This is a genomic window from Halomonas sp. 5021 (genome assembly GCF_036663435.1).
In the GTDB taxonomy this organism is placed as follows: domain Bacteria; phylum Pseudomonadota; class Gammaproteobacteria; order Pseudomonadales; family Halomonadaceae; genus Vreelandella; species Vreelandella janggokensis.
This window is the reverse complement of sequence record NZ_JAXOVU010000010.1, coordinates 56,319-112,427: the sequence shown is the minus strand read 5'-3', so window position 1 is coordinate 112,427 and position 56,109 is coordinate 56,319. Positions and strand designations below refer to the sequence as shown.

The window sequence follows — 56,109 nt, the reverse complement described above, 5'->3', positions numbered from 1 at the left end:
CCATACCTACCGCTGTTGTGGAGTCCCTATTCTGGCCCAGCTCAGGAGACAAATTCCACACCCAACGTCGAAGAGCCTAAGAAAGGTGGATGTACAGAGGTAATAAGATGGTTGCAGAAGAATCCTCCAAAACTTAGGGATGAAGTCTATTTTGGTGGAGGTTTGTTTGCCCATGTGAATGAAGGTATTCATTGTGATTTAATAGTAATTCAGATAGATTCTGACATTTTATCAGATGAATCTTTTAAAAACTACTTAGGAAATAAGGGGCAGGAAGTTCAATATTATGAAAATCCTGAAGAGAGAGCAAATGAGACGGAACGAATAATAAAGGCATTCGCAGATTTTAATGATATGACTGAGGCTGAAAAGAATAAATATATCCCTATTGCTGCAGTAGATGCCATAGAAGCTTGGTGTATAGCTGCGTTCGAGAATTTAGATTATAATCCAGAGGAGCTGCAAGGAGAGCGTTTAAGAAATGCTTTTGGGGCTGTAATGTCTAGGTCAAATGGACGTCATCCTGAGGAAGCTTATGCTGAAACCTGTAAAAATGTTTCTAAAAGGAAAAGTTTTTGTAGAAAACACTCTGGTTCTGTTTTTTTAATAAAGCAATGTAATCAGTTTGCGAAACTGCATCATGAGGTTGTAAATAAGAATGTTTAATTTTGACTATTTTTACTGGTTGAATTGTGAATAACTTTTTTTCATGCGTTTTTTAAACTGATGATAAAATAACGGTGATTACCTGGTCTAGCTGTGTATAGGCGCTATATAAAAAGCTGTGTTTTGTTGTTTTTTGCTTCTCTCTTCGTAAGCGCGCCATAAAACCCATCTACCCAAGCTAACCCGTGCTGATCACACTGACGATCTCTTTGGTTTTGGTGCAGTACGTCTTCGAGACGTTGCCGACCCTCAACGACGATGACCTCAACACGCTGCTGCCCTGGCTGTGGAAAGAGACATTACCCGCCTGAACGATGACTGGCTAGATGTAGTTATTGGATCGCTTACTTATCTTTTGCAGTCCTTATGAAAGGGTAAATGAGTCCTGGATCGTGGCATGCACTCTATTAGAGACAGCTCATTAGCGGCGTGACGATTTCGTTATTAATTTTACTGACGGCCCACGCTGCCAACGGCCAAACCGCCTGAACTGAAAGAAAAGCTATGAAGCAAAAGAAGGCTCGCAGCAGGCACTCATGCGTCATTTTTATGCAGCTTATCTTTTGGTTTGTACCGTTGTAGTTGTAAATCACGGCGTTCAGCAGGTGCTTAACAAGTTTCTCTTCAGGCCTATCAGAGCTGAAACTGTCTGCGATTTCGCCTGCACCTAGCTGTTCCGCAGCAGAGGTCTTGATGGTCTGTAGCGCCCACAGACCTGCGCGCATTAGGTAGATAAGCGCGAAAATGAAAATCCCCAGCAGGGTGACTGCCAGAGCTTTACTGATTTTCTCATCCCAGAGACCAGGGAGGACAGTTGCCAGAATCGGCATCAGCGCTGTAATTGCCGCGAGATAAAGCCCGGCTTTTGAATCAGCTCCACGGCGGCGCTCCTGTTCTGCATCAAAGAGCCTGCGTGCTTCCTCCAGCGCAACATCACTTTTTTCCGACCAGGAGCCTTGATTGACCTTGTCTCTCTGACTTTGAAGCCACTTATGTTGGGGTGAATCAGGAGGGGGCTGTGATGAGAGCGTAAGACGAGGCCACAGCCATTGAGGGATTAATTTTGGCACCGAGCAATTTCCTCTAGCTCATCAACTATCGCGGCGGCAATGGGGTAGCCGGTGAGGTTTTCAATCCAGGCCCATTGGCCATTCGGGTTGATCTCCAGAAACCAAAGTTTGGCCTGTTGATCGCAGATTAGGTCAATCGCTCCATAACGTAGATTCAGGCGCTTCATCAGTGCCAAGCACTGTTCCTCAACCTCTCTAGGAAGATCGATGCATTCATGCTTGAGATCGGGCCGACTACCCTGGCGCCAATCCACAGTGGTTTCTTCGTGTTCCTGCGACTTGATCGCGGTTGAGAACACCTGGCTACCTACGACTGTAACTCGAACGTCGTACTGTTTTTGGATTTCAGTCTGGGCAATGAGCGGTGCCAAGGCAATAGCTTCTTCGTCGCTGTCGTGAGGAATTTCCAGTCGGGTGGTAAAAATCACCCTTTCTTTGTCTCCGCTGATCAAAGCCTGCCGAAGCGGCTTTCCGATCGCGGGCCCAGCGGTAGCAACTTCTCGAACCGACGCAATATCGTTCGTGATTTGGGCCTGTGGAACGTTGAAACCAATATCGGCCGCCAGCATCAACTGCCTTGGTTTGTCCTCAGCAGCGAAGATATCCATCGGCGAATTCAGCCAAAGGCCATCCAGGCGCGCATACAAACTCTTAAGAAAGGCACCCCATTCTGCATCCACATATTGCCTTTCACCATCATCCGAAATGGTGGGAGGGCTAGCAGGTGGAGCGGGACGTCGAAAGTATGCCGCGCGTACATCAGCTCCCTGTAGTATTCGTCCTTCGAAAGATAAGGACCATGCGCTTCTCGGATAAATGGCCATTGTGCAGCGAGCCTTCGACAGCTCTTCGGTATTCAATCGAAAGAAAGGCGTCTGCCGGCGCTTGAGCTCAGCCACGACGTAGTCGATCGTGATGTCGCGGCGATTTGTGACTAACAAAAGCATGCGTTTTCCTTAACTTGATCGGTACGGATCAGCAATCAAATCCAAGAGTCCCGAAGCCATCGTCATCTGTTTCCTGCTCCACCTTGGTTTTGGTAGCTAGCTCCAGTAATTGGCATGCGGAATAGTTGTCATCGACTTCGTGAGCCGTATCTGTCTTGGTAACTAGCTGTAGGAGGTTGTTGCATCCCATTGGTCTGGTGTCGTCGTCACTTTCGAGCTGCTGATGAGTCTTGGTTATCAGCTCAAGCGCAAGGTAGTTGTCGTCATCCTCTTCATTATGCACTCGTGTCTTGGTCATCAGTTGCGAGAGCGTTTGCTTGTTGATAATGGGCTGTACGCCCTGCTCCGTTTCGACCACCCACATTTGCTGCTCATCGCAGTAATAGCCAGGAAGCTGATCTTCACCAGTGCGGGTCTTTCCGGCTCTGGCTAGAAAAGGCGAAATGCTTTTTGCGCTGCGATCGTTTCGAGCTTCCATGTTTATGGTATTCCCCATGAAGCTAGTCCTTAAGATTAATGATATGAAAAGGTTTAATGCTACTTTGCTAACAGCTACCAAAAAATGCTTTTTTTGACGCTGTGCATATTACTCTTGTGAGAGCTCCAGCAACGTACTGTGCAGAGTCATAATACATGGACATTCATGCACCTAAGTCAAAAATAAGTGGCACTGGGCTCACAGGTGTACATACGTTGAATTATTAAATTTAACTGTTGAAGCTAATGCCAGCGATAGTAAGCATCAATACCCGGCGCCGTATTCTTTAGTCTCTGACCTCTTTTGGTCAGTTTCTGCCAGTTGTTAACAACTTCTATGGGGCAATAATGCTTATGCATGAGCATTCCTTTCTCAGCCTAAAGCCGACCTGACCTACTGCCAGTTTCCATTGATGAGTAGGAACGTTCGTTTGTCACACTATTTGTCAATAGGCTACTCGACTCATCGCAACCTTGGGATAGGAGATCGTAGCTAAACAAACATGATTCCTGAGGATAATGTCTCGCCGAGCTCCTCATTGCTGCTGTTTCGTTGTAGCGTTTTCACTTGCCATAAATAAAATGAGCGTACTTTCACGTTTGTCGAGGCCACACCTTCCCGGTAGTCCGTGCCTCGTGAAATGAGGGCGGTACCACAGTTACCTCCGAATTGAATCGGACGCGCGGCTCCCCAGCCTGCATTCCAATAACAAAGGTCCGCGACGACCTGCTCGTCTACCTTGATCTCCAACTGCCCCTCACGAGGAGAGAGTTTGGGGCGGTTAGAGCCCGTTAGTGCTGGAAGGAAGAGCCTCCACGGATACAGGTCGTGTTGAAGGTAGCCTAAGCGGTCGAAATCGAGCGGCACGGCAAGTGGCCAAGCCTTGCAATTTTCATACATCAATTCATTGAGATGAGGGAATGCCAAAAGGGTCGTCGTGCTCAGCGGCTCTGGAGCCGCGCTGGAAAGAATCCCCCCGTGGGTCCAGAAGCCTTCCAGATGTGCAGCCAGGTCGGCATCGGCGATGTTACTGTCAGCCGCTTGCGACCATCTGACGATGGAAACCTCCACACAGCGTCCCATCGCCATCACGATTGGCGAACTGAACGCAATCAGTTCGTCACCTGGGCGCACTGCTTGCACGCGGCACACCAAGTCTCGGAAGGATGCTTCGATCACATCGGTGCCGCCGTCGAAGTCAGTTGGTGCCGGGAACCAGTCTGGACGCCGTGGTTTAAGCAGAGCTAAAGTCGGATGAAGCGGTAGTGCTAAAAGAGATTCTTGATCCGCAAATTCCGGCGGCATCTTCCAGAAGTGTTTAGCCACCGCCATCGTACGAAGGTAAGCGGAAATGGCGCGAAGAGCGGTGCGAGTGGAGAGCTGGCCAATGAAGCCATCCCCCAGCGGGCGTATGAAATGTCCTGCATCACCTTGGTATGGTGCGTCCGGGTAAGCCGCTCGGTTCTCAGTCCATTCAAAGGCCATTTGCCGGACGAACGGAAGCCCGGAATAGGTCTCAAGCCTGCTCATGGATGTCCAGAAAATTCTGGGCAAGTCCACGCCTTGCACGCCGTCGAAGTCATCCGGGATCTCAAAGTCCTCCGGCACCTCCTTCAAATCCGTGCCGCCAGCTTGAACTGACAAACCCAGACTCGCCACCACTAGATCTGAGAGCAAGGAGGGCTTCGGGATGCTTTTAGCGAGTTTTGCTACGGGCGAGTAGCTATGCCCCTTTGCCGCCATCCAAAAGATGCATAGTACCTCGACAACCTCGGCCTCGAGCTTGCGCGAACGTAGCAACTGAAGCAGCGCAGTCTCGGTTTCGACCCTGACAGCTGGCTCTCCCAACCGAGCTGCCAGCTCCTGCATAGTCCACCACCTTGCGGACGTCGACGGCCAACCAAGCCGGGCAATAAGGATGCGAAGCTCGTCCATCATTTCTCCAGTTCTGTAGAGGGAACTAACTTCGCCGCCCAGTTCGGCCGCTCCAGCGGCAGGGTGCGCGTGTCTTCAATGACGCAGTTCACCATAGTCTCGGCGAACTGAATGGCCTCCGCGACTCGATTTTGTCGCGAATAGAAGTAGACCATTAGTGCTGAGGGGCCCACACGGGGCGGCTCATGTTCGCCGAACATGCTGTAGGTTGTCTCAGCCACGAACTCGTCGCAGCGTTGTGGATAGTGCTCTACTATCAAATCGAGCCTACTGCAGGTCTCATTTTCACGTTCCATGTAACCGATCCACCCACCGCTGCGTATCTGTGCGTTAACAAGATATTTCCAAGCAGTGTGCAAGCCGCTCGTTCTCTTTTTTGTTTGAAAAGCCAGGTCAGATAAGGGGAGAACCTCTCTCATCCATCTGTTTTCTGAAAAAAGAATTTTATCGAGCTCTTTGAGGAGCCTTTTGCTTTGTTTTTCATACTCCCAATGTTGATACCAGGCACGAAGGAGGCATGATCGCTCGCCATAGTGGGATTCTAAGCTTTCGAGCAGGTCTTCCAGTTTTTCAGGTTCATAGATCGTGACATCACCTTCGTAAGGACTACTGTTACTGCTATTCCCAGAAGTCTCTTGGCGCTGTAAGCAACCAACGTCCCATCCGTTGTGTTCCTCAAGCACGCAAAGCAGTTCGGCCGCGCAGGCACTGCCATCCTGCTCAAGCTGCCGCAGGGCATCACGTATTTCGGGATTCAGGCCCGTGCGCATCAGGGCATCAAGAGGCCATCCTTCTGTTATTCCCTGTTTGACGTAGGCCTCAAGACTATCCTCTGCTAACGCCCATTCGCCTGCATCTGTGTGCTCTTCATATTTGGTCACGAGTGCTGAAGGATTCAATTTTCCAAGCAACTGATCAGCTTCAGCAAGAACATGCCGAGTACCACGACCATCCGTGTAGTCCAGAACATGATGGATCTGTGGTGCGATAAGGTAGAGCAACCGACGAGCGTCGTTCGGTGCGACTTCGGATAAGAAACTGATAGCGTCGAGCGTGTTATTCAGCGTTGGATCTTTTCGATGCCCATAGCCGGTTGTCAGCTCCCAAGTTTGCTTGCACAACTCGCGAGCGCTAGTGCTCAACCCATGGTTTAGCGCAATTGAACAAAGCTGGAGCGGTGTTTGAAGATGTACGCTGGTTTCATAGCGTATCTCTGCATCAAGCAGGATACGCTGAGATTGGATAAAGGTTGCTGCCGCTTCATCGCTCATCCTGGTCAGTAACCCACCAGCGTATTGTAAACGGAATGATTCGCTGTCAAACCAAGCGTACTGACTAGCCGCCATAATGGTTTCTTTGGAAAGGGCGACATCGCCGAAGTGATCCAGCAGGATGCTACCAAGACGAATGTCACAAGCAATGCGAAGTAACGCACTCTGGAATTCTTCGGCTGCAGAGCTCTCATCATAGCTTTGCCTAAAACACCTGAACTCCACTGGTTCGAATAACTCGAACAGTTCATGAAAGTCTACGAAATCTCCATGCCACCACTGGTGCGCTACTTGCGCTGCGACCTCAGAGAGCTCGTTGAGTAAGTAAGTGATATTCTCCTTACCCTCATAGATGGGGGCTCGCACAAATTCGAAGGCGGTCTGTTTTTCTGCAGTCATGCAAAGGCTTAGCTGAATGGTGCTGAAAAACCAGTGGTGCGTGAGCGTTGCCAGATCTTCCTTGCGCTCGTAGTAGCCACCCTTTAGCCAGTCAATGGGGATAGGGGCGTTCAGTGGATTGGAGACCCGAGTTTGGGCCGCTTCTATGGCAGCGACGAAGGGGGTTCGCCCAAGCTCATTGAAGTCATCTCGTTCTGCAATGTTCACTCCAGCTGCCGCCGCCGCGCGAACGCACGCATCGCTGATGAGGTTCTTGCTCTCGCTAGGGGCTAGCGAAGTAGCGACCTCCATCAAGTCATCCAAATTACCTTCTTCCACCAGCATTTGGACTCGTGGCAGCCAAACGGCTGGAACGTTTTTGGAAACCAGTCGGGCCAGGACAGTAGGTGTTGTGCCGATTGCATTAAGACGTGTAAGTGCATTGACTAGGAACTGGAACTCATCAGACCCGGCTCTGAACGAGTGCCTATTGGAGAAACGACTCAAGCCTTTGAACCGACGAAGCGCTTCTTCACCGCACGTTTCGGCCATAACGTCATCCCCTCGGGCACGGAGGGCTAACCCGAGCGCAGAAAGCCTAAAGATGTCCGCCTCATGCCTGGAGGCGACAGCCTCGCGGACAACTCTCTCCTCGGGGGTCAGAGTCAATGTGAACGAGATCAGCTTAGCCATGTCGTTGTTCTGCATCTGGTATTGGCTGCCTCCGACCATCCGTGACATGAGATGTTCGAGTCGATAGGCTTCAGCGAACTCGTTGGTTTCCAGCGCTGCGATAAGTGCATCGGATAGCAGCGTTTCAAAGAGTGACTCTGGATACCCTTCCTCTAGGCGTAGCATGATCCAGTCACGGGTAAGGCCGGTGATCAGGTTCTTGGGATGACCCAATCTCGCCTGAACTGTCCAGAGCCAATTCACGCGTAGCGAGGTGGGCGCAGTGGTCTCCAGCCAGCTAGCCACTGCAGGCATCAGTGCGTCGATGCGGTCAGTGTAGTTTTCAGTTGTACGTACGAAGACTGCCAGACTCTCGTGGAAAACCCTAAGACCAGCTGCCGAAGAGTGAAGCAAGTGCTCCACTTGCGAAACGTCCGGCTCAGCCCCTCCGACTTGCGTAGCAATCTCTGAAAATGCAGTCCTGGGCCAGAAGAACGAGAATGCACATACAAGTATTAGTGTGTCCTTGAGGCTTGGTGGAAGGCCTTCCCAGAGTGACGCGTAGTAGAATGCGGCATTCTTACTCAAGTCTCCTTTAAGCCGTTCTACGTGCCATTTCGATAAGCTGCGTCCGGTATGTTCAAGCTCTGCAGCAGCATAAATGACATGAAGAGGATGGCCATTGGTTTTTGTGCGAAGCGCAGCTGCGGACTCCTGCAGCTCTCTTTCCATCCAATGTTCATCCTCGAGGCCAGTCGTAAGCCTGCCTTCCTGCAATGACTTGCGCAAATAGGACAAGACTGCGTTCTCAGACATCGGCGGTAGTGCTCGCCACTCAGTCTTGGGCGCAAATGCAAGCAAATCCCGAGGCAACTGGGCATCATCCACTGGTTGAGTGCCAACCAGCAGCACCATGTTGTCAGGGCATGGGATCAACTGGGCAAAAACGTCGTCGAGCGGCCTCTTGTCCCCAGCGTTAATACGCCAGACATGATCCAGGCCATCCAGTACAAGGACGAATGGCTTGGCTAATTTCTTGTAGTAGGAAGCACACGCCTCAAGGAGCAATCGTAGATCGCCCGTTGGGGCCTGAATATCTGGGTAAAACTTTCTGATCTGCGCTTCTATGGACTGTTCGACCACGTGGCTATTAACTCGGTCGCGCCCACGCTCTGTCGTCGAAAGGAAATAGTGATGTCGAACCGTAGGGATGTCTTTCTCGGCGAAAGTGTCGCACAGCGCGCTCAGGTAAGTGCTCTTACCACGACCCGGTGGCCCCGTGAGAACAATAGTGCTACCGGCAGCGTCTATGGTGTCTCTTACAAATTCTTGATGGAACATCTCATCGGGCACCTTGTAACCCGAGGGGACAAAAAAGTCCTCAGGTAATGGTGCGGGTGGTGTCGAGCGAAGGATAGTGCAGACTTGCTCGAGTGTGATCCAACCATCAGGAAGCGGAAGGTTCTTCCGCGTAGACCAGTTCAACGCTACGTTTTTGAGGGTGGCGATTCCCTCAGGAGTGCCGTGTTTACGAAGTCGCGCATCGACCTCTTGCTCTAGTGTGTCAAATCCCTTGTCGCTATGAACTATATTGAGTTGGCTAAAGAACTCTGAAACTTCTTGCTCGCTACCAAGATCGTCGATAATTTTTGAGCGTCTCGGTTCAGGAATCTTATCAAAAGAAATCCTGCCAGCATCTAAACAAGCCTCTATGGCGGCATCTGGTCGTCGGTTTGTTGTGAGGGATAGCTCTCCAATGCGAACGGGATCAAGCTTTTTAAAGGCGTCGAACCACTTGCGAAGCATTGATCGAGAACGCGACGTCTTGCCGGACTTCTCAAGCATCCATTCCCAGGACAGCAGATGTGCGTTAGGATTAGGAGTGAACTTGACCTGTTGAAGGTCGATAAGACCATCACTTCTTTCGATGACGATATCATCCAGGCCTTGCGGCGCTTCATGTTCAATGTCGCACTCGAATTTCACCCGGCTATAGCGAGCAGGAGCTTCGAGCCAATCGCATAGAACCTTAAGGCCTTGTCGAGTTTGGTATATGTAGCCAGCTGCAGTGGTTGCAGACTTTTTAATATTCTCAGACATGGTCTTGTGACGTCATGAGCACTTCCTTTATCCAAGTATCTAGTATGTCCACTTGCACAAATTTAGTAGGAACTGGATAAGGCGGATGTACCATCCAGTAGTACACGTCGCGACTCACATAGAGCTCTACATTCTTGGACTTGGAAGAAACTGACTCCGATTGTGGCCAGCCCAGCAGCTCTAGCAGTTTTGAGCGATTCCTCTCTAGGAATTGTCTCCGAGCTAGGATTCTGCTGAGCTGACCAGTCCTGTCGCTTTCTGCAGTACCGAAAATTTTATCACGGAGTCGACGGCCATCCTTTATTGTGTAAGGTGGTTGGTTGTACTTGCACTCCACCGTAACAATCAGGTTTTCGTCTGGCCAGTATGCGAATACATCGAAATCACCAACGTTCTCGAATTTCTCGCTACTGAATCGCCTGAAGAAGTCGATGCCTCGTAATACGAATGGGGTGTGCCGGAGAAATATCTCCTCAGTGCGACGCTCCAGCCGTTTCTCGATATCTTCCTTAACCTTGCGAATGACGGGTTTAACATGGGGCCACCTGAAGTCTGCTGGTAGGTAGCCGTCCCGCACCGCCGACATCCAGTTGTACATCGACCGGCTGGTCATCTCTGCCCCCCAAAGCAAGTTCGCACCGTCGACAACCAGCGGTCTGATCGCGTATCGATGGATTCGCTTACTGTGCTCCCAGTGTGGGACATCGCCCTCGTCTACATCCTTTCCTGACAGCCTGCGGATACCTTTCTCTTGGAGCGTTAGGAATGCCACAATCCTTTCAGCTTCTTCAAGCTCTAGCCCTTCAATGCTGTCGGCCAGGCCTTGCGCAACACGGTTTGGAGCCGCTGTATAAGACAGTGCGAGTTCATCGCCGAAGCCATGTCTCTGAGCTTGCGACAATACTGCTAGAGCAGTGAGCATGCTCTGCAGGTCAAATTCCAAATCGGCTGTGAAGGCACTCTTGAGTTTCTCTGAGGACAGCAATTCCTCTGACTCACCCTCCACAGCATCTTCGCTATTGGACCCAAGTCCCAGCCGTGACTTCGCATACTCGCGTGCAAAGTCTTCCTCTCGGTCATCGGAGCCGACTGAATAAAATACCTCTGGTATGTACGAGTCGTCTATCATAACGCCACCAACGTCTATGCCGTTGTGAAGGACATCGCTGGCTCCGGTAAGTACCATGTACCAATCAACCAGGCCAACCAACTCACGCAATACCTCATCAGTGACTTCCCCGTTTCCGGGTGTCGGTGAGCTGACGGTTTTTTCCAGCAGATATCGATAGTGACGAGCTGCGGTACCGTACTCTTGACGAGCTTGTTCAATGGCATCCAGCCTGTCGTATTCCACATCATGAGTGAGGCTCTGGCGTACCCGTTGAATCTTCATTCTCTCGGTGACAAGGCATGCGTCGTGCTGCTCAGTAAATGCTTGCAGAAGCTGGTGCCTGTCGAGCGAAGCGAGCCGTTTCTCGATAAGGAGGCGCAAGCGGACGCTGGCAGGATCTATCTTGGTCTTGGCATCGGATAGCTCATACCGCCCCGGTGACAGACTGAGCGCCATGATTTCCGCAGCCAAATGCTTACGTGCAAGCTTGTAATCGGTGGGAGAGGGGATGACGGGTTGCACGTAATCGGGAACATCGACATTTCGTGTTATGACTTTTAAATGGTAACGAGCTGGTTCCGATGCCTTGCTGCAAAGCCGCTCTGTAAAGCCGTTGGGCAATTCCAGCTCGCATGCCAAGTGACACCTTTCGAGGGTCTCCAGTAAACAACGAATTTCAAACGATCCGTCCTTGGCGGAATTCAATCCTACAAGCACTGCGCGAGTGTCAACTTGCAAATGAAACAGCCCCTTGCGATTGGTATCTTCTTCCGCTGAAGTCACTACGCGCGCGAATCCATCTATAGGGTGAGGAGCCTCCACAGCGTCAACAGAACTGGAGGGATCTGGATTGCAGACAAACAGAACATGTCGCTGCTGAAACAGGGAGACGTTCGACATCAGTTCGCGGCAGCGGTGTGTGCTGTCCGCAAGAAGTTGGGCGAATAGGTCGACCATGCGACCATCTTGAATCTTGAGGCCTTCAGAGATTTCCAGCAGGGTTTGAACGGTGCAGGTGCCGACTGATGTTGAGTACGCGACTGCTTTATGATGGCGAGATTGGAGCTCAACGACGCCTTCGGTTCCCTGGTTCAGCCGCCAGCCTGCTGAGCCATCTGGAAATACACTTGGCGCAAGCGACCAAAAGTCAGTAAGCGCCTTAAAACGCCAGGAGGTGCCCCAGTGAGGGTCTAATCCGATAACGGTGGGAGAAATCGCACCTTCGACAAGTACGCCATGTGTGTCTTTGAAGGACGCGTATAGGTCTGCGGGCCCGGTAGAGAAGGGGCTGAGGGAATGCCTCTGAGAATCGACGAATTTCCAGTAACGCTCCAATTCGTCGAGGTCATTTAGGCTATCGAAAATAGTGATGAAGTCGGCCAACGGTAATAGGCGCGCGGGCCTCTCAGGCAAGCCTGTGATTCCAAGTGACGTGCCTGCCTGGGTAACTACAATAATGATGTGAAGTTCATCGGCGCCTGGCCCAGTGGATCCATTTTTAGACAGCGTTAGCCCGTGTCCATCTGAGAGACGGAAGTGAATCAGCGCGCCGCGCCTCATTTTGGCGTATGTGTCCTTCGCTGCCTTTGATAGCCGCTTACTCGATGCGTGGTCGCATACGCAAATAAGGTACACGCCCGAGTCGTCTGAGATGATGCAGCTGATAGGGAGGTCTTCACAGGCGGCATCACCGACGAAGAGCGTCAGCGGTCCCATAACTGTCCTTGGGAAGCGTTCAGCAACGAACTGAGAGAGCCTAAGGTGTGTATGAGCGTTCACCCTTTGGCCAACTGCTATTTTGTTGGCCCAGTGGTCAATTACTACCCCAGGGGCGCTACGAACTGACACTGGTACCCAAGTGCCGTCGCTTTCGACTGCTAGAAAGGGGAGTGCCGCCCCCTGCATTACTGCGTCGCCGAAGGCGCTCGAAGTCAGCGGTGCTTTGAAAGCGCCAAAGCGCGTATCGAGCTCACTCCCCGCCTTATCTCGCCAGTCAGCAATATCATCACCGACCTGTCGAAGCATATTACTGCACGTCAGCCAGAAGTCTTCGGAGGGAACTTCGACATGGGCTACTTGCGCTTCTCCGGCCGCGTGGCTTCCAAGGTCGGGTATCGAATCAATGATACGAGCTTGCAACGCAACGGCGAGGTCCATGTGGGCTTGGGCCTTAGGAACATGGGCGTAAGTAATGCGGAATGCTTCTACGAAGTCAGGTGTACGTTCAATGCAGCTACCGTAAAACATCGGAACAAAGCTCTGGCCAAGGCGCACCTTGGTTTGCCCCCAGTCAGCCTCGGGTGAGAAGTCTTCGAGCATCGGGAACTCGGGCCATGTTTCGTACAGTGCATTAGCAAACGCCTTGAAGTCTGCATAGCTAGCGATCGACATTCGTCCTTGCTCATCGTGAGGAAGGTCTAGCAGAACGTCCCATGCGAAGATGTGCTTGATAGAGCTTCCAGTGTTGGCTGGCCAAAGCTCGGAGACACTCAAAGCAATCGCTGCATCGAGGTGCCTATACATTAGGAATAATGCTCGTGTTGCCTCTAGGCATTTTTGAAATGAATTTTTCTGGCTTCTCTCATCAGCGTTTTGCTCGCAAAGCCCAAACTGCTCATGCAAAGGAGAACCATATTCGGCCTCAATTTGCGCGAGTCTTCGCTCCCGCTTCATTCTGGATTTTTTTCCCATGTCCCTGCTCCCAAACTAAGGAACCTCTGAATAACCGTACTGGAACGCCAATTCCTGACTCAGATTCGGGGGATAGACCAATTTCAGCGATATACCCCTAGTCTCTTTGTTCATCTTCTGTCTGATTCCCGCCATATCGGCGGAAAACGGGCACACTTCCCCTACGTGGGGAATCACATTCCCCTATAAGCACGTTGCTGAACGCTGCTCAAAAAGTAAAGCCGATTGGCGTTCTTGATCAGACTTTGGTAGCGGATCTTAGCGTAACCAAACTGACGCTTGATGGTGCGAAACGGGTCCTCAACCTTCGCTTGAATACTGGCTTTGTTCTTCTCCGCCCTAGTGGGGACGTGTCTTCCGGCTGCTTGCAGGTCACACCCTGACGCCGGGTGAGGAAACAATCAACGTTGCGATGCTTACAATTATTGATACCCCTAGTCGCCAAATACGCGGGGCTAACCTCTATGGAGCAAACTTTCGGCCGAATTGGTACCGTGCTCATTAGCTGTGGGGGCTTTCAACGGATGTATCATCCCAAAATCCTCATCCGAACTGGTGTGCCTCTTCATTCTGAAATACCACTAATTGCCTTTGCGAGGCTGGTGCATTTCCTGGTCGCGTTTGCCTCTGGTGTTTTTGGTCGAGCTCGGTGCGGTGGTAATGCTGGCTACGCGCAGCATTAGGCCATATCGCTTCAGGTGCTTGTGAACTCACCTGAATATCGATTTGCCCAGGTTACGCTGCTCCAGAAAATGGTAGAAGTTGAAAATGGCGGTTTTATACGGAATCGAATCGGCCAGGGTCAACCCAGCGTAGCGCGATATGGAGTCTATCTCGTATAGTTCGTCTCCATCGCCGGAACGGACAGATTATAGAACAGCTGCATGCAGTGAATCCGCAGTCGGGTACGGTCGATGGCTGTTCAAGCCCTTGGGGTAGTTGTGAGCTACCTTGTACGCTAGCTTTTTCGAGGGAACAGCATGATCCATGCTCTCCAGGAGCTTTCTTTGGCGGGCCTTGCGCTTTTGTTTTGGTATCTGGCTTCGGCATAGCTGATCTGAAACATAGCGTGACGATCTTCCCGATTTGTGGATCTGGAGCTATTGTCTGAAATCAAGGGACCTTTTCAGAGGCTCCCTACGCCAACGAAACGATTATCAAATAATTGCTTTGCACGGCTCCCTAGCAGCTGGCAGAATTAAAACAGATAGTTACGACTAGAAAAAAACGACAACACTACCAAATCAATCATGCAAGGCAGTTTTAGTTAAACATAAGGGTTACAACTATGGGTACTACATCTAGCTTGAATCTAGATATAGAAGAAGAGTTACCGCTTGAAGAAAACTTCATCGAGCAAGCGGAATACATCGACCGTGCAAAATTCCAACAGTTGGCGGCAGAGCACCCTAATGAGACAGAAGTTTTAAAGAAGCTCATGGGTGGTGGTGCAAAGCTATTGATAGGACCTCGCGGCTGTGGCAAAAGCACCCTGATGAAGAAGGCCTATTACCGTCTTATTGAGGAAAGCGCCGATAAAACATTACCTGTTTATGTGAATTTTAAGCTCACTTTAAAGTTGGAGCCTTACTACGTAAATGGGGCTAATGCGTCGTATTGGTTTCGATCTTGGCTTATTGCAAAAATTCTTTTAGCCATATGGGAGGCTATTGAGGAGCATGGAAAACTTGTTGTGTCTGAGCTCTTTCCGCCAAAAGAGTTAATTATAAAAGCCATCAATTCATTAGAGGCAAGTAACGCAAATGCGGACCAGATAGATAAATTCACTTTATCATTTTTAACCGAGCATATTGAAAATCTGATTTCAAGGAGCGAGCTTCAGCGCTGTGTGATTCTTATAGATGACGCCGCTCACTCATTCTCCGAGAAACAGCAAGAAGATTTCTTTGACTTCTTTCGAGCAGTAAAGTCAAGAATTATTTCTCCAAAGGCGGCAATCTACCCTGGTATAACTTCAAATTCTGCTAATTTCCATGTTGGGCACGACGCGGAGCAAATTAATGCATGGATTAAGCCATCTGGTAAAGAGTATGAAGACTTCATGCTTTCTTTAGCTAGGAAGAGGTTCGAGGGCGCTGATTTTGACTTTATCTCGGGAAACGAGGAAGACATAATATTACTTGCATATGCAGCATTCGGAATTCCCAGAGGATTTCTAGGAATGCTACGCTCTGTATTCAATTCTCCAAAGACGTATATGAATGCTAACGGCGGCCTGAATAAATCAAAGTTGTTGCGTCTATCTCGTGTCGGAAGAGATATGTCGCATGCTGTTTATGATTCACTTACCGCTAAATTACCCTCTTATGAAAGTTATGTGGAAAATGGATCTAGGGCTCATCAAGCAATACTTGCGCAGATAAGAATCTTTAATAAGGGAAAGCCGCTTGAAAAACAGGGCCTGCAGTTTGCTGTAAAGACACCGATTAACGCAGATTTAGAAAAAGTGTTCGGTTTTCTTCAATATTCGGGGCTGATCATGTCATCCGGCTCAGTTCTTAAGGGGGAAAAAGGAGCATTCCAACATTATCACATCCACATCGGTGATCTGGTTGCGGAAAATATTATTGTAGGAAGCCGAACCAAGTCAGTTATATCGTTTCTCAAAGTTATTCGGGCACCAAAGCATCAAGCTTGGCCGAAATTAACATCTGCCTCAATTTTCGAGAAGGCAGAACTTGCCTCAGAAGATTTCACCCTTGCGCTGCCTCTTTGTCATGTTTGCTCAACTCCTAGAAGCAATCCAGAGGCAAGGTTTTGTTCCAACTGTGGGGCACAGCTAAAGCCGTCTTCAGCCTATGAAGAACTTGTTAAACGCGATATATCAGCTCTTCCAATTTCAAAAAGACTAGAGAAAAGAATTAAAGAGCATTCTCCAATTCGTAGAATTCGAGATATTCTTACAGATGCCAATCGAGAGACATTACTTGGGATTCCATATATAGGTAAAGCACGAGCGCAAGCTATATTAGGACATGCCGAGGAGTATGTTTCATGAAGTTCTTGATATCAGATTATGTGAATGAGGCTCCTTCATCTAACAGCATGGGATCGGTGCATTCCTATTTGGTTGAAACTGATCTCCCTTGTCCGGTTGATGCTTATATTGATTATTCTAGAAGTTTGCTTGCTTATGGAACCGAAGATAATCTTCAAGAAAATAAGCATCTTGGCGGCTTGCTTTTGCTTGGTGCTGTTTCCGCTGCGGAAGCATATTTTCGTTCTATATTATCGCTTACTCTGGAATCGTGCCCCATATCACGTGAACATGCCGCCGAAAAGCAAATAAATTTAGGTGGTGTATTGTGGCATGGACATGCCGAATTTCGAAGAAGTGCATTTGAACATCTTACTTTTTGCTCAAAAGAAGAAATCACGAAGGCTGCTAGACAATACCTCAAATTCGAACTCAAAGACTCTAGCTTCAAAGGCCCCCTTGAACAATACGATCTTGTTTGCCATTTGCGACATGGAATAGTACATAACGCTGGTATTTTGCCTGGAAGAAATGCAGTTCAGATCGGAGCGAAAAATTACAAAAAACCAGTCAGGATTTCTGTAGATTTCGTAACATTGCAAAAATCTATAGAAGCAATTGACAGCTTAGTCCTCACATTTAATCGCGAGCTTTTTGATGAGATGTGCCGGAGGTGGGCGGTTGAATGGAGGAAAAGATCGGATTGGGATCCTGACATGGAAGATAAAATCTTTAATAAAATTTGGAAGACGTACTTTTGTCGCGAATTGCATGGTAATCGGCAAGGAAAATCTTCAATAACTAGAGCGAAATGTCTTTCGGAAGTAAAAGGTAGGTATGATCTTTAGAGAAATAGTCATAGGAAGCAATGTTTTTTTGCATGTAAGCTTCGTTATTTCTTTCTGCATTTTAGAGTGGGGAAAATTCTTTTACATTAAGTAAATCAATAATTAGCAAGACCAAGGATGGTCTCGCTTAAAAGATTTATATCAGTTCTGTTTGCGAATATTGTTTTAGTGTTGTTTAAAATCATCACCAGTTACCGATTTATGTATCTTTCAGCCTAATCACGACGGACTCTAGGAAGCGGTTCCATTAGCCTCTGTTGTGAGAGTCCAGCAATGCTAGCGTTATAAATGAATCGCTGGGCGACTTCAGCCATCTTTCCCAGCTCAGCTCTAAGCGCTTCATTCTCTTGCTCTAGGCGAGCAATCTTTTTCATAGCGTCTAACATGCTTTGCGGCCTTGGCACACCCTCGTCCTTGGCGATTGCATCTTTTCGTTGCTTCTTCTTTATCTGGTATGCGTTCTTCAGTATTAGTTTTCCGGAGAGAGCTTGGCGGGTCGGCACATAGCCCAGGATAATTTTTGAGGCGGTGATGGTCTTAGTCATTGTCTGGCCCCCTCAGTAGATCAAGGCAGGCCAGAAGTTCATTACCGTACTCGACTCCCAGCTCCTTCCTGTCCAGCAGCTTAATGCCTGCCTATGCGGCCTTGTCATCGATAAGTACCTGCTCATGGCTAAAGTCCGAACTGTCGGCTAGTTCGATAGGGCTGCCATCGGGGATTCGCTCGTCGTTTAGGATGTTTAGAAGTTGAGTCAGGCGTCCGATCTGTGGCTCCACCACCTGCATCCAACGTGTTGCGACACGCTCCCCATTCTCGACAGCCATCTTTGCAGCCTTGAGCGTCCGAGCTAGATATTCTCGATCCTTGGCTATTGTAACTGCTGCCAGCTTGTCGCCTTTGCATATAAGCGATGTCACCCCCTGATTGAGTAGCGCTACACTTTAGAGTCCGATCCTATGGGTAAGGAGATTGGACATGAAGAAGCGTTTCAGCGAAGAACAGATCATTGGTTTCCTAGGCGAAGCCGAAGCGGGGTTGCCCATCAAGGAGCTGTGCCGTCGGCACGGTTTCTCAGAAGCCAGTTACTATCTATGGCGGAGCAAGTTTGGTGGTATGAGCGTGCCCGATGCCAAGCGACTCAAAGAACTCGAAGCCGAAAATGCACGTTTGAAAAAGCTGCTCGCGGAGTCGCTACTGGAAATGGATGTCACTCGCGAGGCGCTGAGAAAAAAGTGGTGAGCGCCCCGGCACGCCGAGACGTGGTGCACTTTATGGTGTCACGTGGCCTGAGCGAGCGCCGAGCGCTCCGTGTCATCCGTATGAGTGTCAGTGCATTGCACTATCGATCGGCCCCTGATCGCAATGAGGCATTGCGTGAACGCATTGTTGCCTTGGCACATCGGCATCGTCGCTATGGCGCTGGCATGATCTACCTGAAACTGCGTCAAGCCGGTGAACAGGTCAATCATAAGCGCGTCGAACGCCTCTACGCGGCGGCTCAGTTGCAGGTAAAACACCGCAAACGCAAGAAGGTTCCCACGTCTGAGCGGATGCCCCTTGGCCGCCCTGGTGCCGCTAATCAGGTCTGGTCAATGGATTTTGTGTTTGACCGGACGGCAGGTGAGCGAGTGATAAAGAGCCTCACCATTGTCGACGACGCTACCCATGAAGCCGTGGCGATCGTGCCTGAACGTGCCATTAGCGGACTGTTTTTAACACGTATTCTGGATCATCTGGCTTTACAGCGTGGCCTACCTGGCGCCATTCGTACGGATAATGGAAAGGAATTCTGTGGGCGCGCCATGCTGTCATGGGCTCATCTACGTGGCGTTGCCCTGTTTTTAATCGAACCTGGAAAACCCAACCAAAACGCCTACATCGAATCGTTCAATGGGCGCTTTCGAGATGAATGTCTGAATGAGCACTGGTTCACCAGCCTTCATCACGCCAAGGTGGTCATCGAGGCATGGAAGCGGGAGTACAACGAAGAAAGGCCGAAGAAGCGTCTTGGAGGGCTGACACCGTCAGCCTATGCCGAGCAACTGGTGGTAAAACACGATAGAGTTACTTCTGACTCTAAACCCGGGTGCTACTGAAGATGGGGTGACGTCGAGGGAATTCATCAACTTTTAGAGCCTCGTAAGCTCTTTTGTAAACAAAGAATCCAATGGGTGGGCCAATGGCAACAGAGGAGACACCGGTAGACGAGATGGAATTAGCTACTCAGCTGCGTACACGCGGTTTGGTTCGTACTGTTGTGGATCGGGGGAGGCGGCGTCTAGACGATAACCGCTCTGCGTTGATCGAGACTCTCGCAACCATATTGAACGCTACCGATGCGCCACCCCTTGACCTCCATATCGAAGAAGCGCTGGCAGAGCTGGAGGGACGGCGCTTCTTCCTCGTCCAGCATGTTCTATGCGATCTGATACCTCTTCTGAATGTTGATCAGGAGGTCCTTCTTGCCTTCATCTCGCGCTTGCTGGATACAGGCGGCAACGATCTGGATACTGGCGCCCTGAGTACCGCTTTTGGGGAATGGACGAAGAAAGACGCAGCCAGATCTTCCAAGGTTTACGAATCAGCGCGTACCGGCGATAACCGCGCTCTGCGTCAACTATCCACGGTTCTCCTAATGAACGCTGATGTCGAGGAAGGCCTAATTTTCGCGCAAGCTCACGATCGGGAAGCGAAGCTCGCAGCCATCTCGGCTTTGGGTGCCATGGAATTGGGTGAACGCTACCGTGAGGTACTCGACACACTAACCCAAGAAGCGTCCACCGACGATGAGGATACCGCCCTTCGGTCCCTCGAAGCGGGCTACCGCGCTGCTGCAAAGCGAAAAGTATGCGCACCAGCCAGTTTCGACGAACAACTCGAACGAACCCTCCAGACGCAGAGCCCATCTGCGATTCACTTGGCGGCAGATCTGCTGTGGCGTTATCGGGAAGGCCTCACAGAGAACGTCATAGACCTGTGTCTCTATACTGTTGCAGATGTTGACCCAGACGATATTGTAACCATCTCGCACATTGATCATGCCTCATACCAACTTGTGAGAGATGGGCGCGCTGAAAAGGTGATCCGACTACTTGGTGAGTTGATCGATCGTTCAAAGGGGCAGATTACGCTAGGCGCGTTCCAGAGTACGTACCACGCGTTGACGCATGCAGGCGGTGAGGTGCTTGGCAGTGCGGTTATTTACTGGTTGCTCAATGGGGGAGTACACACTCGTAAATGCGTGGCGAATGAAGTATGCAGTGTTGGAAACGATGTTCCACCTTTCTCAATCCCCAAGTCCTCTCTTCCAACGGACTCATCAGACCAGCTGTTCCTTTGCCGGAAGGCTGTCGGGTGGTTCTTTATCGATCCACTGGCAGCGGTTGCTATACCATTAGCGATACTTCGCGACGGATGCCCGGATATAGCCAGTGATGTCCTCAGTCTGATCTACAACCCTCTGCTCCTGAGCTATGGTGGCAAGTTGAAGGACTACCTTGAACGCTACGTTGAAGAAGGCGGAGCGAATGGCTCTAGTATTACTGAACTGCTCACACGAAAGGCTGCCTTTCAGGAGGCGATTGAGGGTATTGAACATTTGGTTGAACTGCACCCCAGCGAAATGCAGCGTGAGGTAGAGCGTACGCAGTGGAATGAGAGGATGGAACGAGGCATGGAGCAGGAAAGTCGGAGATCTATATTTGAGGATATCTTCGCCAAGCAATATATCCTTTATGGCCGCTCTTCGCTGACGCCGATTCATACTGGTGAGGGCGCCACGCATTTTACCGAGATCGAGATGAAATCGTTCTCGGTCTTGTCCGAATTGCCTCTCCTCAATATTGTTGACCCGGTCGGCCTCGACCACATGTTTTTCCACTTCAAGCTTGAACCGCGAGAACAACGATGAAACTTGTCGTGACGCACTATCTGCGCTCGCTGCGTGAACGTGACGAACTCGACGCTATTTTGCCCGATCTTCTGGCCGAGAATGGATTCGAAGTTCTAACCCGTCCCCGCCGTGGCACGCGGCAAGCCGGTGTCGACGTCGCTGCAGTCGGCCCCAATCCTGATCGCGATGGCGCTCAAAGCCTGTTCCTGTTCACAATCAAGTCCGGCGATTTGACACGAGAGCATTGGGATACCGGTCAGCAGGCCGTGCGGCCGTCGCTTAACGAGGTTCTGGATGACTACATTCCGAACCGCATCCCGCCCCACCTGACGGATCTGCCCATCGTCATTTGTGTCTGCATGGGTGGTGAAATGCGCGAAGATGTTCGTGCCCAGTGGAGCGGCTTCTGTCGGATGAACGAGAAGCCCAACGTTTACTTCGCCGAGTGGAACGGAGATCGCCTTGCGGATCTGATCCTAAGCGGGATGCTACGGGCAGAGTTAATCGAGAGCGAGAACCGGGGAGTATTTCAGAAGGCGCTAGCGATGCTTGATCAGCCCGACGTCGCTTATCGGCATTTCCGTGACTTGCTCGATGCCATCTTCACTGAGCCGAAGAACCAGACAGAGCGGACACGCCAGCTACGCAAAGCCTACTTGTGCCTTTGGATACTCTTCGTATGGGCTCGCGACGCTGGTAACCTCGAGGCAGCGTATCGAGCATCTGAACTGGTGCTGCTGCGTAGCTGGCCGTACTGCGATAATACCCGTCTGCGCAAAGGGTCGACGCAACAGGAGCGGCTGGCTCATTTCGATCAGGTCTTGAAACTTCATATCATCATCGCCAACCTTCTTCTCGTCGAGAAGATTGGGCCGTTCGCCGATAAGCGATACGCGCTTTCAATGGCCGTAAATTCACGCAACGCGGTCGACATCAACATCGCGCTGTTCGAGACGCTGGGGAGGTTGTCTCTCCACGGACTATGGTTGGATGCCATTAGTGCATCGCAGGACGAGGCGTTTGCGCAGGCAATGAGTGAAGGGGCGGATAAGGTGCTTAACATAGCGATCGGGATGCTGAACGCGAACCCGGCGCTCGCAGCCCCCGTTCGCGACGATTTCACGATCGAGCTGGCTCTGTTTATGCGAATTGCAGACGTGCGTGGCCGTCTTTCTAATGTTGCTGACTATATCCGTGGCATATCCGATCACCTATGCAACGGACTGAAAACTCGGAAGCACTACCCTACGCCGACGACAGATTATCGAGACGTCCTTGCCCACCCCAAAGACCACAGCGATGCATACTTCGAAGAGCACACGCGCGCGGGGATTCTTTACACTTTTGTACTCGCTTGGCTTGCGATGATCGGAGATCAGGAACGCGCAGAACGCTTGCGTAGCACGTTGTTAGAGCACGCTCCGCACATGACCCACTAAATCTGGGTTCCCGACGGACGAACGGATGATGTGTTCTGGAATGGTGATCGAGATCATGGGTTGTCGGTACCAGGGCTGCCACTCAACGACTCGCTAGAGGCCGTTTTTAATCTACTTAATCGCGTGATGGAAGAGCATCCGTTGCATGAGCGAGTAAGTGCTGTGAGAGTAGGTCTGATCCCTATCCTTCTCACGGCCTGCCGCCATTATCGTATGCCTGTGCCACCGCACGTTTGGCAAGGTCAGGATCGTTCCACACCGGACAGTACCGCCTCTTGAAGTGAACTCTTCCAGAACTGTGCAAGCAAAAGAACACTTCACGGTGGAACCGGTATGAAAGACCTTCAAGCTGAGCGCTTGGCGAAAGTTTAGTAAGTGCTCACCGTAATCAGCACCGTCGCCACAATAGACAGCACTACCCCCATCATACTGGTGCCGCTAAACGCCTCCTTCCGAACCAGCGAGCCGAACACGACCGGTATCAGCGGGTACATCGACACAATCACGATGCTGATAATGGCGAGTTGTCCTTGCCGTGATAGCGCATAGAGCGTAAGCCCGAGTGTGCTGATACCGCCTGCTATTGTGGCGAAAAGTGGAAAGCGTTTTTGTGCCGGCTTTGCGCGTTGGTAAAACGGCGGCAAACATAGGGCCCCGCTTAGCATGCAGAGGGCGATGCCATACAACGCCGCGTGGTTGGGTACCTGCCCAAGGAAGTGCAATTGCAGGACAAACCCCAAGCCTGCACCCAAACCAAAGAGCAGGCCTGTTTGGGTCGTGCTGTTCACCTGCCCTTTGTTTAACCGGCCACCGCCCGCCGTTAACCAGATAGCGGGCAGGGCGATCATCACACCGAGCCATACCCAGGCGTTGGGCCGCTCGCCAAGAAACACCAGAGAGAGTGCAAGGGCGATAGACATGCGGTCTCCTGGTCACGATGATATGGGAAGGGCCTGCATAGAAGCCGCTAACATGCGGCTAGAAACTCGATTAGGTCATGGTCGCCATGAGGATTTGTGATGATCAGAGGTGCGGATTTCTCAATAGATTAAGTCTCTTAAAGCCACTTTTAGACTCGGTAATGGAACTGTAAGATCGTGCTTTGTGCTTTTTAATGGGAGTGGCACTCCTGATAAAGCTGCAGAAATGATCTCTTCAGGGCTGAAAAATTTTCCAGGCTCCCACCCACTAAGAAGAACTCTTGGGTCACCATAGCTCAGCTTTACTACTGGTACTTTTCTCAGGTTCAACTTTAAAGCGACAGCAGTACGGTGGTGGCCATCCATGATAGCCAATGAATTTTGTTCAACCAAAATAGGGGTCGTCCAAAATCCCTTTTTCTTCACTTTTCCTATCAGTTCTCCTACTCGTACCGGGTCATGACGTTCTGTTGGCAAAAGAGCACTAGGCGGTACGTATTCAACCGAGTATCCCAAGTGAAACATATTCTCTTCACCAGTAATTTTCTGAGTAAATTTGAAAGAATCGTCGTGCATCTTAATAACCCTCAGTTGTGAGCTTTTTCTAACCTATTGTTTTATCTTGGATTCATAATCATCGTCTTCCTTATAAAAATAAGATTACTATTTTTAGATATAGCTCCGCGTCCCTTTTATAAAGGGCCTTATTATGGCCCTAAGAAATGCAAGGAAATACCTCAATAAGTGCTCTTCAGGAAATGTTCGGCTAGCGTTTTCTTTGATCCACACTGACTAAGCGAGTTTAATGAAGATCACAAACGCTTCATGTCTGGCAAGAAACCTTCAATATCTACAGTAGAAGCATCATTATATTTGTATTTATATATATGATAAGCTAAAGCCAAATCTAGAACGCCCAAGCCAAAGGGGGAGATAACAATTGGCTGGCTGGTGTCGTCTTCGAAGCTACCGTCTAATACATCAGCTATTACAGCATTTATGAAATCTCTATTACCCAGCTTTTGCTCAGTGAGATGGCAAGAAGTCTGCGCTTTCAAGCAATGATCGATATCATCTACCACATTGAGAGAGTTTTCTATAATTATCGGATGAAGATCTCTTAGTGAGATATTGAGAATTATCTGCCGTTTGAGGTCTATATCGCCTATATCAATATATGGATCAAGAGAAGTTGTCGTCAATATCACTAAGTCAGATTCAAATGCCTCTTTAAGAGTGGAAGCAATTCTGCATTTTTCAAATTGATTGTTTTTCTCTACAAAGCCTTCGGCATATTTTTCGTTAACGTCATAAACCATTAATTCTTTTATACCAAAACCCAGCGCTACTACATAATTTATGGTTTTTTGTCCCAGCACTCCACAACCTACTAGGGTCACTGTCTTAATCTCTCTTCCTCGTTCACTCAATGCACCAACAGTCATTGCGCCTGATGCAGCCGTTCGATGTGCGCTTATTTGAGAAGCTTCTAGTAAAGCTAATGGATAGCCTGTTCGGTAATCATTCAGGATCATGGTGGCAGAGGCACGTTGAAGATTCTTTTCGATGTTACCAGGATAGCTAGCAATCCATTTAATGCCTGCAATCTGAGTGTTTGGATCGTTGATAGACGCTGGCAGCGCTATAATTCGATCCTTATCATTACCTGGAAATTTCAAGAAGTAACTATCTGGATTGTTTGTATAACCATTTTTATGCATCAGATACGTTTCTTCAACTATCTTCAATACAGATTCAGTCTCTTGGTCAAGATAATTGGAAATTTCAATGCCTCTGATTACCTTAAACATAATTTATAGCTCCACTTGAGAAGTTTTGGATTCATTGCTACTAAGGTTCATGTTGCGCCATTCACTACCGAATTTTTCGTCGCACCACTCGTCGTTATACATTGTGTCTATATACTTACTCCCTAAATCCGGCGATATGGCTACCAACACTTCGTCTGTCGCGTTAATATCCTCATACATGCCAGCGAGCACAGTACAAGTAGAGGCACCGAGTAATAGTCCGTATTTTCTTGCAATGTATCTAGAGACAGCAACGGTCTGACTTTCTTTAACACTGATCAGGCGATTGAAGCTTTCTTTTTTGAAAAATATTGGTGGCACACTAGAACCAAGGCCAGGAAGATATCTTGGACTGGCGTTACCCCCAAAAGTGACTGATCCAACAGAGTCGACTGCTATTAAATCTATTTCAGGAAAATATTTTTTAAAGTAATTTGATACGCCCATAGCAGTACCAGTGGTTCCGGCACCGATGTAAATCTTACGCACGTCCGAGCAATTAATATTTATTTGACGAGCTGTTTCAGAAAAGTGTATAGCAGGGTTTGCCTCACACTCATATTGGTTTACCCATATAATAGTATCATCATATGAAAGTCGTTCTCTAATGTAATTTTTCCTGGTTCCGAGGTAACCACCAGACTCATCCTTAGTATTCACGACCACTACATTTGCACCCATTGCTTTCATAATGGCAATGTTGGTAGCATTGGTGTTGGGGTCAACTATACATATGAACTCGTAACCGCGGCTAGCCGCTATCATGCTCAGCGCTACGCCTAGGTTTCCTGAACTTGACTCTATAAATCTTTTATTTTTCTTGAGACCAAGATTCTCTTCCGCGTAATTCACAAGTGCTTTAGCAGTGCGAAGCTTAATAGATTCAGCAAAATTCATGCCTTCTAGCTTCAACGTTACATCAAACCTCCCAAAGCAATTCCTTAAAATTATAAAATCATTTGCTCTAACCGAATCTTCAACTGCTTCCATTATATTACTCATTTCGAACGCCTCTTAGTGATTTTTCGGAAGACAAGTTTTCAAATGACCCTTGAGAAGGGACTATGTTTTTTTGAGGTTTTGGTTTTATATAAAAACCTACGTTGCACTCACGTCGAGTCTAAAAGGGCATCAGCTCCGAGCTTGCCTTCGCCTGTGTCGCTTTTGCATTTATATCATGGCAAAATAATTTGATTAGAAATTGCTTTTATACACCCGTTCGATATAGAATTTTGCGTATTCAGGTACTTTTTCGATAAGAGGCTTCGCTTTATGGATCCTAAAGATGCGGCACTACTAAACCTTCTACAGAATGATGCAAGCTTAACTCTCGAACGCCTGGCAGACGCAGTATCACTTTCAGTGCCAGCAGTTCAACGTCGCATCAAGCGCTTGCGTAACAGTGGAGTAATAAAAGGAAATGTTATCGTTGTAGATCCGGTTGCCGTGGATATGAACATGACTTTTATAATAATTGTCGAACTCGAAAGGGATAGGTCTGAGCATATAGAGTCATTTCGGCGTAAAGCTATAAAAGAGCCATTGGTTCAACAGTGCTACTACGTTACAGGCGAAGGTGATTTTGTAATTATTAGCATCGCAAAGAATATGGAAGATTTTGAAGCCATGACACATAGGCTTTTGTTCGAGGACAGCAATGTGCGTGGCTTTAAAACCTCTATTTCCATGGGAAAATCTTACAAGACGCTTTACGTTCCAATAGAAGCATCTTAGCCCGAATTTATCATGGGGCATAAAAGAAAGCGGATGAAAGTGTCATAGTTACAAGGTCTTACACCAAATAACAACACCAAAATCCGCTTTCAAAATGGTCCTGTGGGGTACCGGATGAATTGCTGCAGAAGCTCCCTGGCTACCATCAGAGGATAACTTCTATAGCTCATTTGATCATCCGGGATCCCACAGTTAGATAATAAACAATGCTAGGATAGCTCACTGTTAATTAATTAAAAATTTAGCTTGCTGCTATCAATACTTAGAATAGATCATTTCTAATATCTATATGTGCGTAATTTTTTCTTTTCTGAACTTATGATTGACACAAAGGCTATTGATGCCCTCTACGATAAGAAGAAATACAGAAAACCATATTGCTAAGTAGGTAGGCCATTCTGATGCTTTGATTTCCTCTCCAAGTATTAAGGCTACTAATAAAAGTAAAGCTGGCTCTACATATACTAAAAGGCCAAAAAGTGTCAGGTTGAGGTGAGGGCCTGATAAAGCTTGAAATGTTAGGGCAGAGGCACTCAACACCCCAAGTCCTATGACTAACCATAGAGTATCTATATTAACCCATATGTCTGATGTTATTTCTCCGCCAGCAAAAATAAAGATTACGCTTATTGGCAAGCTCAAAACCATATCTACCCACAGGCTCCCAATATTATTAGTGTCTGTTTTTCTTCTTAGCCAGAAATAAAAAGGATATCCTAACCCAACAGCCAAGGTCGGCCAGGCAAGGCTTTCAGAATACCCTATTTGATAAAGTATACCAACAAATGCGAAGAAACATGCTACCTTCTGATATCCCGTCATTCTATCTTGAAAAGCTATTTTACCTATCAGAACCATTGTTAATGGCATAATAAAATAACCAAGGGATACTGATAGACCATGACCATTTCCGGGAGCCCAAACGAATAGCCAAAGTTGGAAACTCAGCATTGCTGCTGAAAAAAACCTCGTCACTATAAATATTATGCTCTTAGTAAGCCTATGATATATCTTAACAACTTGACGCCAGTATCCCCTTGTTATGATGAATAAAGTCAAGCAAGGGAATGTTAAAAGCATACGCCACCCAAAAATTTCTTCCCCATCAAGATTGGTAAGAAGAGAAGTGTATGCAAACATAGCTGCAAATAAGAAAGATGCTATCACATTCAATGTGACCCCAATCGTAGTGTTCATTTTAAACCTGCGTTATTTAAAGAATTAGCTTGCTTGGGTTTATTTTCCTATGATTCACTATCAAAAATGATTTTTTATTAAGCCCTTTTACGCAAAAATTTTTCGTTTTAGGTGCTTAATGCGACCTTTTCATGGATTAGCCACGTTGGCTCAATGAGATCTTCCATATTATGTTGTCGCAACGAGTCAAATTTGAGGCGCTGCTAGGGTGGCCAGAGTCAAAGACCTTGCCCCATCTACGTTTTCCGAAGAGAGTCTTATATGCTTTAAAGCGACTGGAAAACATGGAAGGCCAATCAAGACGCTCGTCTTCAGGTGTCTAACCATTACCTGCCACTATCAACACCGTCGCGAGAAGCGATAGCGCTATCCCCACAGCAGATGCGCCGCTAACCCTTTCCCTGCGCACCAGCGAGCCAAACACGACGGGAATCATTGGGTACATCGACACAATCACGATGCTGATAATGGCAAGCTGGCCTTCCCGTGATATCGCATACAGCGTTAGCCCTAGTGCACTGATGCCGCCCGCTGCGGTTGCCAGCAGTGGAAAGCGTTTTCGTGCTAGGTGTGCGTGTTGATAAAAGGGCAGACAGCATACGGCGCCGCTGAACATACAGAGTGCGATACCGTAAAAAGCAGCATGGTCGGGCACTTGGCCCAGTAAGTGAAGCTGCAAGGCAAACCCCAAGCCTGCGCCTAAACCCAATAGCAGGCCCGCTTGGGTGCTGCTATTCATCCGCGCCTTGTTCGGTTTGCCCCCACCCGCTGTTAACCATATGGCGGGCAGGGCGATCATCACGCCTAGCGATACTCGCGCATTGGGTCGCTCGCCAAGGAAAGCTAGCGAGAGTCCGAGGGCGATGACCACCATGGAGACAGCGCTAACGGGCACGACGAGAGCAAAGGGAGCCTGCGACAAACCTTTATAAAGCAGTAATGCGCCCAGGGCCGAGCCCATGCCAGCCAGTGCGCCCGATTGCCAGGCGGCAGGCTCCCATGTGGAAAAGAGTAGCGCGCCTGCGAGGCTGACAAGCGCGCCACCCAGATGGGTGTAAAACGCAATATTGAGCGGCGGGTAAAAACGGGCGAGCAAGCCATTGATAAAGTGGGTACTGCCGAGCAATAACATGGCGCTAAGCGCAAGGGCGATGGACATGCGGTTTCCAGGTCAGGATGATAAATGGAAAGGTCAGCCTATAAGGCGCTCACGTGCGGCCGGAAACCCAGTTAACTCATGGTCACCATGAGGAGATGTGATGATTAGAGGCGCAGATATCTCTATCGCCCAACTGCGTGTATTGCTCACCGTGGCAGAGGAGCAGTCCTACACGCGTGCTGCCGCGTGCCTTGGCGTTAGCCAATCCGGCGTTAGTCACTCGATGCAGGCGTTAGAAAAACTGGCTGGTGGCCCGCTTATCACAAAAACGGCGGAAGGTTTGGAGCCAACGGCTTTAGGAGAGTTGGTACTTACTACTGCCAGGAAGGTTGTGAGAGAGCTTCAGGTATTAAGCCAGCAAGTGGCTCAGTTCCATGACGAAGTAGATGAAACGCTGAAAATTGGCGTTATACCCAGTGCGTTAGCGGGATGGTTGTCGCCGCAACTTTCGAGCTTAACGAGCCGCTACCCTGATGCCATTAGCCTTGTACTGGAAGGCATGGAGGAGGAGATAAAGGAGTGGGTGGAAAGTGGCGTGATCAACATGGGCATAACGACCGATGTGACGCAGCTTAATGTCACCTACTGGCGTGAGCACTTTGATTGGCAGCGGTTAAAAAAGACGAGATCGTTGCCGTACTGCCCGAAAATCACCCACTCAGCAAACAAGCCAGCGTGACGGTGGCACAGTTAGCAGAGTACCCGCTTGTTATGTCGTCAGGCGGTTGTGAGGCGCTTATCCAGCAGATATTTGCCCACTCATTGGAAGAGGTCGAAACCTTCCAGGTGGATTTTTGGGTACGCGATACCTGCACGTTATTGCAGATGGTCGCTGGCGATGTCGGGGTGAGCTTTGTGCCCACTTTGGCCTTAACAAGTAAGCCAATGCCTGGCGTGGTGACGCGCCCTTTATCGCCGAGGCGGGATCGAAACCTGATTGCCTTTTGGCCCAAAAAGGAGCCGCTTAGCCGGATAGGTAGGCACTTGCTGAGTGATAGCAATCCTTTGTAGGCCCTTCATCACAACGTGTGAATGTTTTACGGATAGCTGAGCATGCTATTCTGGCGTCGATTGATTGTCAGAGGTCTCCATGGTCAACAACCATCACGATACCGGCTATAAAGAGCTGTTCAGCTATCCTGAGTTTGTTCAGCAACTTATCGAAGGCTTTGCGCCTGCTGAGATTGCCCGGTTAATGGACTTCTCCACTCTGAAAAGCCATAGCGGCAGCTACATTACGCCGCTGTTCGAAGAGAAAATTGAGGACGTGGTGTGGTCAGTCAACGTTAACTGGCAGGGGATGGCCCAAGAGGTCTATCTGTACATCTTGTTGGAGTTTCAGTCCTCGGTGGATCGCACTATGCCGGTTCGGCTGATGCACTACGCCGCTTGCTTCTACAGTGAGTTGCTCAAGCAGAAGGTCATCACACCCGGCCAGGGTTTACCGCCGGTATTTCCGGTAGTGCTTTATAACGGCTCAGAGCGCTGGTCAGCATCGTTAGACCTCTATGACATGATCATGCCGGAACCACCGGGTCTCCTGCAGGTCTACCAGCCACGGATGCGTTATTACCTAGTCGATGAAGGGCGCTATACTTATGAACAGTTAGGTTTGGTACAGTCGCCGCTAAGCGGGGTGTTCGGTATCGAGAAGGCCTCCACAAATCGCCAGGGGCTTCAGCAAGCCGTGGACCGAATTGTGGCGATTATTCAGGCTGATCCTCACAAAGAACGTATCGACAAGATTATTACCCGCTGGCTTAAACGCCATCTGCAGCGGCTCGGGGCTGAGGTCGACCTCAATCAGCTCAACAGTTTGGTGGAGGATAAAGACATGTTGGCAGAAAATTTGGAAAACTGGGCTCAGCAAGAGCGTCAGGAAGGCGAAAAGCTGGGTATTGAGAAAACGGCCCGTAATCTGCTCAAGCTGGGAGTGCTGAGTGATGAGCAGATTGCTGAAGCGACAGGCTTGGCGTTACGTGAAGTGGCTAAGTTGCGCACTGAAGGTGAGCACTGACCAGCTCTCATTTCCGTATTCCCGCTTCACACATAAAGCGAAAGGGCAGTCCAAGTCACTGCCCTTTCTGCATTTGGCTTCTGAGGATGACAGGTATCCCCATGCCATGAAAGAACCTGATGCAATGGTCCATATTCAGTAGTGAATGGCTGTTTAACGTGAATCAGCAGTGCGCGCTTAGCAAAACAAGCTAGTGGCAACCTAATTTCCTTTTGGTCTAAACGGCAGCCGCTTAACCCCGTGGGTAAGCAACGCTTGAGGGCGAGTTCAGGATAGATCCAGAAGGCTCACCCATAGTGATTAAAAAACCTTTTCGGTAAACCTCGCATTCACTGGACAGAGTTTTTGAAAGCCTTATTATGTTCACTATGAGTGAACAAAAATCGTCAAAATTAAACCAGTTGCTAGCCAGCCTCGGAGACTCTGATTTAGTCTCCAGCCGCTGGCTGCAGGCGCATGGCTATTCGAGAAGCCTTGTGGCGCGTTATGTCTCCAGCGGTTGGCTGGTGTCTCCGGCGCGTGGCGTTTATCTGAGAAAGGGAGGGCGACTGCAATGGCAGGGCGTATTGCGGAGCCTGCAAGAGCGTGAGGGCCTGGCATTATACGTCGGTGGGCGTTTCGCGTTGGCAATGCAAGGGTATGAGCACTACCTGCGCCTGGGCGAAGCAGCCACGGTAACGCTTTATGGGGATGCCCGTCCGCCCGGCTGGCTCAGTCAATTGGCACTGCCTGAACGATTTGAGTTCTGCGGCAAGCCTCCCTTTGACTGGCCGTTGTCTGATTTCACTGCGGATACGCAGAAGGATCAGCTACCTGAGCAGGGCCTTAAGCGGCTAGAGGTGCTTTCTGGTGCGGGAGCCATCGTTTGTTCCACGCCGGAGCGCGCGATACTGGAGCTTTGCGATGGCCCCGCTGGCGCGGCGCTGGTCTACGAAGCTGATACGCTTATGCAGAGTTTGGCAACACTGAGCCCAAGGCGGTTGACGGTGTTGCTGCGCCATTGCAGCAGCATCAAGGCAGCACGACTGTTTCTCGCCTTGGCGGATCGGTACCAGCATGCATGGCTTAAACGAATCTCGTTAGAGGGGGTGGATCTCGGCAGCGGTAAACGCGTTCTGGTGCCCGGTGGTCGTCTACACCCGACTTATCAGATCACGTTACCGAGGGACTTGGATGAGCACTTGGGATAAACGCTACACCGACCGCGTACAGCTACTTGTAGATATTCTCCCAGTGATGTCACTGGAGCCTCGCATTGCGTTGAAGGGCGGAACGGCGATCAATTTGTTTGAGCACGATCTCCCTCGATTATCAGTGGATATCGATCTTACATGGCTGCCGACCCACGGTTTCGCTGAAGACGCCGCCGCGATTGATAATGCGCTGAACATGCTGGCTGATGCGTTACGGACTCAATCAAAAACAATGCGTGTGCAGCCGTCGGCGACTCAAGGCAGTCAAGGTGTCACGCGGTTGATTGTCAGCCGCGGCAGGGCACTTGTGCAGATTGAAACCACACCAGTAATGCGGGGCACGGTGCATCCAGTGCGTGAGATGGATGTTCGGCCGGTGGTGGAGGAGGCGTTTGGGTTTGCTTCTGCACAGGTGCTGAGTTTTGCCGATTTGTATGCAGGAAAACTGGCGGCAGCATTATCGCGTCAGCACCCGCGCGACTTGTTCGATGTAGGACTATTACTGGATGACAAGCGAGCTGATAGGACGCTTTGGTACACATTCCTGGTCTATTTGACCTGTAGTCCAAAACCCGCCTGGGAAATTCTTGAGCCGCAGATACCTAAGGATTTTGAAGATATTTTTCAGGCACATTTTAAGGGCATGACGTCGGAGCCTGTCACTGCGCATGAGCTACTGAAATATCGGGAACGGCTATTGGTACGTCTTGCTGAGTGGATAGATGAGCCTTCGCAAGAATTTCTGTTCTCCATCGAAGATGAGCAGCCGGAATTTGGTCTGATTGGTCTGCCCCAGGCTCGCGAACTGCCCGGCGTTAAACGCAAGTTGCAGAATTTGAGTCGTCGTTCCGAGGATAAACGCCGGGCAGACAGGCTTCAATTAGAACAAGCGTTGTCGCGGCTTTGGCCTAAGTAATTACATTGCAGCGAGCACGCACATAGTTAAGAAACTCGGTCACGGTTTGAGAGGTTCTCAAATCGGTATGTATTAACCCCCACATGGTCGTACTCAATTCAGGGATAATAGGGCTGATTCGTTTGATGCCTGCCCCTTCTTTTTCTAGATAAGTAGGTAACACCGCTGCATAGTCGTAATTGGCGACCATAAAGTAATCCATAAGAATGGAGTTGCTTTTTAATAGCCTGTTATTAAGCAGGTTGTTCTTTGAAAACCACTCGCTGAGCAGTGGGTAATGCATTTCAGTATTGGGCGCAATCCACGAAATATCGCTTTCTAGCCAGTCAGTATGTTTGCTTTCCTGTGAAACATAGACAGCCTGATGAATAGGCAGGATTTTCTTTCCGATAAGCGTTTCGTTCGGGCTGACCACAGGGCGAAACGCGATATCTGCGTCACGCGCTTCCAGGCTCATGAGTTTATTACTAACGATGACGCTTATGTTCAGCTCTTTGTATTGGCAATTGAAGTCGTGAATGATGTTGCCCAACAGGCCATACATTAATGTGTCTGTGGTGGTGACTGTCAGGTTGCCGGATAATGTTTCTTTGGCAGAGTAAAGTTTTCGCTGAGCATAAAGCACTTGTTTTTCGATTTCCTTTGCACTTCTCACCAGCTCTAATCCGGCAAGTGTTGGTATATATGCATTGTCTTCACGATTAAAGAGCTTTACGCCACATTTGCTTTCAATGTCAGCAACTCGCCTGTAGATGGTGGCTTGGCTGACATGGAGCTTGCTCGCGGCTTGTTTAAGTGCTTTCTCTTCAGCGATCGCGAGCACAACTTTAAAGTCATCCCACTTTAGATTCTCAATCATGAAAAACTCGTTCTCATTAATGATGGTTTACATGCAAGTCATGGGTGGATAGCGTTTCGATAAACTCTTTAACAGAAATTAATATTGCCATGAGTGAAACGCAACAAGCTTTTCCACTGATTTCTTCACAGCAGAAATTCAATGCCATTCTGGTTGCCGCTCTGTGTGTTGTGACGGCCGGTAGTTATGTAACCCTATCAGGGTTGTTGACGTCACAGCTGATTGAGGAGCTTGGCTGGTCGTCCCTGAATACAACCTTTGGCATCACTGTCAACATGGTGCTTTATGGTGCGACGGCACCCTTCGCCATTCATTTGATGGAAAAGCATGGGATCAAGAAAATTGTCATCGCAAGCCTTGTGATACTGTTGGCTGGCGCTTTGGTCTGTACGCTGAACTCAAAGATAATATTCAATCTTGCATGGGGTGTTTTGGTTGGGCTGGGGTGTGGCGCGTTAACGATGTCATTTGGCGCTCTCTTTGCTCGTTCCTGGTTTGAAAAAACGGGCTTGCCGACAGGTATATTGACGGCTTCCTCGGTGACGGGGCAATTTGTGTTACTCCCCATGTGGGCCAAGCTGGCTGATGAATTTGGCTGGCGAGCGCCATTAATAGGCTGTTTTGTCTTGACCCTGATCACATTGTTAATTGTGTGTTTGCTGCTGAATGAGAAGCTCTCGGCGGTGAGAACGGTGACGGCTCATCATATTAAGCCGAATAGTACATTTCGCGATGTCTTTATCAGTCTGAAAGGGTTTGTGAAGAACAAGAAATTCTGGGTCATCGCATTAGCCTTTGGCATGTGTGGCGCTACCACGAATGGTCTGATGTGGAGCAGCTTTACCCCGGCGGCATCGTTAGAGGGAATATCGGTAGCGGAATCATCTTATCTGCTCCTGATAATCGGTCTTTTGAATATACCGGGCACCATTGGGGCTGGATGGCTTTCAGATAAAATCAATAAGCAGGCGTTGCTGGCCGTTATCTTCTTTTTGCGGGGCGCGAGTCTGGTTTTGCTGCCTTTTATTTTGTCGCAACCCGTTGGCTGGGAGCTGATAGCCTTTGCCGTCGTGTTTGGCGTATTTGATGTTGCAACGGTGCCTCCGGTGATTACTTTGTGCAATCACATCTTTGGTGATCAAGGGCCTTCGGCTTTTAGCTGGATCAACGTGGCTCATCAGGTAGGCGCCGGGTTGGTTGCTTTTTTAGGCGGGTTAATTGCCTTTATGACGGGCTCATATTTCGCATTGTGGTTTATCGCAGGCGGGATTTGTTTCATTGCCGCTGTGATTGTACTTAGTCCTCATCATGGCGAGCAGTAATGCCCTTTTTCGAATCTTGCGCGCGTGAGCAATAGCATTACGAAGACTGATAACGCCGCGGTTGGTGCCCTTTCTGCATGTCGCCTACTCTCGGCGAGGGTTGATGGCGGCTAGATAGAGCTGACCTGGATTCCGCGTCGCCCCTCCTGTCTCTATTTCTGGCGCCTATCCGCGAACGGCAGCGAGGCGCTTCTTGGCTGCTAGGATAGGTGGTATGCCGTATTTCTAAAAACATTGCGCAGCATTTGTTAGCGTAGCGCCTGGGTCAGTGGCCGATATCCTATGCCTTGAGCAGAGAGGTTATCGCTGCTGTTTTTTACCTCTACGTGGTTACCCGAAATACTGCAGTTTTCTATGAATTCAGGAAAGCCATATCAACATGGAGCCAAGATGATGAGAAAACGCTATCCCCTAAAACCGATGATGCTGGCCGTGCCGCTACTCGCGCTTAGCCCGGTAGCCTCGGCAAGCTATGCCTACTATGTAGGCAAAAACCTGACCGACGAGGGCGCCGTCATGATCGGTGGCACCGGTGAGGAAGTCTCCAGCCACTGGTTGGAGATCATGCCTGCCGAAGATCACTCTGCTGACGATACAGTGAGTGTTGGTGTCACCGCTGATGCCGGCATCCCCGGTGAGCTCATCGACATTCCGCAAGCCGAACACACTTTCCGCTACCTGTCGATGTCGTATTCCGACTATGAGGGTTTCCCTGCACCGCTCACCAACGGTGGTATCAATGAGCATGGAGTGGCCGTTCGTGACGTCTGGGCGACCAACCGCCAGGAACTGATCGACATGACTGAGACGCCGCAGCAGGGTCCTCAATACAGCGATTTAGCCAGGCTGGTGCTTGAACGCGCTGAGACAGCCCGGGAAGGTGTCGAACTGATCGGAGCGCTTATTGATCAGCATGGCTACTCCACCTATGGCGGCAATACGCACCTCATCGCCGATGAAAATGAAGGCTGGGTTGTTTGGGAGTTTGCGGGCAGTCAGGGGCTGTGGGCCGCCGAGCGGCTTGGTGATGATGACGTGCGTGTGCTCTACCCCGGCTATATTGAAGACTTCCCTGTCGATTTCGAGAACGACCCCGATTACATGGGCGCCGACAACCTGATTTCCTTCGCCGAGGAACAGGGCTGGTACGCAGGCGAGGGTGATTTCAATGTGTTTGACGTCTATGGCCGCCAGGATACCCAGGCGCGTACCGGTGGCTACAAGTACATGTCCCAAGCAGATGTGGAAGAGGCTCTACGCGACTTGGCACCGATCACCGAGCGCGAAATGATGGCGCAGGTTCGTGATCACCGTATCGCTGACGATGAGGCGGGTTATGGTCAGGTCGCCACCTTGAAGGCCGACACGGACGCTGATATGCAGCAAATCTGGGTGGCGCCCACCGGCTCGTTAGCGGCTCCCTTTATTCCTTGGTGGCTCGGTGTCCAGGAGGTCCCCATGGAATATGGGCAGCACCGCTATCTTTCCAAGGGGGCTGCTTCGACTTTCCTTAACCCCGATTTCCAGGTACAGGAAGCCAGTGATTTTGCGGGACGTCGCTTCAAGCAGGTCATGTACCTGATGTGCGAACAGCCTGATCGTTTTCATGCCTCGGTTACCGAGCTATTGGAAGGCTTTGAGCAAGATAGCTTCGATGACCTGAACTGGGTGGAAACCTCCGCCAAGACATTGATTGACCAAGGTAAGCGTGACGAAGCCAGGCAGTTGCTCACTTTCTACAGCCAGCAACGTGCCGATGATGCCCTCGCTCTGGGGGATACGCTAGTCGACTGGCTGAACGCTTCGCTTGAGCTTCGCGATCAGCGCCGCCGCCCAGAGGGCGTTTTACCTAATGACCAGGGCGGCGAGACCGTCAATTGCTTGGTTGACGCCGACCCGGATAAACCCAGCGATGCTCAGTAACTAAAGCCTGCTTTTGTCCGTGAAAAGAAACGCCTCCTTGGCTCGATGCTGGGGAGGCGTCTAAAGGGAGGCATCCATAAGTTCGGCTAAGGAGATGTCAGTTTGCACACTGTATTAGGTGGCAAAGGCTTTCCCGTTTTGCTGATGGCTGGCTTCCCGCATAGCTAGTATACGTGGCGCCGCATCATGCCCATACTTGCCGACCATTTTTATGTGGTCGCAATCATTCAAGATTGCGGTCATTTCATGCCTGAAGAACAGCCGGAAGAGATTGGTGCAAAAATGGTTAAATTTTTTTAAAGGCTGAGTAACGTCTACTGTGCCCCTATCGAGACATTCCTTTTGCGAGATTAAATACGCTTTTGACGCAACACCATCAAACCGGCCATTAAAATCATGCCCATTCCCAGCCAAGTCATGGCATCGGGCACTTCGCTGAATAGCAGATAGCCCCAAAAGCTGGCGAAGATGAGGTAGGCGTAATCAAAAGTGCCGATCAACGCCGAAGGAGCGATTTGATAAGCCCTTGCCACCCCGGTATTCACAATGATCAGCAGTAGGGCGTACGCGCTAACGATCAATAATGCTGTGGCATCTAGCGGTTGCCAACCAGCGAACAGGAAAGGTGCGCGTTCAGCAAGCGATGCTGTGCTGCTGATTGACACCAACACGCTGAAAAGCGTACCAGCTGCCAGGAAGGCTAGATTTAATCCCAGGGTGAGAAGTAAGGGATGCTCTCTTTGGCAGTGGTGGCGAGTGACCAGCATGGCTAGCGCATAAAAGAGGGCGGCAAGCACGGGTAGCAGTGCGGCAGGTGTGAAGGCGTCGCCGCCAGGCCGCAACACCACCACCACGCCAAGGAAACCGCAGAGTATGCCCAGCCAAGCCTGGCGTGAAAGATGCTCGCCCGCCCCAAAAGCAGCCAGCACGGCAATAAACAGCGGCGTGGTGTAAATAGCGACCGCTGCCACTGAGAGTGGAATCAGCGGCAGTGCTGCGTAGTAGGCGATCCACATCAGTAACAGAAGCAGGCTTCTTATCGCCACCCAGCGGCGTGATTTTACCTTGGGGCGGGGGCATGAATGGCCAATGATCAATCCAAAGAGTAACGACAGCGATAGTGCTGAGGCGATGACATAGAGTTGCCATAGCGACATACTGGCACTTAGATACTTAACCAGGGCGTCGGTCAACGCCAGCAGAAAGACAGCCCCAATGATAAGGCTTATGCCCTGTAGGATATTATCTTGTGGTTCAGCGGTGACCTTCATTGCAGCGTTCCAGGTATGAATTCCGCTATAGAATGCCGCTGCCTCTAGCCGTGCTTCAAACGACTTCTGCGTCACAATGTATGAGCTCAGATTATGGATAACGTCATCAAGTCTCTTCCACCGCTGGCAACGCTGCGCCCCTTTGAGGCTGCCGCCAGGCTTGAAAGTTTTTCGCGCGCGGCCGATGAGCTACACCTTACTCAGGCGGCTATCAGCCGACAGATCCGTGCGCTGGAGGAAGACCTTGGCGTGATGCTTTTCGAGCGCCGTCATCGCCGTGTGTTTCTTACCAGCGAGGGGCGCGAGTTTGGCCGTACGGTCTCCCAGGCGCTGGAGAGTATTGCTATGGGAGCTCAGGGGCTGCGTGGCGATCCGGATGATAAGCGCGTCGTATTGTTCTGCCAGTTATGCGAAGCGTTCTATTGGCTGATGCCACAGCTGGCGGACTTCAATCGACGCTATCCTGACATTGAGATACAGCTGGCGACCTCGACACGGCCGATTACCGAATTTAGTGGCCGCTTCGACATTGCGCTGCAAACCAACGGACGACCCAGCGGGAGCCATCGTGTGGTGTTTACCGCCAAGGACGAGATATTTCCGGTCTGCAGCCCTGCTTACCTGAAAGGGGCCGCTACGCCGTTGAGTCTCACTGCGTTGCTGAACCAGCGGCTACTGCACCACCACGCTGAACCGCCGGACTGGCTGGAGTGGGATGATTGGTTTCGTGCCATGGGGCACTTTGAGTTTTCATCAGCGGAGAGCACTGTGTTCGATAGCTATCCACTGTTACTGCAAGCGGCTGTCGCGGGGCACGGTATCGCCTTGGGTTGGCGGCGCACAACGCAACGCTTAATTGAAAATGGCGAACTGATCCGCCCGGTGACAGAGAGCTTGCACCAGCACGATGCCATCGCCTTATACACTCGCCAGGGCGCACCTCAACGCCAAGGCAGCGAAGCATTACTTGGTTGGCTGCGAGAGGTGTTGAGTCATGAGTGATAGTAGGGCTTGTTCGACGCAATAGCTGTTCAAAAACTGCCGTCCGGCAAAGAGCCTCCGTCTCGATCCCGGCTGATCTCAGAATCAGCTTCGCCGTTTTCGATATTGCGGAGGGTGCTGCGAGTGATGCCTGCACGTTTCGATAGTTCGATAGCCGTCAATTTGAGTAATTTAAGGCCCATGAGAGTTTTTGTGGGCCTTTAAATGCTCACTGTGGGTCAGGCTGGGCAAGATCGTGAGTATTTAATACCTGAAACAACGGCTTTTTACTCTTCATTCGGGCAACTAGCTGCCCGAATGAAGGTCGTTGGAGACTGACCAAGCACCTTGCGAAACATGCTGGAGAAAGCGGCTGGGCTGTCGTAGCCGAGCTCCAGTGCGGTTCGTGTAACGGAGCTGCCGGAGAGCAGTCTGGGAATTGCTGCCATCAGGCAGGCCTGTTGGAGCCATACGCCAAAGGAGAGTCCAGTCTGCTGACGGAACAGGCGATTGAAGGTGCGCTGACTGCAATGTAAATGCCGCGCCCACTTCTCCGTAAGGGTGTGAATGCTCGGCTGGCCGAGAAACTCTCTGCACAGGCGGGCGAGGGGAGGGTCATGGGGCAGGGGCACAAACAGTGGCAGGGCCTGAGCCTGTTCCAGTTTCGTATAGGAGTAGTTGCGCCAGGGCACCGTCGCGGCCGTTTTCCTTATAGAGCGCGGGGATGTGGGCGGAAGCCAGCAGCAGGTGATGCAGTAGAGGTGTCACGACTAGCACCTCGCAGTTGGGCGACGTACGTGGTGCGACGTGAGGCTCGATATACAAGCTTCGGGTGCTCACCTCGTTCATGCGCACTTGGTGCCGCTTGCCCTCCGGCAGCCAGACGCCGCTGAACGGTGGCACCATCCAGGTGCCGTCATCCGTGTTGACTTCCATCACGCCTGTCATGCCATAGAGAAACTGGGCACGGCGATGGGTATGAAAGTCGAGCAGTGTGCCGGGGCTATAATCAGTGCCGATGGCTACTAGGGGCCGTGCTACATGGTCTACGTCTGACAGGGGAATATTGAGCATTGTCGTCAACTTGGCCGAAACACAATGATTATTGTCCAAATGGCGAATGTCGGCCAGCCCTCACCGGAATACCGTTCCTCCTGTTGAGTTCATCAGGAGAGTGCCGGTGTATAGCGTATTGCTACTTTGTGGCGGGGTGGCGGGAGTGACCACCGTGTTGTTCGGTTTCGGTGGTGGGTTTGTGGTAGTTCCTTTGCTGTATACCCTGCTGATTTCCGTCCATGGGCCGGATAGTGGTATCGGTCAGGCGGCCATGCATATCGCGGTGGCCACTTCGACCGCGCTGATGGTGTTTGCTGCTTCCCTGTCGACATGGCGCCACCATCTAAGGCAAACCGTGCAATGGCACCTGGTGCGGCCGCTGGTGGGCTATATCGCCATGGGGGCCGTGCTTGGCGCGGCGGCTGCCGTGTCGTTAAGTGGGGGTTGGGTGCGCTGGGCCTTTATCGGCTATCTGGGCATCACGATTATGGATGCTGTGCTTAGACCCGGTTTTCTGCATCAGGCGGAGAGTGATGTGCGTCCTATGGGGTGTGGGGTAACGGCAGTGACGGGGACATTGATTGGTGCGGTGGCCGCCTTGCTGGGCGTGGGTGGCAGCGTAATGACAGTCCCGCTCATGCGCCGTAGAGGCGCAAGTATGACGGCAGCTACTGCCATGGCCAATCCATTATCGTTGCCCATGGCGGTAAGTGGCACCGCGACGTATGTGCTGCTGTCTGCAAATCACCCAGCGTTGGGGGAGTGGTATGCCGGTTATGTGGAGCTGCGCGCGTTGCTGGTGCTCGCGATAGGCTCATGGGTCGGTATTCGACTGGCGTCGATATGGATCGGGCGCATTCCTGATCATATCCATGCCGGGGTGTACCTGCTATTGCTAACGATGGTACTGGCAGTGATGGTTTTTGTGCGTTGAAGTGTCCACTTTTATTTGGCAGGATCATGATAATATTAAGCTGTATAAATAATCAGTTATTTGGTAAGGTTTACTTAATCTCTGATAACAGGCGTGCTTTGGTAGGCAAAGGTGAATATTGCTGCATTGAGTGATGCTTGCTTTGGAGATGCATGGGGCTTGATGTAAACCTGGGAGCCAACACTCATGAATGACCAGCAAATACAGATATTTACCAGTGAAGATGGGCAAGCACACCTGGAGGTGACCCTGGAGCAAGAGACCGTTTGGTTGAGCCAGGCGCAGATGGCCGAGCTTTTTAGCACCAAGCGCCCAGCAATTACCAAACACTTGAGTAATATTTATAAGAGCGGTGAACTGGATGAAGACAGCACATGTTCCATTTTGGAACATATGGCTGAGCATGGGCAGAGATATCGCACCAAACACTACAATCTTGATGCAATTATTTCGGTGGGGTATCGGGTTAGCTCCAAGCGTGCCACCCAGTTCCGCAAGTGGGCCACGCAAGTATTAAAAGACCATTTAGTTCAAGGCTATACCCTGAATCAGCGCCGCTTAACCGAGCGTGGCATAGAGTTTGAGCAGGCTCTAACGCTACTCAGCCGAACCTTGACCAACCATGGTCTGGTTTCAACAGAAGGAAAAGCGGTTGCTCGCGTGATTAGCGATTACGCGCGTTCCTGGAGTCTGCTACAAGGCTATGATGAACAGCAATTAACCGAGCTAAACATCAAGCAGCCCGGTATGCACTCGCTGGAGTTGGACGAAGCCTTGAGAGCCATTGGGGAGTTGAAGCAAACCTTGATCGCCAAAGGCGAGGCAACCGAACTGTTTGGGCAGGTGCGGGGCGATGGTTTGACGTCGGCTTTGGCCACCATCGAGCAAGGTTTTGGAGACGAACTGTTTTACCCCAACGTGGCCACCCGAGCGGCGCATCTGCTTTACTTTGTGGTTAAAAATCATCCATTGGCCGATGGAAATAAGCGCTGTGGCTCGTTTCTGTTTCTATGGTACCTGCGCCGCAATGCATCGTTATTGGCTCGACCCGTTGAGCAACTGATCAACGACAACACCTTGGTGGCGCTAGCGTTGTTAGTGGCTGAAAGCCTGCCCGATCAGAAAACGCTGATGATACGGTTGATAGAGCATTTTATACTGTTGAAAGAAAGCTGATCACCGAGCCATTACGGCTGAGGAGAGTTCTTTGCGGGCTCTGTCTCCGGCTCGATCACGATTTCATGCGCAAGCCGCTCTTTTTCAAGCGCTGCCAAGGCAATTTGATAGCAGTCTTCGATATGACGGTTGCCCATCACCTTCATGGCGGTGAAGCTGATGCTGCCTGCCACGGCACTGCCGATTAGCGGGACGAACTTCGTCACGCCTTTCGCGGCGACCTTGATGCCCATCTTGTTGAGCACCGTCACGATGAGTTTTTTGGTGATGTATTTCCCGGCCAGCTTGCTGCCGGTATTGGAAATGGCCGTCATCACAAAGAGCTTGGATTCGGTATCCAGGCTTTCGATTTGTTCAGGCGATAAGCCAAATTTTTCATTAATTTGGGGGATCAACCGCATCAAGATGGCCACGTCTGAGCCAAGATCCACCCCGGGGATGGGAATGATCGCCGCCCCGGCAGAAAGGCCTGAACTCCTTGTGACCATCGACTGGCACGACTGCTTGATGGCGTCGAGGTCTTCACGTGACTCGATCATGATGTGGTCCTCCTATTTGATGGGCGATGGGAAGCTTCTAGACGCCCTCGATGCCATCCACGATAAAGACCCGATAGTCGGCCCCCTGGAAACGGTGCTGGCGGGCTTCCTGGTAGGCGGGGCTTTCATACCAGGCGCGGGCGGCGGCCATATCGGGGAAGCGTAAAATCACCGCCCCTTCCATGGCGCTGCCTTCGAGCACTTTAAAATCGCCGTAGAACGCCAGCGGTTCAGGGTCGTGGCCTTCCCGGGCGGCTTTGGCCTTTTCGCTGTAGCGCTCCATTTCATCAGTGTCGTGGGTGTGTTCTTTGATCATCACCACATAGGCTGGCATAGGGCTTTCCTTCGGTATCTGACATGGGAGTGCCAGAGCGGCTTGGGTCATGGCTCTGGCTACGTATAGGTCTGTTGATAATACCGTTTATCGGCAGGGTCAAGGTGATTACGCTGTCGTTTGGCGCCACAGGTTTTTCAACGGACCGCCGACCGGGTCGCTTTCGGGCATCGCCGTGCTCGCCACGCGCGCTTGCGCTGCTTCCAGCTGTGCCGGGTCGCCGCGCTCTATCGCTGGCTGTTGGCCGGGCGGGTAGGCGCCTACCATGCAGAAATCATCATCCGCCTCGAGGCTTGCATGCCCAACCCCTGCGGGCAGCACCAGTACGTCGCCAGCGCAAAGCATCAGTTCGCGGCCGTTAGGGCCACCCAGTCGTGCTCGGGCTTGGCCGCGAAAGATGCCCAATACTTCGTGAGCGGTGGAGTGAAAGTGGTCAAAGTCATACAGGTGGTAGCGCCATGCCGGCGGCCAGCCGTGGCGCTTGAACATGGCTTCGAAGGTGGCGGCACACGCCTCTGGGTCACGGGTGTCGATAACATCCCGGTAGATCAACACTGGCAGTGGGGAGTTGGGGTAGCCGGTCGCGTCATCGCTGTCCAGATGGAGCGTTTCGGGTTGCTCGATACTCATCATGGCCTCCTGTGTCGTGATGGGTGTCTCACAGCGTAGACGTTAGTGGCGCGATGGGTCAGCCTATTGCCACCGCTCAGTCGCCCGGTCGCACCGCCTAGGTCGCGAAAGCAATCAGCCGTTGCGGTTCGGTAAGGCTGTGTACAATCAACCAGGTCGCTGCCAGAGACCGCTAGGCCTTGGCGCTGGCCTTTGCCAGCGGGATGCCATCGCGTGAGCGAGTCCCATACCCAGCAGGCGCGCTTTGTCCACCTTGCTGGTCGAGATGCGCGCGTCCCAGGCCCGAGCCCCGTGCGCTTTCACCTTGATCCCGATTTCCCGGTAGACGCCGTGGGCGGTGCCGATGGCCCAGGCGCAGCGAGGCGGCAAGGCCGTCAATCCACCGCGGGCGGCGTCATAGTAGGGTTCCGCCAGGTCGATCAGTTGTCGGGCCAGGCCTGCCAGGGCTTCACGATGCCTTGGCGCTGTCATCTCCTGGCGGGGAATGCCGGCTTCTTCCAGCCACTGGGCCGGCAGATAGCAGCGATCAATCTGTGCATCCTCGATGATGTCCCGGGCGATATTGGTCAGCTGAAAGGCCATTCCCAGGTCGCAGGCCCGATCCAGGGTCGCCTCATCCTTCGCACCCATGATCCAGGCCATCATGATGCCCACCACGCCGGCCACGTGATAGCAGTAGTCCAGGGTATCGTCGAGGGTGACATAGCGCCGCTGCTCCACGTCCATGGCGAAGCCGTCCAGGTGAGCCAGGGGATAGCGCTCGGGGATCCCGTGGTCGAGCGCCACCTCCTGAAAGGCGGCGAAAGCCGGGCTTTGCATGGGCTCCCCGGCATAGGCACGACGCGTCAGGTGTCGAAGCTCGTTTAGGCGCGTCTCGCTGCTTTCGCCCGTGGTTTCCTGAGCACGAAAGCCCAGCTGCTGGTCGTCGATCACGTCGTCGCAGTGGCGGCACCAGGCATAAAGCATCAGGGCGCTGCGCCGAGTGGCCGGGTCGAACAGCTTTGCGGCGGTGGCAAAACTCTTGGAGCCCACGGCGATGGTCTGTGCGGCATGCTGTCCTAGCTTATCGGTCATCGAGTCGCTCCAGCATCAGGCCCGCAGTGGCCTTGGCGGAACCGATCACGCCGGGCACCCCAGCGCCGGGATGGGTGCCGGCCCCCACGAGATAGAGGTTGTCGATCTTGGCATCCCGGTTGTGGGGCCGGAACCAGGCACTCTGGGTGAGAATCGGCTCCAGGGAGAAGGCGGAACCCAGGTGAGCGTTGAGCTCCTCGCGAAAATCCAGGGGGGTGAAGTGCCGACAGGTCACCAGGTGCTCCCGTAGCCCGGGAATATAGTGACGCTCCAGATAGTCGAGGATGCGGTCGCGGTATATCGGCCCCTGGGTTTCCCAGTCGATGTTAGCCTTGCCCAGGTGCGGCACCGGTGCCAGGACATAGTGAGCGCTACAGCCTTCGGGTGCCATGCTCGGATCGGTGACACAGGGGGAGTGCAGGTAGAGGGAAAAATCCTCCGCCAGGGTGTCCGCGTTGAAGATCTCGTCGATCAATTCCTTGTAGCGGGGGCCGAAGCACACCGTATGGTGCTCCAGGCCTTGCGGTGGCCTGTCCAGGCCGAAATAGATCACGAACAGTGACATGCTGAAGCGCTTGCGGCCCAGGGACTTGGCTTGGCGGGTGCCGCGGGAATGCCCGCTCAACAGCCTGCTGTAGGTATGCATCACGTCCGCGTTGGAGGCCAGTGCCTCCGTCGGGAAATGTCGGCCATCCATCAGGGTGACGCCGCTTACCTGATCCCCTGCGGTCTCGATGTTTGCCACTTCCGCGTTCAGTTCGAGGGTGCCGCCGAGATCCTTGAACAGCTGGACCATACCCTGTACCAGGGCGCCGGTGCCGCCCCGGGGAAACCATACGCCCCACTCCCGCTCCAGGGCATGGATCAGGGTATAAATGGAGGAGGTAGCGAATGGGTTGCCCCCCACCAGCAGGGAATGAAAGGAGAAGACCTGGCGCAGATGCGGATCCTCGATGAATTTCGAGACCATGGAGTAGACGCTGCGCCAGGCCTGAAGCTTCGCCAGCTGCGGCCCGGCGGCGAGCATGTCGCGAAAGGCCAGAAAGGGCACGGCGCCGAGCTTGCGATAGCCCTCCTCGAACACTGCCTGGGAATAGCTCAGGAAGTGCCGATAGCCCTCCACGTCACGGGGGTTGCGCTCGGCGATCTGTCGCTCCAGGGCGGCCTGATCGTTGACGTAATCGAAGGCAGGGGCATCTTCCCAGCAGAGCCGGTAGAAGGGCGTGACCGGCAGCAGTTCGACATAATCTGCCATGTGTTTGTCTGCCAGATGAAAGAGCTCTTCCAGGGCGGAGGGGTCGGTAATCACCGTCGGGCCGGCATCGAAGGTGAACCCCTGGTCTTCATAGACATAGGCGCGGCCACCGGGCTTGTCGCGCTTTTCCAGCAGGGTGGTCTGGTAGCCGCCGGACTGCAGGCGAATCGCCAGGGCCAGGCCGCCGAAGCCGGCGCCGATCACCAGGGCACGTTGAGGCTGGGTCATGAGCGTATTCCGAAGAAGGTGGATGAAATCTTTTGTGGGGAATTTGCCCGCACCGCCTTGAGCGCTTCGCCAAGCGGCACCGGCGGCTTGCCCATCAGGATGCGCACTTTGTCGGCACGGGTCAGGCGTCCGGCGTAGAAGCGTTCGATCAGCGGTTCTGGCAGGCCGTAGAAACGTTGCATGACCTGCCAGCGCCGCGCCGGGCGGCCCGCCAGGAACAGCATGCGATTGAGCAGGCGGAAGTAGCCCTGGTGTTGCCATTCCCGGGCGGCGAAGGCATGGATGGCCTGGAACAGCGACGCCGCATCGAGCTTGCCAAGCTCGGCGATGCGTTCTGCCAGACCCATCGCCTGGGGCAGGGAGTACCCGGTGGTGGGGTGGAACAGACCGGCGCGTAGGCCGCTTCGCGGCTGGCCCTGGGCGTTCTGCCAGAAGGCATCGAACTCACCCGCCAGGATGATCGGCAGCACGCCGCTCTCTTCCCGCAGGGTTTCGACGATCCGCCAGTCGCGATCCCGCGCGTAGGCGCCGATATGCTCACGCAGTTGGGCCGCGTCCGCCTCCGGGCGGTCCACATAGTGGGTATCCTCGATCAGCAGGGTATCCTGGCTGAACGGCAGCACGTAGACGAACCGGTAGCCGTCCTGCTGGGGCACGCTGGCGTCCATGAGGATCGGTTCTTCCAGGCCGTGGGGCTTGTCCAGGCGGACTTCCTGGCCGAGAAAGGCCTGGTAGCCCAGGGTCAGGTGAGCGCTGTCGGCGGGGCCCCGGCCGTCGATGACCGCTTTCGCGTGCAGCACCCGGCCATCCTCGAGTTCCACGCTATCCGTGGAAAGGCGGGCCACGCGCGTGTCGACCCACAAGTTGTCGCCCAGGGCCTCTTCCAGAACGCAGGCGAAATCCCGGGAGAAGATACTGGAGTAGCCCCCGTTCAACAGGCGCTCGCGGTGCGGGAAGATCACACGGTGCCGCGGCCAGCGACGACCCACCATGGGCGCCAGCCAGGCATGTTGGTCTGCGGAGAGATCGCCATCGTGAAACGACCAGGTGTGATGACCACCGGGGCGACTTTCGCTTTCCAGCATCAGCAGGCGCAACTCTGGCTGCGCCTGTATCAAGCGCAGGGCGATCAGGCCGTTGGCCAGACCGCCCCCCACCAGTATCAGGTCATATCCTGGCGCGTTCATGAATCATACCTCGTCGCCAGTGACCGGCGCGGCAGGATAGGGGCGATGACGGCGATATGCCTAGCCATGGGGCGCTTCCAGAGGGACGCCGCGATCATCCAGCAGCACCGCCGCACGCAGGGCATGCAGGTCGGCGCTGCCGGTACAGAAACAGGCGATGCGCAACTGCTGGATGATTACCTCGAAGTGCTCGATCACCGCCTGACTCGATTCGGTGGCACTCTCGAGCACTGCGGCGGCCTGGCCCACCAGGTCCGCGCCCAGGCGTATGGCCTTGGCGGCGTCCACTCCATCGCGAATGCCGCCGGAAGCGATCAAAGGCGTCTTCGGCAGGGTCTGGCGCACCGCTCGAATGGCCTGGGCGGTGGGGGTGCCCCAGCCGGCGAAGGCCATGGCGACCCGGCGCTGGTGCTCATTTGTCGCGCGTTCCGCCTCCACCGCCGCCCAGCTGGTGCCGCCGGCGCCGGCCACGTCGATCATCGCCACACCTTCTTCCACCAGCGCCCGGGCCACCTCGGGGGAGATACCCGCGCCGACTTCCTTGACCACCACCGGCACTTCGAGCGACGTGACCAGCGTGCCGATGGCCTGAAGTACGCCACACCAGTCCCGGTCGCCGCCCTGTTGCACGGCCTCCTGCAGGGGGTTGAGGTGGACGATCAATGCATCCGCCTCGATCATCTCCACCGCCCGGCGCGCCCAGTCGATCCCCTGGGGCTCCCGAAGCTGACCCGCGCCGATATTGCCAAGCAGTGGAATATCCGGGGCGATGCGTCGTAACTGCCTGGTCAGGCCATGATCGTTGCCAGACTGCAGGGCGACTCGTTGGGAGCCGATGGCCAGGGCGATACCCAGGTGTTGGGCGGCTTCTGCCAGGTGATGATTGATCGTTTTGGCCCGTTCGGCGCCGCCGGTCATGGAACTGATCAACAGCGGCGCTTTCATGGGTTTATCGAAAAGTCGTGCGCTCAGATCAATCTCGTCCAGGTGCAGCTGTGGCAGGGCGCAATGGGCGAAGCGATAGTCGGCGAATCCCGTAAGGGTCCGAGCGTTAGCCCGACGAGCGTCCAGCACGATGTCGAGATGATCATTCTTGCGTTTCACCATACTGTCATCGGTCATGTCTCGCTCCCGCTGGAGATGCAGCCCGTTGCTGCTTTAGGCGTTTTTTGAGTTTCCTGACATCTGGCGCGTAAAGGAAGCCGAAGGACACAGCCCCCTCTCGAGTACGCACGGCATGATGGATTCGGTGAGCTTGGACCAGACGCTTCAAATAGCCGCTCTTTGGCTGCCAGCGAATCGGCCAGCGTTGGTGAACCATACCGTCGTGAAACAGAGAATAAGCGACGCCGTAAAGCGTGATGCCTGATGCGATAGCCATGAGTGGCGTCCAGTAAAGGTCTCCCACCGCAAACATGCCGACCACCACCAGCGAAAACACCACAACATACAGGTCATTTTTCTCGAACACGCCCTCAGTGGGTTCGTGATGGGATTTGTGCCAGCGCCAGCCCCAGCCGTGCATAATGTACTTATGGGCGTACCAGGCGAACACTTCCATCCCCAGGAAAGCCGCTATCACAAGCATGAGCGTCCATAACCAGTCCATCATGTTTTACAACCTCTCTTAGGCCGGCGTCTTGAATAAGGGGAGGGCAGCTAGTAGCAGGCTTACCAGTGCCACGGCGGCCAGGATGCCGCCGGGCTGGGCTAGCTGAGCCCAGCTGTCGCCGCGAATCAACGCTCCGTAAAAACCTTCAATCGCCCAGGCATTCGGCGTGAACAGGCTCACCGTCTGCAACCAGTCAGGCATCATGAAACGTGGCACCATTGAGCCGCCTACGCTGGAAACAATGAGCACAAAAAACGAAGAAAAGGTTGTCGCCTGCTGCGTTGTTCGACACAGCGACAGGAGTAAAAGTGCCAGCCCGGCACTGGCGGCGGCGCAGGCAATTGCCATGACAATGACTTTCGCCAAAGCGCGCTCTATCTCCAGCCCAAACCCGAACCTGGCGACCAGGAAGATAGCGCTGGCCTGGAAAAATCCCAGACTCAACAAAAACAGAAACCGGCCCAGCAGTAACCGCGAATGCGCCGCTTTGCTCAGTAGAAGGCGTTCGGCGATACCGTTTTGGCGCTCTTCCAAACTGACCATGCCCGCGTTCACGGCGGACAACAACAGGAACAGAATGGCGGTGGCGCCAGCATAGTAGGCGATACCGCTGAGCCCAGATATTGACGCTGTCGCCTCGCCATAGACGGGATCTAGCTCGATAAGCAAGTCTTCGATCGCTGCCTCGCCCGGGTCCCTGGCCATGGCTTCCAGAGCGGCGTCCAGGCGTGCTTGTTGTTCGGGCGAGAAACCCTCAACCAGAGCTTCTGTGGTTTGCGCAAGACGCTGCACAAGAACCTGCGGTTGCTGGGAGACCAGGCTTTGGCGCAGCCAGCCCTGTAGAGACAGAGCGGCAATTTCACGGGTGGGTTCGCTGACAATAGTAAACAGCGGATCGTTGTCCGTGTCTGGTTGCCCGTGAACGATCACCCCCGTGTCGAAATTGCCTTGTTGCACTTGTTCCCGTAGTTGAGCGCGGCCCGAATCGGGTAGAGCCGTCATCTCCAGTTCTTCGGTCTGCGTCAGGTACTGCGCAAACTCTTGCATCTGTTGATCTTCGGTTTCCACCACAAGACCGACCCGCAAGTGCAAGTCGCCTTCCGTGGCGCCGGAGAAGATGCTGGCAAAGATGGCGAATACCAGGCTGGGCAAAGCAAATGCCATGAGTAACGCACCGCGGTCACGCCACAAGCCCAGGACCATCACTCGGAAAATTGCCCTCATGACACTGTCTCCACCGCAGTATCGCTTCGGGCACCGGTAACCTGCTGCATCACGTTTTTTAATCCGGGTCGGCGTATCGATACCTCGGCAATGGCCTCACGTGCTCCGCCCAGGTCGCGGTAGAGGTGGTCGATCAATCTATCCAGCGGCAGGTCACTTTCCAGCCACCATTCACTGCTCTCATCACTACTCTCATCACTGCGAGGGCGAAAACCCATCTCCTGCAGCCGCTCACAGAGTGCCGGGGGCAGCATGTGAACCGTACGCACAACGAATAGCTGACGGTTGCCGAAGGTTTCCTGTATCAACGCCTGGGGCTCGTCCAGGGCTTTCAGTTGGCCTTGATGAAGAAGGGCGACGCGGTGGGATAGCACTTCAGCTTCATCTAACTCATGGGTCACAACGACCACGGCCACACCTTGCTCGGCGCGGCGGCGAATAAGGTCGTGGATTGACAGGCGCACACCCAAGTCGACCCCGGCCGTGGGTTCGTCCAGCACGAGCAGAGAAGGGTGGGAGACCAGGGTGGCTGCCAGGTGTAAGCGCCGCTGCATACCACCGGACAACTGGTCGACCCGCACATCGGCGTTGTCTGTTAACTCGATTTCTTCCAGCGCTTGACTGACCCGGGCGGGCATCTGGTGGCGGCTGACACCTGTGCAGCGCGCGAAAAACGCCAGGTTCTCCCGCCCCGTCAAGTGCCGGTATAAACCCAGGAACTGGGGGGTGAAGCCGATGGAGTGTTGATAGGCCTTACCCGGAGAAAGCGCTTTTCCGGCAATGAATATTTGCCCGGAACGGGGGCGCAGCTTGCCGGTGATGGCGCGCAACAATGTCGATTTCCCGGCACCATTAGGCCCGAGGATACCGAGTATTTCACCTGGACGTACCTGTAAAGAAACGTCGTCTAAGGCGCTGTGGCTGCCGTAGACAACCCGTAGTCGATCAATGGTGAGTGCTGCAGTCGTCGTCATTCGCAAGGTCTAAACCCCAAGCCTTTGCGCCGCACCGTTGAAGGCAACGAACTGTTGTTCCACGAGCGCTGCGAGTGAGGATTCATCGTATCCGGCTCTACGCAATTGCTCTCTTGCCATGGCTTGTGCATTGCTCAATGCGCCGCGAACTTCTTCGGGTGTGTAAAGAGAAAGCAAGGTGGTTTTCGCACTATCCTGCTGCACGTCCTTACCGGTCTCCTGCACAAAGGTACTGTGATCCAACATATCATCGTAAAGCTGAAACAGCAGACCAAAGGCACGGGCAAAGCGCGTCAATGCGTCTATCACTTCTGCATCCAGCCCCCGAAGTCGTGCACCGGTAACGACAGCAAACTCAAACAGGCAGCCTGTTTTCTGGTGGTAGAGTTGCTCAATGGCGCTCTTGGTGCCCACGGGGTGATTTTGTAAATCAGCGATCTGTCCGCCCACTAACCCCATAGAACCAATAACATGACTGAGATGAGCGCTAACGGCGACTTTGGTGGAAGCATCCACGTTGGGGCAATCGGCGATAACCCCGTACGCGAGGTTGAGGAAGTTGGTTGAGGCAAGAATGGCGGTGCTTTCGGAAAAGCGTATATGCGTGCAGGGGCGGTCGCGGCGCATAGTCGCATCGTCCATGCAGGGCAGGTCGTCGAGAATCAGCGAAGCGGTATGCACCAGTTCCGACACACAGGCCATACGGAGGGTGTGACTGTCAGTGGCCACATTCGCAGCTAGAAGCGTAAGCAGCGGGCGCAAGCGCTTGCCTGAACCCAACAGGGCGTAATGCATGCCTTGATGCAGATGCGTGGGCGATGTTTCCTGAGCTGGCATAAGCTCCAGCAAGGTTGCGTTGACCATGCTCTTTAGATGGACAATATCCATCGGTGGCGTCTTTGAAACTTGTCTCTTTCTACCTTGAGACGCGACAGGCGCGGACTCTGCGGCGGACGCTTGCGGCTTGCGTATAAAGGTCACCCTGTACCCCCCGGTTGCCTACCTATGCGGCCGTAATAAAGTCAGAGCTGACTTCCTTGAACCGCCATTTGAAGAATTGTATTAACCTGGTCTTTTGGATCACCATGAAAGACGGGCGACGACACGCTTCTCATCAGCGAGTAGCGAAAACGACCAGCCATTGCGCTCACAAAGCCGTTGCACGATACCCAGACCAAGACCATAACCCCGCGAAGAGGACACCTCAGTCGGCGCGTGCCGCTTTTCAGCGTCACTGCTCACCTGATTGGTGACCAGGAGCTCATGCTCTTTAATACGAATCGTGATCGGGCCGTGCGCGTGGAGCGTATGCTCGAACGCATTTCGCACCAGATTATTGACCGCAATAGAAAAGGCCTGCGGATGTCCGTTGACTTTGGGGTTTGCGAGTTCGTCGATATCCACATCGACGAACTGGCGGGTCAGCAGGTAGCGCTGCTGATCAATAGCCTTGCTCACCAGCGGCATCACTAAAAACTGCTCGTCATATAACCCGTCGTCGGTTTCGCGAGCGAGGCACAAGAACATTTCAATCGTGGTTTTCATATCGAGCGTTGCGCGCCTCACTCGATCAAGCGCCTTCACATCGGTCGCTGAAAGGTTGCTTTGTTCCAGCAGCTCAAGTGCGCCTGTTATGACCGTGATCGGCGTCCGCAACTCATGACTGGCTGAACTGGTAAAATATCTTTCCCTCTCAACAAATGCGCTGATACGCTCAAGCGTCTTCTCGATGGTCCTGGCGAGCACGCCAACCTCATCATCACCGAATCGGCTGGCCTCTATGCGTTTATGATCTTCGGCCGATAGTCGTTCCGGGTCGATGTCTGCGACCGCTTCGGCGAGTTGCGCCACGGGGGCGACGGCTTTGCGCATAACCACCACGCCCAGCGCGAAACCAAGCGTCGCGAGTGCTCCAACGGCACCGGTAATAAAAAGCAGCCACCACCAATCCTCTGACGACGCCGCTTCAATCCCGGCAACATCGAACACCACAAAGCCGTGTTGCTGGTCATTGTCGGTCGGTACTACCGCGACATGCAGTTCTTTTTCTTCGAATTCGTACAACCCTTCATCGGGATTGGTTTGCGCCCATTCCCGCAGTGATTCAGGCAAGCGACCGATCTCATCGTATCCGCGAAGGTTCATCGGCATAGCGGGGTAGCTCTCTGCGGCACGCTGCAGCTGATGCTGGAGCACCCGGTCTTCGGTAAACCTGATCGCCGCGAAGAAAGCGAGCCCCCAGGCCACGCTCAGTACAGCTACGCACACTGCAAATGCAATGGCGACACGTGTGCGTAAACTGTGCCGGTACATTACTGAGTATCCTCTGCAATTCGGTAACCGATGCGATGCACGGTGTGAATTAACGGACTATTAAACGGCCTATCGATAGCCTGGCGCAGCTTGTACAAGTGCGAGCGAAGCGCATCGCCATCGGGGCGCTCCTCAGCCCACAACAAGGTTTCGAGGTCATCGCGAGCCACAACAGACGGCGCTTCTTCCATCAAGCGTTGCAGTAGTCGCATGCCGGCAGGGGTAAGGTCGATGCGCTGACCCGCACGATGCACTTGCAGCGTGGATCTATTCATCGTCAGATCACCAACCGTCAACAGGTCGTCAGTCTTTCCGTGACTACGTTTGCAAAGCGCCTGCAGTCGCGCATGTAGCTCTTGTAAGGCGAATGGCTTGACCAAATAGTCATCGGCGCCCGCCTCGAACCCCTTAAGCTTATCGTCAAGCGTGTCTCTCGCCGTTAGCATGAGCACGGGCGTTTCTACTTTGGCATCGGCCCGCAGCTTTGTGCAGAAACTTAGGCCATCCATCCCCGGAAGCATCAGGTCCAGGACGATAACGTCGAATGGATTCGTCAACGCCAGGTACATCGCGCTGATACCGTCATAGGCAAAATCCACAACATAGCTATGCTTTTCAAGATACGCAGCGATGTTCTCGCAAATGTCGCGGTTGTCTTCGACAATCAGCACTCTAACCGGTGCCGCTCCAAGCACGTTTCCCATCTGCTGATCTCCCCTTTCAGGCATAACCCGGTCGCAGACCCATTAGTGGCTCGGCCTCGCTGCCTTGATGAAACTTTGACAGGTTAGCAAAGCGGATGTGACTAAAACGTCGCTGAAATGTGAAAGCGACAATCTAGTGACAATAACAAATGCGAATCGGACGGTGCCGGCTTATTCGGCACCGTGTCTGACCTTTTGGTCGGACGCCAGCGCTCGCATGGATTGATCTTCGTCGCATGGGACGAGGCTGTACGGTAATGCGTCTTTAAGAAGTCTTGGCGGGGGTCGGAACGATAAAGAAGTATTGCGTAAGTCTTCAGTAAGTGAGCGGCTGTGACAGTCAACACGCTTTCCATTCAACGTTGACTGAAGGGCCTCTGGTCTTTGGAGACTTCGCGCATGATCTACCGACTCCTGCACCGGTGGCGCTGGCTTGGCGCCTGGACCCTGGCCAACCTGCTGCTTACCTGGATGATCTCGCTGCGCTATGTCGGCTATATCCAGCCCGAGGGGGCCGAGCAGTGGAGCTACCTGCTGATGGTTTTCCTCGGCCATCTCTCGCTGCTGGTATGGCTGGCCGCTCTGCCGATGTTCCTGCTGGCCACGCTTTTACGCGGCATCGGACTATGGCTGATGACGACCCTGTGGGCGAGTGGCCTGCAGCTGTTGCTGCTGCTTGATACTTTCGTCTACGCTCAGTATCGCTTCCACCTGAGCGGCTTCATCCTTGACCTGCTGCTCAACGCCGGGGGAGACGTGTTCAGCTTCTCATGGGTTGCCTGGGCACTGGCCGTCGGTGGCGTGCTGGGCATGTTGGCGGTGCAGGGTGGTCTCGGGCTGCTGTTCAGGCGGCGTCCACCGTCACGGCCTGTGGGCGCAATGCTGGTAGTGAGTTTGTTGGCCCTGCTGGGGGTGCACGGTTGGCATGCCTGGGCGGATGCCCACTACGACCGCGACATCACCGGCATGACGCGTCATGTGCCGGTCTTCTATCCGGCCACTGCCAAGCGCTTCTTCGTCAAGCACGGGTGGGTCGACCCCCAGGCGGTACGTGATCGGGTGGATCTCG

At 52.4% G+C, this 56,109-nt stretch carries 49 protein-coding genes and 2 pseudogenes (1 of these 51 cut by a window edge); 19 read left to right on the top strand and 32 right to left on the bottom strand.

Annotation, left to right across the window (positions count from 1 at the left end; translation table 11 throughout):
* Both R3F64_RS15140 and R3F64_RS15135 read left to right on the top strand, forming a co-directional pair.
* On the top strand, positions 1 to 666 hold a 666-nt coding region (locus R3F64_RS15140; protein WP_332612364.1), incomplete at its 5' end, for a hypothetical protein.
* Positions 667 to 851: 185 nt separating this feature from the next.
* Positions 852 to 977 carry a hypothetical protein gene (locus R3F64_RS15135; protein ID WP_332612362.1) on the top strand — a complete coding sequence of 42 codons (126 nt, stop codon included), beginning with the start codon at positions 852 to 854 and terminating at the stop codon, positions 975 to 977.
* 96 nt (positions 978 to 1,073) lie between these two features.
* On the opposite strand, the gene R3F64_RS15130 is transcribed toward R3F64_RS15135, so the two are convergent.
* The 6 genes from R3F64_RS15130 to R3F64_RS15105 form a co-directional block, all read right to left on the bottom strand.
* Complete coding sequence (locus R3F64_RS15130) at positions 1,074 to 1,736, bottom strand: hypothetical protein (RefSeq protein WP_332612361.1); 663 nt, start codon at positions 1,734 to 1,736, stop codon at positions 1,074 to 1,076.
* Positions 1,724 to 2,683, bottom strand: coding sequence for a hypothetical protein (locus tag R3F64_RS15125; protein ID WP_332612359.1), 960 nt, complete (start codon positions 2,681 to 2,683; stop codon positions 1,724 to 1,726). Before R3F64_RS15125 ends, R3F64_RS15130 begins: the two co-directional genes overlap by 13 nt.
* Before the next feature lie 28 nt (positions 2,684 to 2,711).
* Positions 2,712 to 3,161, bottom strand: a complete 450-nt coding sequence (locus R3F64_RS15120) for a hypothetical protein (RefSeq protein ID WP_332612357.1) — start codon at positions 3,159 to 3,161, stop codon at positions 2,712 to 2,714.
* Positions 3,162 to 3,653: 492 nt separating this feature from the next.
* The gene (locus R3F64_RS15115; protein WP_332612355.1) at positions 3,654 to 5,030 is read right to left on the bottom strand and encodes a hypothetical protein; all 1,377 of its coding nucleotides are present in this window, start codon (positions 5,028 to 5,030) and stop codon (positions 3,654 to 3,656) included.
* Between the two features lie 65 nt (positions 5,031 to 5,095).
* Entirely contained in the window at positions 5,096 to 9,517 is a 4,422-nt protein-coding gene (locus tag R3F64_RS15110; RefSeq protein ID WP_332612353.1) for an NACHT domain-containing protein, read from the bottom strand.
* Entirely contained in the window at positions 9,510 to 13,319 is a 3,810-nt protein-coding gene (locus tag R3F64_RS15105) for a hypothetical protein (protein ID WP_332612351.1), read from the bottom strand. Before R3F64_RS15105 ends, R3F64_RS15110 begins: the two co-directional genes overlap by 8 nt.
* Before the next feature lie 1,288 nt (positions 13,320 to 14,607).
* Here R3F64_RS15105 and R3F64_RS15100 point away from each other — a divergent pair.
* Both R3F64_RS15100 and R3F64_RS15095 read left to right on the top strand, forming a co-directional pair.
* Positions 14,608 to 16,338 (top strand): ORC-CDC6 family AAA ATPase, encoded by a 1,731-nt coding sequence (locus R3F64_RS15100; RefSeq protein WP_332612349.1) that lies wholly within the window; start codon positions 14,608 to 14,610, stop codon positions 16,336 to 16,338.
* Complete coding sequence (locus tag R3F64_RS15095; protein WP_332612347.1) at positions 16,335 to 17,165, top strand: hypothetical protein; 831 nt, start codon at positions 16,335 to 16,337, stop codon at positions 17,163 to 17,165. Before R3F64_RS15100 ends, R3F64_RS15095 begins: the two co-directional genes overlap by 4 nt.
* A gap of 215 nt (positions 17,166 to 17,380) precedes the next feature.
* On the opposite strand, the gene R3F64_RS15090 is transcribed toward R3F64_RS15095, so the two are convergent.
* Both R3F64_RS15090 and R3F64_RS15085 read right to left on the bottom strand, forming a co-directional pair.
* Positions 17,381 to 17,710 (bottom strand): hypothetical protein, encoded by a 330-nt coding sequence (locus R3F64_RS15090; protein WP_332612345.1) that lies wholly within the window; start codon positions 17,708 to 17,710, stop codon positions 17,381 to 17,383.
* A 91-nt stretch (positions 17,711 to 17,801) separates the two neighbouring features.
* On the bottom strand, positions 17,802 to 17,990 hold the full coding sequence (locus tag R3F64_RS15085; protein ID WP_332612343.1) for a hypothetical protein: 189 nt from the start codon (positions 17,988 to 17,990) through the stop codon (positions 17,802 to 17,804).
* Between the two features lie 151 nt (positions 17,991 to 18,141).
* Here R3F64_RS15085 and R3F64_RS15080 point away from each other — a divergent pair.
* From R3F64_RS15080 to R3F64_RS15070, 3 genes are all read left to right on the top strand, one after another.
* A protein-coding gene (locus R3F64_RS15080) for an IS3 family transposase (RefSeq protein WP_332612341.1) occupies positions 18,142 to 19,262 on the top strand; the annotation gives its coding sequence in 2 pieces (ribosomal slippage) (positions 18,142 to 18,400 and positions 18,400 to 19,262; 1,122 coding nt in all).
* 83 nt (positions 19,263 to 19,345) lie between these two features.
* On the top strand, positions 19,346 to 21,076 hold the full coding sequence (locus R3F64_RS15075; protein ID WP_332612339.1) for a hypothetical protein: 1,731 nt from the start codon (positions 19,346 to 19,348) through the stop codon (positions 21,074 to 21,076).
* Positions 21,073 to 22,497 carry a hypothetical protein gene (locus R3F64_RS15070; protein WP_332612337.1) on the top strand — a complete coding sequence of 475 codons (1,425 nt, stop codon included), beginning with the start codon at positions 21,073 to 21,075 and terminating at the stop codon, positions 22,495 to 22,497. The genes R3F64_RS15075 and R3F64_RS15070 overlap by 4 nt, the downstream gene beginning before the upstream one ends.
* A gap of 368 nt (positions 22,498 to 22,865) precedes the next feature.
* Here the strand turns inward: R3F64_RS15070 and R3F64_RS15065 are convergent, their stop codons facing one another.
* The 4 genes from R3F64_RS15065 to R3F64_RS15050 form a co-directional block, all read right to left on the bottom strand.
* Positions 22,866 to 23,417, bottom strand: coding sequence for a hypothetical protein (locus R3F64_RS15065; RefSeq protein WP_332612336.1), 552 nt, complete (start codon positions 23,415 to 23,417; stop codon positions 22,866 to 22,868).
* Positions 23,418 to 23,537: 120 nt separating this feature from the next.
* Positions 23,538 to 23,993 carry a ParB N-terminal domain-containing protein gene (locus R3F64_RS15060; protein WP_332612335.1) on the bottom strand — a complete coding sequence of 152 codons (456 nt, stop codon included), beginning with the start codon at positions 23,991 to 23,993 and terminating at the stop codon, positions 23,538 to 23,540.
* 236 nt (positions 23,994 to 24,229) lie between these two features.
* Positions 24,230 to 25,228 (bottom strand): 2,3-diaminopropionate biosynthesis protein SbnB, encoded by a 999-nt coding sequence (sbnB, locus tag R3F64_RS15055; RefSeq protein WP_332612333.1) that lies wholly within the window; start codon positions 25,226 to 25,228, stop codon positions 24,230 to 24,232.
* Between the two features lie 3 nt (positions 25,229 to 25,231).
* Positions 25,232 to 26,218: a pyridoxal-phosphate dependent enzyme gene (locus R3F64_RS15050; RefSeq protein WP_332612331.1), complete on the bottom strand. Its 987-nt coding sequence runs from the start codon at positions 26,216 to 26,218 to the stop codon at positions 25,232 to 25,234.
* A 282-nt stretch (positions 26,219 to 26,500) separates the two neighbouring features.
* Between R3F64_RS15050 and R3F64_RS15045 the strand changes: the two genes are divergently transcribed.
* Positions 26,501 to 26,962, top strand: coding sequence for an Lrp/AsnC family transcriptional regulator (locus R3F64_RS15045; protein WP_096298972.1), 462 nt, complete (start codon positions 26,501 to 26,503; stop codon positions 26,960 to 26,962).
* A gap of 285 nt (positions 26,963 to 27,247) precedes the next feature.
* Here R3F64_RS15045 and rarD read toward each other — a convergent pair whose 3' ends face one another.
* Together rarD and R3F64_RS15035 are read right to left on the bottom strand one after the other, a co-directional pair.
* Positions 27,248 to 28,159: an EamA family transporter RarD gene (gene rarD, locus R3F64_RS15040; protein WP_332612327.1), complete on the bottom strand. Its 912-nt coding sequence runs from the start codon at positions 28,157 to 28,159 to the stop codon at positions 27,248 to 27,250.
* A gap of 319 nt (positions 28,160 to 28,478) precedes the next feature.
* Positions 28,479 to 29,318 (bottom strand): EamA family transporter, encoded by an 840-nt coding sequence (locus R3F64_RS15035; protein ID WP_332612325.1) that lies wholly within the window; start codon positions 29,316 to 29,318, stop codon positions 28,479 to 28,481.
* Between the two features lie 100 nt (positions 29,319 to 29,418).
* Between R3F64_RS15035 and R3F64_RS19435 the strand changes: the two are divergent.
* From R3F64_RS19435 to R3F64_RS15010, 4 genes and pseudogenes are all read left to right on the top strand, one after another.
* Positions 29,419 to 30,329: pseudogene (locus R3F64_RS19435) on the top strand (LysR family transcriptional regulator).
* 79 nt (positions 30,330 to 30,408) lie between these two features.
* Entirely contained in the window at positions 30,409 to 31,335 is a 927-nt protein-coding gene (locus tag R3F64_RS15020; protein WP_332612319.1) for an Rpn family recombination-promoting nuclease/putative transposase, read from the top strand.
* A gap of 359 nt (positions 31,336 to 31,694) precedes the next feature.
* The gene (locus R3F64_RS15015; protein WP_199284744.1) at positions 31,695 to 32,525 is read left to right on the top strand and encodes a type IV toxin-antitoxin system AbiEi family antitoxin domain-containing protein; all 831 of its coding nucleotides are present in this window, start codon (positions 31,695 to 31,697) and stop codon (positions 32,523 to 32,525) included.
* Positions 32,509 to 33,444, top strand: coding sequence for a nucleotidyl transferase AbiEii/AbiGii toxin family protein (locus tag R3F64_RS15010; RefSeq protein ID WP_332612316.1), 936 nt, complete (start codon positions 32,509 to 32,511; stop codon positions 33,442 to 33,444). Before R3F64_RS15015 ends, R3F64_RS15010 begins: the two co-directional genes overlap by 17 nt.
* Here the strand turns inward: R3F64_RS15010 and R3F64_RS15005 are convergent.
* Positions 33,437 to 34,303, bottom strand: coding sequence for a LysR family transcriptional regulator (locus R3F64_RS15005; protein WP_332612314.1), 867 nt, complete (start codon positions 34,301 to 34,303; stop codon positions 33,437 to 33,439). The genes R3F64_RS15010 and R3F64_RS15005 overlap by 8 nt on opposite strands.
* A gap of 44 nt (positions 34,304 to 34,347) precedes the next feature.
* Between R3F64_RS15005 and R3F64_RS15000 the strand changes: the two genes are divergently transcribed.
* From R3F64_RS15000 to R3F64_RS14990, 3 genes are all read left to right on the top strand, one after another.
* The gene (locus tag R3F64_RS15000; RefSeq protein ID WP_332612313.1) at positions 34,348 to 35,625 is read left to right on the top strand and encodes an MFS transporter; all 1,278 of its coding nucleotides are present in this window, start codon (positions 34,348 to 34,350) and stop codon (positions 35,623 to 35,625) included.
* 390 nt (positions 35,626 to 36,015) lie between these two features.
* On the top strand, positions 36,016 to 37,548 hold the full coding sequence (locus tag R3F64_RS14995) for a C69 family dipeptidase (protein WP_332612312.1): 1,533 nt from the start codon (positions 36,016 to 36,018) through the stop codon (positions 37,546 to 37,548).
* Between the two features lie 186 nt (positions 37,549 to 37,734).
* The gene (locus R3F64_RS14990) at positions 37,735 to 37,848 is read left to right on the top strand and encodes an alpha/beta hydrolase (RefSeq protein WP_199284748.1); all 114 of its coding nucleotides are present in this window, start codon (positions 37,735 to 37,737) and stop codon (positions 37,846 to 37,848) included.
* 50 nt (positions 37,849 to 37,898) lie between these two features.
* On the opposite strand, the gene R3F64_RS14985 is transcribed toward R3F64_RS14990, so the two are convergent.
* The gene (locus R3F64_RS14985) at positions 37,899 to 38,819 is read right to left on the bottom strand and encodes a DMT family transporter (protein ID WP_332612311.1); all 921 of its coding nucleotides are present in this window, start codon (positions 38,817 to 38,819) and stop codon (positions 37,899 to 37,901) included.
* Between the two features lie 93 nt (positions 38,820 to 38,912).
* Between R3F64_RS14985 and R3F64_RS14980 the strand changes: the two genes are divergently transcribed.
* Positions 38,913 to 39,821 (top strand): LysR substrate-binding domain-containing protein, encoded by a 909-nt coding sequence (locus R3F64_RS14980; protein WP_199284750.1) that lies wholly within the window; start codon positions 38,913 to 38,915, stop codon positions 39,819 to 39,821.
* 29 nt (positions 39,822 to 39,850) lie between these two features.
* On the opposite strand, the gene R3F64_RS14975 is transcribed toward R3F64_RS14980, so the two are convergent.
* The 3 genes from R3F64_RS14975 to R3F64_RS14965 all read right to left on the bottom strand — a co-directional run bounded on the left by R3F64_RS14975 (position 39,851) and on the right by R3F64_RS14965 (position 40,874).
* On the bottom strand, positions 39,851 to 40,003 hold the full coding sequence (locus R3F64_RS14975; protein WP_199284751.1) for a helix-turn-helix domain-containing protein: 153 nt from the start codon (positions 40,001 to 40,003) through the stop codon (positions 39,851 to 39,853).
* An 84-nt stretch (positions 40,004 to 40,087) separates the two neighbouring features.
* Complete coding sequence (locus tag R3F64_RS14970) at positions 40,088 to 40,432, bottom strand: helix-turn-helix domain-containing protein (protein ID WP_332612308.1); 345 nt, start codon at positions 40,430 to 40,432, stop codon at positions 40,088 to 40,090.
* Positions 40,416 to 40,874: an AraC family ligand binding domain-containing protein gene (locus tag R3F64_RS14965; RefSeq protein ID WP_233337351.1), complete on the bottom strand. Its 459-nt coding sequence runs from the start codon at positions 40,872 to 40,874 to the stop codon at positions 40,416 to 40,418. The genes R3F64_RS14970 and R3F64_RS14965 overlap by 17 nt, the downstream gene beginning before the upstream one ends.
* Positions 40,875 to 40,980: 106 nt before the next feature.
* On the opposite strand from R3F64_RS14965, the gene R3F64_RS14960 reads away from it, so the two are divergent.
* Both R3F64_RS14960 and rhuM read left to right on the top strand, forming a co-directional pair.
* On the top strand, positions 40,981 to 41,790 hold the full coding sequence (locus R3F64_RS14960) for a sulfite exporter TauE/SafE family protein (protein WP_332612305.1): 810 nt from the start codon (positions 40,981 to 40,983) through the stop codon (positions 41,788 to 41,790).
* Between the two features lie 270 nt (positions 41,791 to 42,060).
* On the top strand, positions 42,061 to 42,966 hold the full coding sequence (rhuM, locus tag R3F64_RS14955; protein WP_233337352.1) for a RhuM family protein: 906 nt from the start codon (positions 42,061 to 42,063) through the stop codon (positions 42,964 to 42,966).
* Between the two features lie 11 nt (positions 42,967 to 42,977).
* Here rhuM and R3F64_RS14950 read toward each other — a convergent pair whose 3' ends face one another.
* The 13 genes and pseudogenes from R3F64_RS14950 to R3F64_RS14890 form a co-directional block, all read right to left on the bottom strand.
* Positions 42,978 to 43,505, bottom strand: coding sequence for a hypothetical protein (locus R3F64_RS14950; RefSeq protein WP_332612302.1), 528 nt, complete (start codon positions 43,503 to 43,505; stop codon positions 42,978 to 42,980).
* Between the two features lie 37 nt (positions 43,506 to 43,542).
* Positions 43,543 to 43,839: a DUF1330 domain-containing protein gene (locus R3F64_RS14945; RefSeq protein WP_199284754.1), complete on the bottom strand. Its 297-nt coding sequence runs from the start codon at positions 43,837 to 43,839 to the stop codon at positions 43,543 to 43,545.
* Between the two features lie 108 nt (positions 43,840 to 43,947).
* Complete coding sequence (locus R3F64_RS14940; RefSeq protein WP_332612300.1) at positions 43,948 to 44,469, bottom strand: cupin; 522 nt, start codon at positions 44,467 to 44,469, stop codon at positions 43,948 to 43,950.
* Positions 44,470 to 44,616: 147 nt separating this feature from the next.
* Entirely contained in the window at positions 44,617 to 45,543 is a 927-nt protein-coding gene (crtB, locus tag R3F64_RS14935; RefSeq protein WP_332612298.1) for a 15-cis-phytoene synthase CrtB, read from the bottom strand.
* Positions 45,533 to 47,026, bottom strand: a complete 1,494-nt coding sequence (locus R3F64_RS14930; RefSeq protein WP_332612371.1) for a phytoene desaturase — start codon at positions 47,024 to 47,026, stop codon at positions 45,533 to 45,535. Before R3F64_RS14930 ends, crtB begins: the two co-directional genes overlap by 11 nt.
* Positions 47,023 to 48,213 (bottom strand): lycopene beta-cyclase CrtY, encoded by a 1,191-nt coding sequence (crtY, locus tag R3F64_RS14925; RefSeq protein WP_332612296.1) that lies wholly within the window; start codon positions 48,211 to 48,213, stop codon positions 47,023 to 47,025. Before crtY ends, R3F64_RS14930 begins: the two co-directional genes overlap by 4 nt.
* A 60-nt stretch (positions 48,214 to 48,273) precedes the next feature.
* Positions 48,274 to 49,335 (bottom strand): type 2 isopentenyl-diphosphate Delta-isomerase, encoded by a 1,062-nt coding sequence (fni, locus tag R3F64_RS14920; protein WP_085920269.1) that lies wholly within the window; start codon positions 49,333 to 49,335, stop codon positions 48,274 to 48,276.
* Positions 49,325 to 49,825 carry a sterol desaturase family protein gene (locus R3F64_RS14915; protein ID WP_233337354.1) on the bottom strand — a complete coding sequence of 167 codons (501 nt, stop codon included), beginning with the start codon at positions 49,823 to 49,825 and terminating at the stop codon, positions 49,325 to 49,327. The genes fni and R3F64_RS14915 overlap by 11 nt, the downstream gene beginning before the upstream one ends.
* A 15-nt stretch (positions 49,826 to 49,840) precedes the next feature.
* A complete protein-coding gene (locus R3F64_RS14910; RefSeq protein ID WP_199284759.1) occupies positions 49,841 to 51,049 on the bottom strand; it encodes an ABC transporter permease in 1,209 nt (402 codons plus the stop codon).
* Positions 51,046 to 51,948, bottom strand: a pseudogene (locus R3F64_RS14905) (ABC transporter ATP-binding protein); the annotation flags it as partial. The pseudogene R3F64_RS14905 and the gene R3F64_RS14910, both read right to left, overlap by 4 nt.
* Before the next feature lie 84 nt (positions 51,949 to 52,032).
* Positions 52,033 to 52,911, bottom strand: a complete 879-nt coding sequence (locus R3F64_RS14900) for a polyprenyl synthetase family protein (protein WP_268901066.1) — start codon at positions 52,909 to 52,911, stop codon at positions 52,033 to 52,035.
* Positions 52,912 to 53,103: 192 nt separating this feature from the next.
* Positions 53,104 to 54,174, bottom strand: a complete 1,071-nt coding sequence (locus R3F64_RS14895; protein WP_332612290.1) for a sensor histidine kinase — start codon at positions 54,172 to 54,174, stop codon at positions 53,104 to 53,106.
* Between the two features lie 161 nt (positions 54,175 to 54,335).
* Complete coding sequence (locus tag R3F64_RS14890) at positions 54,336 to 55,040, bottom strand: response regulator transcription factor (RefSeq protein WP_085920264.1); 705 nt, start codon at positions 55,038 to 55,040, stop codon at positions 54,336 to 54,338.
* A 399-nt stretch (positions 55,041 to 55,439) separates the two neighbouring features.
* Between R3F64_RS14890 and R3F64_RS14885 the strand changes: the two genes are divergently transcribed.
* Positions 55,440 to 56,109 carry the 5' portion of a DUF3413 domain-containing protein gene (locus R3F64_RS14885; RefSeq protein WP_332612288.1) on the top strand. Its footprint extends 1,172 nt past the window's final position, so 670 of the gene's 1,842 nt are visible here — the first part of the coding sequence; it begins with the start codon at positions 55,440 to 55,442; its stop codon lies beyond the right edge, outside the window.

Excerpts from the sequence above, each read along its gene's own strand:
- R3F64_RS15125 (WP_332612359.1), bottom strand. The coding sequence starts at position 2,683 with ATGCTTTTGTTAGTCACAAATCGCCGCGACATCACGATCGACTACGTC.
- R3F64_RS15120 (WP_332612357.1), bottom strand. The coding sequence starts at position 3,161 with ATGGAAGCTCGAAACGATCGCAGCGCAAAAAGCATTTCGCCTTTTCTA.
- R3F64_RS15115 (WP_332612355.1), bottom strand. The coding sequence starts at position 5,030 with ATGCAGGAGCTGGCAGCTCGGTTGGGAGAGCCAGCTGTCAGGGTCGAA.
- R3F64_RS15110 (WP_332612353.1), bottom strand. The coding sequence starts at position 9,517 with ATGTCTGAGAATATTAAAAAGTCTGCAACCACTGCAGCTGGCTACATA.
- R3F64_RS15105 (WP_332612351.1), bottom strand. The coding sequence starts at position 13,319 with ATGGGAAAAAAATCCAGAATGAAGCGGGAGCGAAGACTCGCGCAAATT.
- R3F64_RS15100 (WP_332612349.1), top strand. The coding sequence starts at position 14,608 with ATGGGTACTACATCTAGCTTGAATCTAGATATAGAAGAAGAGTTACCG.
- R3F64_RS15095 (WP_332612347.1), top strand. The coding sequence starts at position 16,335 with ATGAAGTTCTTGATATCAGATTATGTGAATGAGGCTCCTTCATCTAAC.
- R3F64_RS15090 (WP_332612345.1), bottom strand. The coding sequence starts at position 17,710 with ATGACTAAGACCATCACCGCCTCAAAAATTATCCTGGGCTATGTGCCG.
- R3F64_RS15085 (WP_332612343.1), bottom strand. The coding sequence starts at position 17,990 with ATGGCTGTCGAGAATGGGGAGCGTGTCGCAACACGTTGGATGCAGGTG.
- R3F64_RS15075 (WP_332612339.1), top strand. The coding sequence starts at position 19,346 with ATGGCAACAGAGGAGACACCGGTAGACGAGATGGAATTAGCTACTCAG.
- R3F64_RS15070 (WP_332612337.1), top strand. The coding sequence starts at position 21,073 with ATGAAACTTGTCGTGACGCACTATCTGCGCTCGCTGCGTGAACGTGAC.
- R3F64_RS15065 (WP_332612336.1), bottom strand. The coding sequence starts at position 23,417 with ATGTCTATCGCCCTTGCACTCTCTCTGGTGTTTCTTGGCGAGCGGCCC.
- R3F64_RS15060 (WP_332612335.1), bottom strand. The coding sequence starts at position 23,993 with ATGCACGACGATTCTTTCAAATTTACTCAGAAAATTACTGGTGAAGAG.
- sbnB (WP_332612333.1), bottom strand. The coding sequence starts at position 25,228 with ATGTTTAAGGTAATCAGAGGCATTGAAATTTCCAATTATCTTGACCAA.
- R3F64_RS15050 (WP_332612331.1), bottom strand. The coding sequence starts at position 26,218 with ATGGAAGCAGTTGAAGATTCGGTTAGAGCAAATGATTTTATAATTTTA.
- R3F64_RS15045 (WP_096298972.1), top strand. The coding sequence starts at position 26,501 with ATGGATCCTAAAGATGCGGCACTACTAAACCTTCTACAGAATGATGCA.
- rarD (WP_332612327.1), bottom strand. The coding sequence starts at position 28,159 with ATGAACACTACGATTGGGGTCACATTGAATGTGATAGCATCTTTCTTA.
- R3F64_RS15035 (WP_332612325.1), bottom strand. The coding sequence starts at position 29,318 with ATGTCCATCGCCCTTGCGCTTAGCGCCATGTTATTGCTCGGCAGTACC.
- R3F64_RS15020 (WP_332612319.1), top strand. The coding sequence starts at position 30,409 with ATGGTCAACAACCATCACGATACCGGCTATAAAGAGCTGTTCAGCTAT.
- R3F64_RS15015 (WP_199284744.1), top strand. The coding sequence starts at position 31,695 with ATGTTCACTATGAGTGAACAAAAATCGTCAAAATTAAACCAGTTGCTA.
- R3F64_RS15010 (WP_332612316.1), top strand. The coding sequence starts at position 32,509 with ATGAGCACTTGGGATAAACGCTACACCGACCGCGTACAGCTACTTGTA.
- R3F64_RS15005 (WP_332612314.1), bottom strand. The coding sequence starts at position 34,303 with ATGATTGAGAATCTAAAGTGGGATGACTTTAAAGTTGTGCTCGCGATC.
- R3F64_RS14995 (WP_332612312.1), top strand. The coding sequence starts at position 36,016 with ATGATGAGAAAACGCTATCCCCTAAAACCGATGATGCTGGCCGTGCCG.
- R3F64_RS14990 (WP_199284748.1), top strand. The coding sequence starts at position 37,735 with ATGCCCATACTTGCCGACCATTTTTATGTGGTCGCAATCATTCAAGAT.
- R3F64_RS14985 (WP_332612311.1), bottom strand. The coding sequence starts at position 38,819 with ATGAAGGTCACCGCTGAACCACAAGATAATATCCTACAGGGCATAAGC.
- R3F64_RS14980 (WP_199284750.1), top strand. The coding sequence starts at position 38,913 with ATGGATAACGTCATCAAGTCTCTTCCACCGCTGGCAACGCTGCGCCCC.
- R3F64_RS14975 (WP_199284751.1), bottom strand. The coding sequence starts at position 40,003 with ATGGGCCTTAAATTACTCAAATTGACGGCTATCGAACTATCGAAACGT.
- R3F64_RS14965 (WP_233337351.1), bottom strand. The coding sequence starts at position 40,874 with ATGCTCAATATTCCCCTGTCAGACGTAGACCATGTAGCACGGCCCCTA.
- R3F64_RS14950 (WP_332612302.1), bottom strand. The coding sequence starts at position 43,505 with ATGATCGAGTCACGTGAAGACCTCGACGCCATCAAGCAGTCGTGCCAG.
- R3F64_RS14945 (WP_199284754.1), bottom strand. The coding sequence starts at position 43,839 with ATGCCAGCCTATGTGGTGATGATCAAAGAACACACCCACGACACTGAT.
- R3F64_RS14940 (WP_332612300.1), bottom strand. The coding sequence starts at position 44,469 with ATGAGTATCGAGCAACCCGAAACGCTCCATCTGGACAGCGATGACGCG.
- crtB (WP_332612298.1), bottom strand. The coding sequence starts at position 45,543 with ATGACCGATAAGCTAGGACAGCATGCCGCACAGACCATCGCCGTGGGC.
- R3F64_RS14930 (WP_332612371.1), bottom strand. The coding sequence starts at position 47,026 with ATGACCCAGCCTCAACGTGCCCTGGTGATCGGCGCCGGCTTCGGCGGC.
- crtY (WP_332612296.1), bottom strand. The coding sequence starts at position 48,213 with ATGAACGCGCCAGGATATGACCTGATACTGGTGGGGGGCGGTCTGGCC.
- fni (WP_085920269.1), bottom strand. The coding sequence starts at position 49,335 with ATGACCGATGACAGTATGGTGAAACGCAAGAATGATCATCTCGACATC.
- R3F64_RS14915 (WP_233337354.1), bottom strand. The coding sequence starts at position 49,825 with ATGATGGACTGGTTATGGACGCTCATGCTTGTGATAGCGGCTTTCCTG.
- R3F64_RS14910 (WP_199284759.1), bottom strand. The coding sequence starts at position 51,049 with ATGAGGGCAATTTTCCGAGTGATGGTCCTGGGCTTGTGGCGTGACCGC.
- R3F64_RS14900 (WP_268901066.1), bottom strand. The coding sequence starts at position 52,911 with ATGGATATTGTCCATCTAAAGAGCATGGTCAACGCAACCTTGCTGGAG.
- R3F64_RS14895 (WP_332612290.1), bottom strand. The coding sequence starts at position 54,174 with ATGCCGATGAACCTTCGCGGATACGATGAGATCGGTCGCTTGCCTGAA.
- R3F64_RS14890 (WP_085920264.1), bottom strand. The coding sequence starts at position 55,040 with ATGGGAAACGTGCTTGGAGCGGCACCGGTTAGAGTGCTGATTGTCGAA.